Origin of the sequence: Paenibacillus sp. IITD108 (genome assembly GCF_036541265.1) — a bacterium.
Lineage (GTDB): Bacteria > Bacillota > Bacilli > Paenibacillales > Paenibacillaceae > Pristimantibacillus.
Map to the genome: position 1 here is coordinate 1 of NZ_JAZHCT010000003.1, position 57,671 is coordinate 57,671.

54 protein-coding genes, 1 pseudogene and 1 riboswitch (1 of these 56 running past the window's edge) are annotated in these 57,671 nt (G+C 42.0%); of the genes and pseudogenes, 3 read left to right on the top strand and 52 right to left on the bottom strand.

All coding sequences use genetic code 11. The annotated features are described in order from the left end of the window. Nucleotides 1-399: 399 nt before the first annotated feature. From V1L65_RS03080 to ftsE, 6 genes are all read right to left on the bottom strand, one after another. A complete protein-coding gene (locus V1L65_RS03080; protein WP_331697597.1) occupies nt 400-1,887 on the bottom strand; it encodes a transglutaminase domain-containing protein in 1,488 nt (495 codons plus the stop codon). Nucleotides 1,888-1,900: 13 nt separating this feature from the next. Then, a riboswitch (cyclic di-GMP riboswitch) is annotated at nt 1,901-1,989 on the bottom strand. Nucleotides 1,990-2,059: 70 nt separating this feature from the next. Continuing rightward, nucleotides 2,060-3,355 (bottom strand): PDZ domain-containing protein, encoded by a 1,296-nt coding sequence (locus V1L65_RS03085; protein ID WP_331697598.1) that lies wholly within the window; start codon nt 3,353-3,355, stop codon nt 2,060-2,062. A 428-nt stretch (nt 3,356-3,783) separates the two neighbouring features. Then, a complete protein-coding gene (locus tag V1L65_RS03090) occupies nt 3,784-5,259 on the bottom strand; it encodes a S41 family peptidase (protein ID WP_331697599.1) in 1,476 nt (491 codons plus the stop codon). A gap of 237 nt (nt 5,260-5,496) precedes the next feature. Then, nucleotides 5,497-6,711: a murein hydrolase activator EnvC family protein gene (locus V1L65_RS03095; RefSeq protein WP_331697600.1), complete on the bottom strand. Its 1,215-nt coding sequence runs from the start codon at nt 6,709-6,711 to the stop codon at nt 5,497-5,499. 13 nt (nt 6,712-6,724) lie between these two features. After that, nucleotides 6,725-7,642, bottom strand: a complete 918-nt coding sequence (ftsX, locus tag V1L65_RS03100; protein ID WP_331697601.1) for a permease-like cell division protein FtsX — start codon at nt 7,640-7,642, stop codon at nt 6,725-6,727. Further along, the gene (ftsE, locus tag V1L65_RS03105) at nt 7,632-8,318 is read right to left on the bottom strand and encodes a cell division ATP-binding protein FtsE (protein ID WP_331697602.1); all 687 of its coding nucleotides are present in this window, start codon (nt 8,316-8,318) and stop codon (nt 7,632-7,634) included. Before ftsE ends, ftsX begins: the two co-directional genes overlap by 11 nt. A gap of 245 nt (nt 8,319-8,563) precedes the next feature. Here ftsE and V1L65_RS03110 point away from each other — a divergent pair, with 245 nt between their 5' ends. Next, entirely contained in the window at nt 8,564-10,117 is a 1,554-nt protein-coding gene (locus tag V1L65_RS03110) for a VanW family protein (RefSeq protein WP_331697603.1), read from the top strand. Between the two features lie 103 nt (nt 10,118-10,220). Here the strand turns inward: V1L65_RS03110 and argH are convergent, their stop codons facing one another. The 10 genes from argH to hpf all read right to left on the bottom strand — a co-directional run bounded on the left by argH (nt 10,221) and on the right by hpf (nt 23,399). Beyond that, entirely contained in the window at nt 10,221-11,636 is a 1,416-nt protein-coding gene (argH, locus tag V1L65_RS03115; RefSeq protein ID WP_331697604.1) for an argininosuccinate lyase, read from the bottom strand. 89 nt (nt 11,637-11,725) lie between these two features. Then, a complete protein-coding gene (locus V1L65_RS03120; protein ID WP_331697605.1) occupies nt 11,726-12,961 on the bottom strand; it encodes an argininosuccinate synthase in 1,236 nt (411 codons plus the stop codon). A gap of 46 nt (nt 12,962-13,007) precedes the next feature. Then, nucleotides 13,008-13,964 carry an ornithine carbamoyltransferase gene (argF, locus tag V1L65_RS03125; RefSeq protein ID WP_331697606.1) on the bottom strand — a complete coding sequence of 319 codons (957 nt, stop codon included), beginning with the start codon at nt 13,962-13,964 and terminating at the stop codon, nt 13,008-13,010. 68 nt (nt 13,965-14,032) lie between these two features. Further along, complete coding sequence (locus V1L65_RS03130; protein WP_331697607.1) at nt 14,033-15,223, bottom strand: acetylornithine transaminase; 1,191 nt, start codon at nt 15,221-15,223, stop codon at nt 14,033-14,035. 18 nt (nt 15,224-15,241) lie between these two features. After that, nucleotides 15,242-16,027 carry an acetylglutamate kinase gene (argB, locus tag V1L65_RS03135; RefSeq protein WP_331697608.1) on the bottom strand — a complete coding sequence of 262 codons (786 nt, stop codon included), beginning with the start codon at nt 16,025-16,027 and terminating at the stop codon, nt 15,242-15,244. A 58-nt stretch (nt 16,028-16,085) separates the two neighbouring features. Then, nucleotides 16,086-17,321 carry a bifunctional ornithine acetyltransferase/N-acetylglutamate synthase gene (argJ, locus tag V1L65_RS03140; RefSeq protein ID WP_331697609.1) on the bottom strand — a complete coding sequence of 412 codons (1,236 nt, stop codon included), beginning with the start codon at nt 17,319-17,321 and terminating at the stop codon, nt 16,086-16,088. A 37-nt stretch (nt 17,322-17,358) separates the two neighbouring features. Beyond that, entirely contained in the window at nt 17,359-18,408 is a 1,050-nt protein-coding gene (gene argC / locus V1L65_RS03145; RefSeq protein WP_331697610.1) for an N-acetyl-gamma-glutamyl-phosphate reductase, read from the bottom strand. 482 nt (nt 18,409-18,890) lie between these two features. Next, nucleotides 18,891-19,998, bottom strand: a protein-coding gene (gene prfB / locus V1L65_RS03150) for a peptide chain release factor 2 (RefSeq protein ID WP_331697611.1) whose coding sequence is annotated in 2 segments (ribosomal slippage) — nt 18,891-19,925 and nt 19,927-19,998 — 1,107 coding nt in all. Because the reading frame shifts where the segments join, the coding sequence is not laid out codon by codon here. A gap of 29 nt (nt 19,999-20,027) precedes the next feature. Continuing rightward, entirely contained in the window at nt 20,028-22,535 is a 2,508-nt protein-coding gene (gene secA, locus V1L65_RS03155; protein ID WP_331697612.1) for a preprotein translocase subunit SecA, read from the bottom strand. Between the two features lie 315 nt (nt 22,536-22,850). Then, entirely contained in the window at nt 22,851-23,399 is a 549-nt protein-coding gene (gene hpf / locus V1L65_RS03160; RefSeq protein WP_331697613.1) for a ribosome hibernation-promoting factor, HPF/YfiA family, read from the bottom strand. 1,303 nt (nt 23,400-24,702) lie between these two features. On the opposite strand from hpf, the gene V1L65_RS03165 reads away from it, so the two are divergent. Continuing rightward, nucleotides 24,703-25,797: a bifunctional 3-deoxy-7-phosphoheptulonate synthase/chorismate mutase gene (locus V1L65_RS03165; protein WP_331697614.1), complete on the top strand. Its 1,095-nt coding sequence runs from the start codon at nt 24,703-24,705 to the stop codon at nt 25,795-25,797. A gap of 336 nt (nt 25,798-26,133) precedes the next feature. On the opposite strand, the gene V1L65_RS03170 is transcribed toward V1L65_RS03165, so the two are convergent. The 33 genes and pseudogenes from V1L65_RS03170 to V1L65_RS03330 form a co-directional block, all read right to left on the bottom strand. Continuing rightward, on the bottom strand, nt 26,134-26,331 hold the full coding sequence (locus tag V1L65_RS03170; protein WP_331697615.1) for a cold shock domain-containing protein: 198 nt from the start codon (nt 26,329-26,331) through the stop codon (nt 26,134-26,136). Nucleotides 26,332-26,620: 289 nt separating this feature from the next. Continuing rightward, on the bottom strand, nt 26,621-27,802 hold the full coding sequence (gene pseC, locus V1L65_RS03175; RefSeq protein WP_331697616.1) for a UDP-4-amino-4,6-dideoxy-N-acetyl-beta-L-altrosamine transaminase: 1,182 nt from the start codon (nt 27,800-27,802) through the stop codon (nt 26,621-26,623). A 40-nt stretch (nt 27,803-27,842) separates the two neighbouring features. Beyond that, nucleotides 27,843-28,889, bottom strand: coding sequence for a pseudaminic acid synthase (gene pseI / locus V1L65_RS03180; RefSeq protein WP_331697617.1), 1,047 nt, complete (start codon nt 28,887-28,889; stop codon nt 27,843-27,845). A gap of 28 nt (nt 28,890-28,917) precedes the next feature. Beyond that, a complete protein-coding gene (gene pseG / locus V1L65_RS03185; RefSeq protein ID WP_331697618.1) occupies nt 28,918-30,024 on the bottom strand; it encodes a UDP-2,4-diacetamido-2,4,6-trideoxy-beta-L-altropyranose hydrolase in 1,107 nt (368 codons plus the stop codon). 23 nt (nt 30,025-30,047) lie between these two features. After that, entirely contained in the window at nt 30,048-30,704 is a 657-nt protein-coding gene (locus V1L65_RS03190) for an HAD family hydrolase (protein ID WP_331697619.1), read from the bottom strand. Then, entirely contained in the window at nt 30,701-31,696 is a 996-nt protein-coding gene (locus V1L65_RS03195) for an ATP-grasp domain-containing protein (protein ID WP_331697620.1), read from the bottom strand. Before V1L65_RS03195 ends, V1L65_RS03190 begins: the two co-directional genes overlap by 4 nt. A 17-nt stretch (nt 31,697-31,713) precedes the next feature. Next, nucleotides 31,714-32,439: a glycosyltransferase family protein gene (locus tag V1L65_RS03200; protein ID WP_331697621.1), complete on the bottom strand. Its 726-nt coding sequence runs from the start codon at nt 32,437-32,439 to the stop codon at nt 31,714-31,716. A gap of 6 nt (nt 32,440-32,445) precedes the next feature. After that, nucleotides 32,446-33,606: a UDP-galactopyranose mutase gene (gene glf / locus V1L65_RS03205; RefSeq protein WP_331697622.1), complete on the bottom strand. Its 1,161-nt coding sequence runs from the start codon at nt 33,604-33,606 to the stop codon at nt 32,446-32,448. A gap of 2 nt (nt 33,607-33,608) precedes the next feature. Next, a complete protein-coding gene (locus V1L65_RS03210) occupies nt 33,609-34,115 on the bottom strand; it encodes a hypothetical protein (protein ID WP_331697623.1) in 507 nt (168 codons plus the stop codon). 21 nt (nt 34,116-34,136) lie between these two features. Continuing rightward, nucleotides 34,137-35,027, bottom strand: a complete 891-nt coding sequence (locus V1L65_RS03215) for a glycosyltransferase family 2 protein (RefSeq protein ID WP_331697624.1) — start codon at nt 35,025-35,027, stop codon at nt 34,137-34,139. Between the two features lie 23 nt (nt 35,028-35,050). Then, a complete protein-coding gene (locus V1L65_RS03220; RefSeq protein WP_331697625.1) occupies nt 35,051-36,490 on the bottom strand; it encodes a CDP-glycerol glycerophosphotransferase family protein in 1,440 nt (479 codons plus the stop codon). A 31-nt stretch (nt 36,491-36,521) separates the two neighbouring features. Next, on the bottom strand, nt 36,522-38,033 hold the full coding sequence (locus tag V1L65_RS03225) for an HAD-IIA family hydrolase (protein WP_331697626.1): 1,512 nt from the start codon (nt 38,031-38,033) through the stop codon (nt 36,522-36,524). A gap of 36 nt (nt 38,034-38,069) precedes the next feature. Next, nucleotides 38,070-39,476 carry a glycosyltransferase family 2 protein gene (locus tag V1L65_RS03230; protein ID WP_331697627.1) on the bottom strand — a complete coding sequence of 469 codons (1,407 nt, stop codon included), beginning with the start codon at nt 39,474-39,476 and terminating at the stop codon, nt 38,070-38,072. A 34-nt stretch (nt 39,477-39,510) separates the two neighbouring features. Further along, on the bottom strand, nt 39,511-40,929 hold the full coding sequence (locus tag V1L65_RS03235) for a CDP-glycerol glycerophosphotransferase family protein (protein WP_331697628.1): 1,419 nt from the start codon (nt 40,927-40,929) through the stop codon (nt 39,511-39,513). A 16-nt stretch (nt 40,930-40,945) separates the two neighbouring features. Beyond that, on the bottom strand, nt 40,946-41,920 hold the full coding sequence (locus V1L65_RS03240; RefSeq protein WP_331697850.1) for a glycosyltransferase family 2 protein: 975 nt from the start codon (nt 41,918-41,920) through the stop codon (nt 40,946-40,948). 172 nt (nt 41,921-42,092) lie between these two features. Continuing rightward, nucleotides 42,093-43,385, bottom strand: coding sequence for a glycosyltransferase family 2 protein (locus V1L65_RS03245; RefSeq protein WP_331697629.1), 1,293 nt, complete (start codon nt 43,383-43,385; stop codon nt 42,093-42,095). A gap of 62 nt (nt 43,386-43,447) precedes the next feature. After that, nucleotides 43,448-44,443 (bottom strand): UDP-N-acetylglucosamine 4,6-dehydratase (inverting), encoded by a 996-nt coding sequence (gene pseB, locus V1L65_RS03250; protein ID WP_331697630.1) that lies wholly within the window; start codon nt 44,441-44,443, stop codon nt 43,448-43,450. Between the two features lie 159 nt (nt 44,444-44,602). After that, nucleotides 44,603-46,456, bottom strand: coding sequence for a motility associated factor glycosyltransferase family protein (locus V1L65_RS03255; RefSeq protein ID WP_331697631.1), 1,854 nt, complete (start codon nt 46,454-46,456; stop codon nt 44,603-44,605). Next, nucleotides 46,449-46,838, bottom strand: a complete 390-nt coding sequence (locus V1L65_RS03260) for a hypothetical protein (RefSeq protein ID WP_331697632.1) — start codon at nt 46,836-46,838, stop codon at nt 46,449-46,451. Before V1L65_RS03260 ends, V1L65_RS03255 begins: the two co-directional genes overlap by 8 nt. A gap of 104 nt (nt 46,839-46,942) precedes the next feature. Then, complete coding sequence (locus V1L65_RS03265) at nt 46,943-47,764, bottom strand: flagellin N-terminal helical domain-containing protein (RefSeq protein ID WP_442955667.1); 822 nt, start codon at nt 47,762-47,764, stop codon at nt 46,943-46,945. A gap of 95 nt (nt 47,765-47,859) precedes the next feature. After that, nucleotides 47,860-48,270: a hypothetical protein gene (locus V1L65_RS03270; RefSeq protein ID WP_331697634.1), complete on the bottom strand. Its 411-nt coding sequence runs from the start codon at nt 48,268-48,270 to the stop codon at nt 47,860-47,862. Continuing rightward, nucleotides 48,263-48,667, bottom strand: a complete 405-nt coding sequence (gene fliS, locus V1L65_RS03275; protein ID WP_331697635.1) for a flagellar export chaperone FliS — start codon at nt 48,665-48,667, stop codon at nt 48,263-48,265. Before fliS ends, V1L65_RS03270 begins: the two co-directional genes overlap by 8 nt. 32 nt (nt 48,668-48,699) lie before the next feature. Then, nucleotides 48,700-50,103 carry a flagellar filament capping protein FliD gene (fliD, locus tag V1L65_RS03280; RefSeq protein ID WP_331697636.1) on the bottom strand — a complete coding sequence of 468 codons (1,404 nt, stop codon included), beginning with the start codon at nt 50,101-50,103 and terminating at the stop codon, nt 48,700-48,702. Nucleotides 50,104-50,129: 26 nt separating this feature from the next. Further along, nucleotides 50,130-50,501: a flagellar protein FlaG gene (locus tag V1L65_RS03285; RefSeq protein WP_331697637.1), complete on the bottom strand. Its 372-nt coding sequence runs from the start codon at nt 50,499-50,501 to the stop codon at nt 50,130-50,132. Nucleotides 50,502-50,529: 28 nt separating this feature from the next. Continuing rightward, complete coding sequence (gene csrA / locus V1L65_RS03290) at nt 50,530-50,769, bottom strand: carbon storage regulator CsrA (RefSeq protein ID WP_331697638.1); 240 nt, start codon at nt 50,767-50,769, stop codon at nt 50,530-50,532. Beyond that, the gene (gene fliW, locus V1L65_RS03295; RefSeq protein WP_331697639.1) at nt 50,763-51,215 is read right to left on the bottom strand and encodes a flagellar assembly protein FliW; all 453 of its coding nucleotides are present in this window, start codon (nt 51,213-51,215) and stop codon (nt 50,763-50,765) included. The genes csrA and fliW overlap by 7 nt, the downstream gene beginning before the upstream one ends. A gap of 66 nt (nt 51,216-51,281) precedes the next feature. Then, nucleotides 51,282-52,178 carry a flagellar hook-associated protein FlgL gene (gene flgL, locus V1L65_RS03300; protein WP_331697640.1) on the bottom strand — a complete coding sequence of 299 codons (897 nt, stop codon included), beginning with the start codon at nt 52,176-52,178 and terminating at the stop codon, nt 51,282-51,284. A gap of 26 nt (nt 52,179-52,204) precedes the next feature. Beyond that, nucleotides 52,205-53,797 (bottom strand): flagellar hook-associated protein FlgK, encoded by a 1,593-nt coding sequence (flgK, locus tag V1L65_RS03305; protein WP_331697641.1) that lies wholly within the window; start codon nt 53,795-53,797, stop codon nt 52,205-52,207. Between the two features lie 21 nt (nt 53,798-53,818). Next, the gene (locus tag V1L65_RS03310) at nt 53,819-54,319 is read right to left on the bottom strand and encodes a flagellar protein FlgN (protein WP_331697642.1); all 501 of its coding nucleotides are present in this window, start codon (nt 54,317-54,319) and stop codon (nt 53,819-53,821) included. Between the two features lie 40 nt (nt 54,320-54,359). Next, complete coding sequence (flgM, locus tag V1L65_RS03315) at nt 54,360-54,626, bottom strand: flagellar biosynthesis anti-sigma factor FlgM (protein ID WP_331697643.1); 267 nt, start codon at nt 54,624-54,626, stop codon at nt 54,360-54,362. Nucleotides 54,627-54,825: 199 nt separating this feature from the next. Then, complete coding sequence (locus V1L65_RS03320; protein WP_331697644.1) at nt 54,826-55,248, bottom strand: TIGR03826 family flagellar region protein; 423 nt, start codon at nt 55,246-55,248, stop codon at nt 54,826-54,828. A gap of 89 nt (nt 55,249-55,337) precedes the next feature. Continuing rightward, complete coding sequence (locus V1L65_RS03325; protein WP_331697645.1) at nt 55,338-56,075, bottom strand: ComF family protein; 738 nt, start codon at nt 56,073-56,075, stop codon at nt 55,338-55,340. Between the two features lie 103 nt (nt 56,076-56,178). Continuing rightward, nucleotides 56,179-56,688, bottom strand: a pseudogene (locus V1L65_RS03330) (DEAD/DEAH box helicase); the annotation flags it as partial. A 39-nt stretch (nt 56,689-56,727) separates the two neighbouring features. On the opposite strand from V1L65_RS03330, the gene V1L65_RS03335 reads away from it, so the two are divergent. Then, entirely contained in the window at nt 56,728-56,880 is a 153-nt protein-coding gene (locus V1L65_RS03335; RefSeq protein WP_331697646.1) for a hypothetical protein, read from the top strand. Between the two features lie 192 nt (nt 56,881-57,072). Here V1L65_RS03335 and V1L65_RS28700 read toward each other — a convergent pair whose 3' ends face one another. The 3 genes from V1L65_RS28700 to V1L65_RS03350 form a co-directional block, all read right to left on the bottom strand. Beyond that, complete coding sequence (locus V1L65_RS28700; protein WP_442955665.1) at nt 57,073-57,282, bottom strand: hypothetical protein; 210 nt, start codon at nt 57,280-57,282, stop codon at nt 57,073-57,075. 34 nt (nt 57,283-57,316) lie between these two features. Next, nucleotides 57,317-57,508 (bottom strand): WYL domain-containing protein, encoded by a 192-nt coding sequence (locus tag V1L65_RS03345; RefSeq protein ID WP_331697648.1) that lies wholly within the window; start codon nt 57,506-57,508, stop codon nt 57,317-57,319. A 103-nt stretch (nt 57,509-57,611) separates the two neighbouring features. Further along, on the bottom strand, nt 57,612-57,671 hold the final stretch of the coding sequence (locus tag V1L65_RS03350) for a peptidoglycan recognition protein family protein (RefSeq protein WP_331697649.1). Its footprint extends 693 nt past the window's final position; only the last 60 of its 753 coding nucleotides appear in the window; the start codon falls outside the window, past its right edge — the gene reads right to left on this strand; it ends in the stop codon at nt 57,612-57,614.

Genomic DNA, 57,671 nt, shown 5'->3' on the forward strand with positions numbered 1-57,671 from the left:
AGTGAAAGAACCCTCCAGCCTTGAATTGGCTGTGAGGGTTCTTTTATATGTACAATTGTGGGCAGCTCACCTATTGGCGACCTAACTTGTCGCCATCGTGTGTAAAGAACAAAAGATGCGAAGCTATTTGCGTTACGGTCATAAATGACCATTAGAACCAAAAAGTAGTCTTTTTGTTGCATATGCGGGACACTTATGACCGTTAGAAGAAGATCCCGTTGGATTCTCTAGCTTTTTTCCCGCTAACGGACATTTCTGACCGCTAGAAAGTGGAAGTTGGCGAAAAATGAGCGCTAACGGTCATCAGTGTCCGCATCAGTAGGATCACAAACTTCCAAATTCTTATAATTCAAAAAAAAATCCCAACCGGATCCTATCCAGGCTGGGATTAACATTATTTTAGAATGGGCTTTCTTCTGTTTTGCGATGCGTTAGTGCAAATTGTTGTGCTGTAGGATTGAAATACTTATCGCTATATTTGAAGTTGAATACTTGCTTGTCAAAATCAACATAGCCGGCATTCCATGTCGGATCTTGAATGACCCATTTGCCGCCAACCAACACTTCTACCCAAGCATGATTATCTTGCTTAGTAGTGTTGGACCAAGTTTCTCCATCCTCTGCCCAGATGGCTGTACCGTTAATAATTCTAGTTTTAATGCCTATTGAACGGTTGAGCGCTGCTGTAAGATGCACATAGCCGCTGCAAATCGCTTCTTTACGGTTTAATGTATCTATCGCTGAGTAATTAACTAGATCATTGCCCAAATAGCTTTTCACATCGTAAGCAATATTTTTGGCTACCCAATCATGAATAGCTTTTGTTTTCTCAAGATCTGTAGTTAGTCCCTTAGTAATCTTCTCAGCTAGAGCAATAATAGTTGGATGATCGCTCTCTGCATATTGTGTAGGCAGCAAATACTGCCAATCTCTCGTATCTTTATTAGTTACTGTAAATGCTGTATCGCCCCATACGACACTCTTATAGCTGCCAGAAGCATTTACATCCTTCTCGTAAATTTCAACTTTATAGGAGCCCGCTCCGTGGCGCAAGAAAATAGGAACTTCAAGCTTCTTGCCTTTGGATACGTAAACTTCCTTTTCTTCTGTTTTGCCTTTTGTAATGCGGACTAAAACAGCACGCTCTAAGGCAAACGATCCACTTAATATAATCTTACTTTGATTCGTGACTGTTGTTGATACTTTATAATTGCCTTGAGCTTGCGGCTTTAAAGGCGTAATCTCTGCATTTGGATCTTCTATGGCCGGACATGCTGGAGCAGCACTTGCAGGCTTTGCTTTTAGATCGCTTACTGATGCCTTTACATTGCGTAAAAACACAACCGCTTCTGCGCGAGTAAGCCCATCGTTAGCTGCATAGCCTTCGATTGTTTTGCTATGCTTTCCATTCGACAAATTATAGTCATAGAGCAGTTGGATGTTCTCATTCGTTGAACATGCATAACCAAGCGCATTGCCTATAATCGTTGCTACTCCGCCACGGCTTACAGCTGCGTAACGATCTTTCAAATCCCAGTTCATCTGTTTGGCATACTGCCAAACAGGCTCGTCCCACGCGGCATTCTCTTTACGCTGCAGGCCATCTACTTCAAACGCGCGAAGCAGCATGCTTAAAAACTCTGCTTGCGTTACTTTATTATTAGGTCTGAATGTACCATCAGAATAACCATTAACAATACCTTGGCCTACTGCCCAATCAATAGATTCAGCAGCCCAGAAGTTTTTTGTATCCTTGAACTGTACTACTGCCGAAGCTGAAGCAGCGATAGGCGCTGCAGAAGCCGCCACTGTTAGTGCAATCGATGTGGCAATGAGTTTCTTTCCCCATAATGAATACAGCTGTTGAATACGTTTAGTCAGCTTCACGTCGACTTCCCCTTTCGGTAGCTGGCTGCCACTTCTCAAAATAGAGATTGAGGCCCTTTAGCTTTGCGTCCCCGGCTTTCGGCGGGTTTGCCATTATCGTTTGAGTGTCGTTTTACCATTCACTCTACTAATCTATTAATTGAAATTTATACTACTATTTTAGCATATTTTGCTACTCAATATCACTATGATTTGTAAAAATTTTACGTCGATTTGCAGTACGTGCAGATTTCAACATTCCTAGCAAAGAAAGATTTCGGCTTTCTTGTGCATAGTATGTTGCCTGCTCGTCCGGTGCCAGTATTACCCCTAGCTGATGGTGTTCTCCGGCATAGCGTGCGCGCTGCGCAAACTTCATTTCTCCCTCTCTATTAAGCACCTCAAGCTTGCAAAAAGCAGGATTTATCATGAGGGCTGCATACAGCTGTTCCTTTGTATACACCTTTTCGCCGTTAACCTTTACAATAATTTCTCCGGGCAGCAGACCCATCGTATGAGCAGGCGTATGAGGCACTATGCCAAGTATGCGCAAGCCTCTGCTGTCATGTACGTATAGAGGTGAACGGGCATTTTCATGACGCTGGCTGCTCCATACCATCCATTCATGCAGTAAAATAGCCGCAGCAGCTGCAACTGGCAGCACTGGCGTCCACTGCCAAGCAGCAATAGCAAGCACCACAATAATTATGCTGTAAATAATAAGCTTATTGGATGCCGCTTTCGCTTTTTGCTCCGGCAGCATAGAACGTGTCAGCTCAGTAAAGCCTATCATGACCGGAAATGCAATTATCGTCCAGTTGCTATGACCGCTGCCTAGCGAAAAAAGCGGATCCCAGGGCAAGGTCAAGCCGCCGCTCGCTGCTGGCACTACCAAAAATAAAGGAACAGGCCAGAATCCTTGCAGCATATACCCCCCTACAAGCTTGCCTCGTTTGCCCTCTAGAAAAAGCGGTGTTGACAAGTTGGAGCCTTGCCAGCGTACTAGCAGTGCTTCTGCAAGATGCAGTAAGGCAACGAGCAACAATAAAGACGCCGCTTCTATTTCTGTCAAAGATTTCACTACTGAACCCAGCCAATCCTCACGCTCTGCTAGCGGAGTAAAGCTGAATCCCCATTGCAGAATAGCAATAAGGCCAGAACTGTATGCAAAACATAAATACCTTACGCGAATGAGCAGCAGCACTGCCGCTATCCCCCACAGCCATAACAAAGCCGAAGCTGTTAAAGCTGCACCGATCCATATACCAATGATTGATGCGGCAATACCAATCACAAGACCAGCAAAAATAGCTTTGATGGTCAGAGCTTTCCAGTCATGAAGCTTGACTGCAAACATTTGCCGCTCTAATCTCATTTGCCTTGTCATTTGCAGCACGATAAAAAGTATGGCCAAATAGTAAAAAGGCTGTGTAACTAGCTGCAACAATGCTTCGCCGAATTGTCCCAACCAACTGATTATTGTATTCAATGCAAGCACTCCTAGTATACGGACTTTAAGCACGCAAAATATCAAAAAAACGGTATACGGAAAATCGTAAAACGGGCACGTTTTATCAAGGATAAACGGCTTCCGTCGTCCTGTGGACGAGCGCGTTTACCTACGAAGTCAATCAAATGATCTAACGAATCGTGAGAGCGCTATTTCGTCTAAAAAGCGCCTTTTTGAAATCTAACGAAGATATTCGCCCTTATTTGCTCCTAACTGTGCCAAAATGAGTGGAAAGTTCACACATAGCGCAACTGATCTTCGTTATATTTTTAAACTAGCTGATTTTCGCCAAATAGAGCATTTAATCTTCGTTAGATTCAAGTCCTGTCCGTTCCGACCGCTGTTGTATTATTTTCAAAAAAGGCTGGCGCTCAAAAGAGGCCAACCTTTTATTAATTCGACGTTTATTATTTTTTTCCTGCTCTCGCTTGCTGGATCCAATCGATTGCGGCTTGCAGCTGCAGATCATTATTTTTATCTTGAATCCAGGCAATAACTGATTTTTCAAGCGCAGCTGTCGTATTCTCATCAATAATCCCGCTAGCTTTAAGGCTATGCTTCTTCTGGAATTGAATGACTGCTTGCTCTGTTTTGTCGTCAAAATAGCCGTCGGCTCTTCCCGTTTCAAATCCAAGCCCGTTCAGCATAATTTGGGCGCTGCGGTTTTGCTCGCTTATCGTATCTTTTGTAAGAGGCTGCTTATAGGCGATACGAGCTACTGTATACAGCTCTGGTGGCGTAATCACCTTATTAGGCTGAATGCCTTTTTCATGGATCCAGTTGCCCTTCGGCGTCAGCCACTTGGCAATTGTCATTTTAAGCAGGCTGCCATCGCCAAGCGCTTTGTTATAGCTCACTTGCACGGTTCCCTTGCCGAAAGATTGTTCTCCCATAACATACGCTCCGGAGCTCTCCTGCAGGGCGCCTGCTAGAATCTCGGAAGCGCTGGCGCTTCCTTTGTTAATGAGCACGGAAATCGGGTATGTTTTCAACTCGCCGCCTTCAGCGCGTGTTTGCTCGCGATTGCCATCGCGGTCCTCGACTTGAACTACAATATCATTAGGCTTCATCATATGCTGGGCAATATCAACAACAACAGGCAATACGCCGCCTGGATTGTTGCGCACATCAATAACTAGGCCTTTCATGCCCTGACTCTCAAGCTTTGTCAGTTCCTCTGCAAAACGCTCTCCCGTATGCATTGAAAACTGCCTAATTTCGATCACGCCTATTCCATCAGGTTGCAGCTCTGCATACACCGTTTCGATATCGATATCATCGCGTACCAGGACTAGCTGAATCGGCTCAGACAAGCCGCTTCGTTGTACAGACAGCTTTGCCTTCGAGCCTTTAGGGCCTCTAATTTTTGATACAGCCTCCTGCAAGCTTAACCCATCAAGCGCTTCGCCGTTAACAGATAATATAATATCTTTAGCGAGCAGTCCTGACTTCTCGGCTGGCGAGCCTTTGATCGGCGACACAACGACAACCCGGCTGTTCTCCAACGTTACCTCTGCACCTATGCCTGTGAACGAGCCTTCGATCGATTCCGAGAAATGTCTTGCAACATTTTCCTCCATATATACGGAATATGGATCGTTCAACGCGGCCATCATTCCGCTGATTGCACCGTTAAAAACATCCTCGCGTTCAACCTTGGAATAATACTTTGTTTCAATTAGCTCCATTACAGCATTCAGCTTAGTAAGCTCGTCCGAACTTAAACTATAGTTGCTTTTGCCAGGCGATGCAGCAGCAGCAACAACTGCAGGCTTTGGTTCGCTTGATTGCATAAGCCGATCAGTTACTATTAACGTAATAAGCACTGTCGCTAGCATTGTAATCATGACAACCAAAAAGACGGAACGACCTTTAAATTGCAAAACGTAACACCACCTTCATCTTCTCCAGCATGCTTGACCTAATTATTATATGACAATTGTACCAGAAATATTAAAAAAACAAGAAGCGCCACTCCGTTGTTCGTTATAATAATGCATTACAAGAATGACTCGCAGCCCCGTCTCAGCCAGGGACGAACCGGCATAAGAATGAAATTGATACTTTTCTTTATATTGAAAATAAAGGCAGCCACACGGGCTGCCGCTTTTATTAATATATTATTTTAAATAACCGCCTGGATTTACAGCAACCTCATTTTTACGCACCTCAAAGTGCAAGTGAGGGCCTGTAGAATTTCCTGTATTACCCACTTCTGCGATTTGCTGTCCTTTTTTAACCGTATCTCCTTTATCGACAAGCAAGCCGCCATTGCGTATATGTCCGTACAGCGTCCATAGGCCATTGCCATGATCAATAATAACACAATTCCCATAACCGCCCCACCACTGGGATACGATGACTACTCCACTCTCAGCAGCATAAATCGGCGTGCCTGACGGCGCTCCAAAATCGATGCCCGTATGTGTATGTTTCTTCTTCGTAATAGGGTGAATACGAGTTCCGAAGTTAGAGGTAACACGATAGCCGCTATCAATTGGCATGCCAAGCTTTCCGCCTGTGTATGGATTTTTGATTTTATTTTTTTGTGTGTTCAGCTTGGACACTTCTGCTGCCAAAGCTACAAGCAGCTTCTCCTGCTCCTCAGTTATCGACTCAAAACCTTCTAAAGCTTCATCCAGCTCTTGCAGGTTACTATTATAAGAAGCGATTAACGTTTCTTTTTCATTCTCTTTTTTTATCAAATCAGCTTGTTTGATTTCCAGCTCATAGTATAATTCTTTTACTTCAAGCAGTTGAAGCTCAACTTCCTTCTTCTTCAGAACGACAAGCTCCTTATCCTTTTTATGCTCGTCCAAAATATCGCGGTCTTGATTCAATATGGATTGAAGCGCATCAAACCGGTCCAGAAAATCACTAAAGCTAGTGGAGCTAAGCAAAACATCTACGTAAGAAACGAAGCCATTCGTATACATGAGGCGCATACGAGATTGCAGCAGCTCATCGCGTTTTACAATACGCTCCTCTGCCTGCTCGAGCTCAACGCCGGTAGCGATAACCTCTTCGTTCTTCTGCTCAATCTTAGTTTCCATCTCTATTTTTTCTTGTCCTACTTTATCAATTTCAGACAAAATTTTAGTAATTTCCTTTTGCAAATCTTCTTTTTTAGCAGATATATTTTTCTTTTGGCTTTCGGCATAATGAGCATCTTTTTCTGCTTGAGCCGCTTTTCGTTCTGCGTTTTTGATTTTTTGCTTCGCCGCTGCGATATCCTTTTCGATTTGAGACAATGAGGTTGCTTCAGACTGAGATAACTGCACAGCAAATGCGACCACTAAAGTTATGGCAATTAATACCGCTGCTAGTCTTTTCATTCTATTCTCCCACCTACACTTTCAAGTACTTTCGAACTGATATTGTACTTCCCCATATGCCTATTACTGAACCTAGTGCAATCAAAGTTACTGAGGTTATGTACATCGCCTCGCGTACTGGCACCATACTAATCATTAGCAGTGACAGATCCAGCTGCATAAGCTTGAAGATTTCGGCATAACCGAACCAAATCACAACAGCTGTAATAATAGAGCTGACTACTCCGATCAGCGCGCCTTCTATAAAAAACGGCCAACGTATAAAAGCATTCGTTGCTCCGACCAGCTTCATAATGCCAATCTCTCTTCTTCTTGCTACAATGGTCATTTTGATTGTGTTTGAAATAAGGAAAATTGCTGTTACAGCCAATCCAATGACTATAATAAAGCCCACATTGCGTACTGTATTTGTAATTTTGAACAGCTTTTCAACTGTTCCTTGTCCATATTTAATGCGGTGGATAGGCTCATTACTGTCCAAGCGGTTAATGGTTGAAATTTGTTCTGCGGTTTGTTCTACAGTTTGCGGGTCGTATACTTCTACGGTGAAGGAAAACGGCAGCGGATTTTTATCATCCTCGTAACCTTCTAACAAACCCATATTTTCATCTCCCATAGCTTTTCGCAGCATCTCGAGACCTTCTTCTTTTGTAACAAGCGTTACCTTGCTAACCTCGGGCAAATTGCCGATTTTGTTTTGCAGTTCTGTTATTTTTTCTTCTGCAACATCCATTTGGAGATATACGCGTATTTGAACCTTGCTTTCAAATTGATCTGCAATATGGTTCATATTCATAGCCAGCAGCATAAAAATGCCTAGAATTATAAGTGATATAAACATGGAGCTTATTGAAGCGAAGGACATCCAGCCATTGCGCCATATGCTCTTGGCGCCTTCGCGCACATGTCGGAGCAGTGTACTAAACTTCATACCCGTACTCCCCTCTCGCTTCATCCCGAACGATTACACCGTTCTCGATAGCGATAACACGCTTGCGAATACTGTTTACTATTTCTTTGTTGTGGGTAGCCATAACAATCGTAGAGCCGCGATAGTTAATTTCCTCCAGCAGGTTCATGATGCCGATGGACGTATCCGGATCAAGATTTCCTGTTGGTTCGTCCGCCACGATAACGGAAGGATTGTTCACAATCGCTCTGGCAATCGATACCCGCTGCTGCTCACCGCCTGACAGCTGAGACGGCAGGCTGGCATGCTTATGCTGCAAACCTACAAGCTCTAAAACCTCCATCGTTCGCTTCTTAATAATTCGCCGCGGCGCCTCTATGACTTCCATAGCAAATGCTACATTCTCGAATACGCTAAGTTGAGGCAGCAATCGGAAATCTTGAAATATGACACCAATATTTCTTCTAACATAAGGAATCTTTCTTGTTTTTAACTTGCCTATATTAAAGCCGCTCACTGAGATTTGTCCCTTTGTAGGAATTTCCTCACGATAGATCAGCTTCATAAAAGTAGACTTGCCTGCACCAGAGGGACCAACGAGATAAACAAATTCATTACTATCAATTCGAACCGAAACACCACGCAAGGCATGCGTTCCATCGGTGTAGGTTTTCCAAATGTCGTGCATTTCGATCACAATATCACATCCTGTTAAGAGTCAATATTATTATTTCGACAGAGTGCGGCTAATTCCTTCACAAAAAGCTCTGTTTCAGCTTTTTTCACAATTCTCATTTTTGAAGGATTTGTCGAATTATTATGCCGAAAGTACCGATGAAAGCTTAGCTTGGCAGCGGCATATATATAACAATAGCTTTGTATAATCTTCTGATTACGTATTAAGCATACCGATAATGCGGCTGAAAGAAAGTGGGGAATGGGATGAAAAAATTTCACCTTATATTTATTTTGTGCACTTCGTTACTACTGCTGATAACAGTTGGCTGGGGGTTTCTATGGAATTATGCCAAGCAGCAAACCGTACCGCAAAATGTTTACGCTGGAGGCTTAAGTATAGGCGGCATGAACATCGAGGAGGCAAAAGGCTTGCTGGAGCAATACAAAAAATTGCTGGGAAGCCGTTCCATTCAAATTGATATTATGCCTGTACAAGGCTTAAAGCAGGAGGTTGCAAAGAGCAGCCAATGGACGGCGCAGCAATTCGGTTATGAAGCTGAGTTTGACGAAGTACTTAAAGCTTTGGACCAATTAAACAGGGGTTCCATATGGGAACGTGCCGAGTATCGCTATCATTTTCCAAAAAGCTTCCCTATGACGCAAAAATGGGATCAATACCTGTTCGAAACGCTGCTGCGCCAACAGTGGGGATGGATGGAGAAGGATCAGCCTGTAGATGCCAAAAGAATTATTACTGATGATGACACTGTGCTGTATGAGCCGCATAAAAATGCATTCAGGCTAAATGTCCAGGAGGTTGCCCAGCAGTTGTCCGTATGGATGATCGAGCCGTTGAATGAGGACAACGATGAGCAAGCGAAAACAAAGAATAATACAAGCGGCAGCAAACTTCCGCCTCTTGTAAATGCAAGCTTCCATTCCGTGCTCCCGGTCGAAGAAATCGAGCCTGAAGTAACGGTAGAAAGCCTTAAAGAACTAGGCTTGGACAGAGTCATTATGTCGTTTTCGACAGAATTTTTAACGAGCGGCGAAGGAAGAGCCTATAACGTTACGGCGGCCGCCAGTGTACTGCATGATTGGCTGCTCGAGCCGGATGAGGAATTTGCCTATAGCACCTTAGTGAAAAAGCTGGAGGAGCAATTTACTTTAAAGGAAGCACCTGTTATATTAAATGGCAAGTTTGTGCCGGGAGTAGGCGGAGGGATATGCCAAGTATCCAGCACTCTTTATCAAGCCGTGCTCCGCAGCGGCCTTACGATCGTTGAACGGCGCAACCATTCCCTTCCGGTTGCCTATATGCCGCTTGGGCATGATGCAACCTATGCAGGGGATGCGATAGACTTTCGCTTTCGCAATTCTACTGGCAAGCAGCTTTTAATACGCACGCATGTCGAAAATCGCAAGCTTACCGTTAAGCTAATCGGAACGATGCCCAGCAATGAACGCTACGAAATCGAATCTAGTACGGTTAAAACTGTTTCGCCAGAAGTCGTACGCACTCTTAACCCTAACCTTGCACCTGGCAAAACGGTTACTAAGGATGCCGGCAAGCAGGGCTATGTTGTAGAAACCTACCGTATCCTGCTGCGTGACGGCAAGGAGGTATCGCGCGAACGCGTGTCTCGGGATACTTACCGCGCACAGCCTGTTATCATTGAATATGGACCTAATGCTCCAGTGCCGGGCAATCCGGTTCAAACCTCTCGAATTGTCACGCCTTCTCCTGAAGCAACTCCTTCACCATTAAACCAAACACGGACAGAAACAAACGGCGGTCTGCTGGAGGACGGCATATAATTATATCTGCAGAAGGATATATAAGAACAAGTTTATTGTGAAAACTTATAATTTGAAAAAAGTCGTATGGATCCTTTAATGGATTCATACGACTTTGCTTTTATTAATTGCTGCGTTCCGTATATTCTATTACCCAAGCAGCAGTCGCTTCGGCAGCCGACTCCGCGCGAGCGATAGCTTCAAGCACCTGCGGCTTCGCTGTTCCGCCGTAAACATTGCGGGCGTTGACAACTTGCTCCGGCTGAAGCACGTCATAGATGCGGTCATCGAACAGCTCGGAAAATTGCTTGAATTCATCCAGCGTCAAATCAAGCAAATATTTGTTTTGCTGAATGCAGTAAAGCACCGTTTTGCCGATAACCTCATGCGCTTGGCGGAAAGGCATGCCCTTGCCGACTAGGAAATCAGCTATATCTGTCGCATTAGAGAAGTCCTGATTGACGGCTTGGCGCATACGGTCCTTGTTCACCTTCATCGTTGCAACCATTGGCGCAAACAATTGAAGCGCACCTTGCATCGTCTTCACGGTATCGAACATGCCTTCTTTGTCTTCCTGCATGTCCTTGTTATACGCTAGCGGAAGCGACTTCAGCACTGTAAAAAGGCCCATCAGATTGCCATACACGCGTCCAGTTTTACCTCGGACAAGCTCCGGCACATCGGGATTTTTCTTTTGCGGCATAATGCTGCTGCCTGTGCAGAACGCATCATCAAGCTCGACAAAATTAAACTCTGTGCTGGACCACATAATAAGCTCCTCGCTCAAGCGAGACAAATGCATCATAATGATAGAGGCATGCGATAAGAACTCCAATATAAAATCTCGATCGCTTACTGCGTCAAGGCTGTTTTCATAAACACGGTCAAATTTAAGCTGGCTCGCTACAAAATGACGATCGATCGGGAACGTCGTTCCCGCAAGCGCTCCTGCACCAAGCGGAAGTACATTAATACGCTTGTAGCTATCCTGCAAGCGCTCGATATCGCGTCCAAACATCGACACATACGCCATCATATGATGGGCAAACAAAATCGGCTGTGCGCGCTGCAAATGCGTATATCCAGGCAGAATAGTGTCGGCATTTGCCTTAGCCTGCTCGATCAAAGCAGACTGCAGTTTATACAGCATGTCGACGAACTCTACTACACGCTTGCGAAGCCAAAGATGCATATCGGTTGCCACCTGATCATTACGGCTTCTGCCCGTATGCAGCTTGCCGCCTACGCTGCCAACATCATCGATAAGCGCCTTCTCAATATTCATATGAATATCTTCATCGCCAATCGTGAACTCGATATCGCCAGCCTTCACACGCTCAAGCACGCGCTGCAAGCCTGCTTTAATCGTTTCCACATCCTCAACAGGCAATATCCCTTGCTTGCCAAGCATCGTCACATGGGCCAGACTGCCTTCAATATCCTCTTCAGCCAGTTCCTTGTCAAACATGATGGATGCTGTATATTCTTCAACCAGCTGGTCCGTTTTTTTCGTAAACCGGCCGCCCCATAATTTACTCATTCCAAGCTCTCCCTTCCGGACGCAAGGGACGGAAGCCGCATATGCGCTTTATCAAGCGGCATAGTCAGCTTCCGTCACATTCCGGCTAATTAGTTTTTGCTTTGCTCTACGCCTGAGGATACTTTCAAGCGAAGGGCATTCAGGTTAATAAAGCCTGTTGCATCGCCTTGATCGTAAGCCTGTGAAGGATCTGCTTCCATTGTAGCAATATCCGGGTTGTACAGGCTGACAGGGCTCTTCACGCCCGCACCGATTACATTGCCTTTATATAGCTTCAAGCGGACAACCCCGCTCACATTTTTCTGGGATTCTGTTACTAGTGCCTGCATAGCCAGACGCTCTGGCGCAAACCAGAAGCCATTGTATACAAGCTGGCTGTACTTGGCAATTAGAGAATCGCGAAGATGCATAACCTCACGGTCCATCGTCAAGGACTCCATTTTACGATGAGCGGTGAAAAGAATAGTTCCGCCTGGTGTTTCATATACGCCGCGGCTCTTCATGCCTACAAAGCGGTTTTCGACCATATCAACGCGTCCGATACCGTGTTTGCCGCCAAGCTCATTAAGCTTCTCCATCACTTGAAGAGGGTTCATTTGCTCGCCATTGATTGCGGTGCAATTCCCTTTGTCGAACGTCAATTCGATATACTCCGCTTGATCAGGAGCACGCTCTGGCGATACGCTAAGCACATACATCGCTTCATTTTCTTCTGAGCTTGGATCGAACCAAGGATCTTCAAGCATGCCGCTCTCAAAGCTGATATGCAGCAAGTTGCGGTCAGTCGAATAAGGCTTCGCTGCAGAAGCAGTTACTGGAATGCCATGCTTTTCAGCGTATGCAATCATCTCTGCACGGCCAGGGAATTGCTCACGGAAAGACTCAAGGCGCCAAGGAGCAACCACTTTAATTTCCGGAGCAAGCGCCGCCGCGTTAAGCTCAAAACGAACCTGGTCGTTACCTTTGCCTGTTGCGCCATGCGCAATCATAGTCGCGCCTTCTGCGCGAGCAATTTCAACCATGCGCTTCGCAATCAGCGGACGAGCAATAGACGTACCTAGCAAATATTGGCCCTCATACAAAGCTCCTGCCTGGAACATTGGGAAAATGAAATCTTTTGCGAATTCTTCCGTCAAATCATCAATATAAACCTTGGAAGCACCAGTTGCCAGCGCCTTTGCCTCCAGCCCGTCAAGCTCTTCCTTTTGGCCGATATCGGCTGTGAAAGCGATGATCTCAGCATCATAGGTTTCTTTTAGCCATTTCAAAATAATAGATGTATCCAAGCCGCCGGAATAGGCGAGTACTATTTTTTGTTTTGCCATATTCGTTACTTCCCTTCTAAATTGAATGGTCAACCTCTACGAATCATTAGGACATAATCGCTGCCATAATCGCTTTTTGTGCATGCAGGCGATTTTCGGCCTGATCGAAAATAATGGAATGATCGCCATCGATAATACCTTCGCTTACTTCCTCGCCACGATGTGCAGGCAAGCAATGCATAAACAGATAATCCGGCTTTGCGTATTTCACAAGCTCCTCATTCACTTGATAAGCAGAGAATGCAATCTCGCGTTCCTTCTGCTCCGCCTCTTGCCCCATGCTGGCCCATACATCCGTATAGATAACGTCAGCATCTGCAATAGCTTCCTTCGGATCGCGGTATACCGTTACCGTAGAACCGGTTTCTGCTGCATTTGCTTGTGTTTGCTTAACCAAATCAGCATCCGGCTCATAGCCCTCCGGCGTTGCAATTGCAACGTGCATGCCAAGCTTGGCTCCGCCCATCATAAGCGAATGAACGACATTGTTGCCATCGCCTACATATGCGATTTTAATTCCTTCCAAACGCCCTTTTTTCTCCAAAATCGTCTGATAGTCCGCAAGCGCCTGGCAAGGGTGAGAAAGATCAGTCAGTCCGTTAATAACGGGAATAGTTGCGCCGCGCGCCAGCTCTACTACATTACGGTGAGCAAAGGTGCGAATCATAATGCCGTCCAAGTAACGGGATAGCGTCTGTGCTGTATCCCAAATCGTTTCACCGCGTCCAAGCTGCAAGTCGTTGCCGCTTAGGAACAAACCTTGACCGCCTAGCTGATACATGCCAACCTCGAAGGATACGCGCGTACGAGTCGACGATTTTTCAAAAATCATGCCGAGCGTTTTGCCTTTGAGCGGGTGATAGATTTCTCCGGCCTTTTGTTTTGTTTTTAAATCAATAGCTAGATCGATAAGGTAACGAATCTCTTCCGGCTTATAGTCGACCAGCATTAAAAAATCGCGCCCTTTCAAGCTTTGGGCCATCTCTTCATTCAAAAATTGCATGATTCTGCCTCCCTTTCACTGCGCAGCTATATGGAAGCCTCGATCCGTATAAGCTGCTGCGAACAACGTCACTGTGCTGCCGCTTCATCTATTAATTTCACTAAAATTTGTACTGCTGTATCAATTTCATCATTTGTAACTAGCAGATTCGGAAGCAGACGAAGCACATTAGGACCGGCAGTAATAATAAGAAGACCCTCATTCTGAGCCTTTACTACAATATCACCAACAGGTGCTTTGCAAGCTATACCTACAAGCAGACCTAATCCGCGTACCTCTTCCACAAAAGAATTGCCAGCCAGCTTCTCGCGCAGCTGACCCATTAAATAATCGCCTTGCTTAGCGGCGTTAGCCGGTATATTCTCTTCCACCATTGTCTCAATCGTCGCTTTCACCACTGCCGTAGCAATCGGTGTTCCGCCAAAGGTGGAGCCGTGACTGCCGGCGCTAAAGCCTTCGCGCAGCTCTTCCTTGGCAACCATTGCGCCCACAGGGAAGCCGCTGCCAAGCCCTTTGGCCAATGTGAAAATATCTGGTTCAATGCCATAATGCTCATGAGCAAACAACTTGCCCGTACGGCCCATGCCGGTTTGAATTTCATCTACAATCAGCAGGATGCCTTCCTTCTTGCATAATGCGGCAAGCCTATTCAAATAATCGGCATCAACCGGATGAATGCCGCCTTCCGCTTGAACGAGCTCCAGCATAACGGCAGCAGTCTGGTCGCTTATTGCACTTTCCAGCACTGCATAATCATTAAGAGGAATCGTTTTGAAGCCGCCTGGAAGCGGCGCAAAGCCTTCCTTCACCTTTGCCTGGCCAGTTGCTGTCAAAGTAGCCAGCGTACGGCCGTGGAAGGATTGCTCGAAGGTTATAATTTCAAAGCGCCCGTTCTGCTTAACAAGCTGCTGATAACGGCGGGCAAGCTTGATTGCCGCTTCATTCGCTTCCGCTCCAGAGTTGCAGAAAAATACCGCGTCGCCGCAGCTATTGTCCGTAATCAGCTTGCCTGCTTCCTGCTGATTCGGGATTTGAAACAAATTGGAAACATGCCATAGCTCATCAAGCTGCTTGTTCAAAGCTTCCTTGATGCGCGCAGGTGCATGGCCTAGATTCGTAACGGCAATACCGCTCATAAAATCCAAATACTTTTTGCCCTGATCGTCCCACAGCCAGCTGCCTTCTCCCTTGACTAAAGCAAGCGGGAATCTGGCGTAGGTAGGAAGCAACGCTTCAGCAGCCGTTTTCTCTGTTGACATTACTCTTCTCCGCCCTTCTTATCTAATAATGCGTGTGCCGACTCCGCCCTCACGTACCGCTTTGGTCAACACTCCCGGCTCTTGGCCGCTTACAATGACAACTTCTCGCACCTTGCCTTGAATACACTGTATAGCAGCGCGAACCTTCGGAATCATACCGCCGTATATATCGCCCGAGACGATCATTTCCTCAATTTGCGCAACAGTTACGACAGGCAGAGTAACAAGCTCGCCATCTATTTTTTTCATAATGCCCGGCACATCAGTTACGACAATCATCCGTTCTACATCGAGAAAAGAAGCAACCGCGCCCGCAGCTGTATCCGCGTTAATATTGTAGCGCTGACCTTCCCCGTCAATACCGATTGGAGCAATGACTGGGATATACCCCATCTTCATAATGCCCTCAATAATTGCCGATTCAACTGCAACCACATCGCCTACAAAGCCAACCTCGTTCGCATTGGCAACTGGTTTAGCTATAATTAAACGTCCGTCAACGCCAGAAAGTCCGAGCGCTTTCGCTCCATTTTGCTCGATTTTGCGAACAATCTCCTTATTAATGCGGCCAGCAAGCACCATCTCTACGACATCCAATACGGCATCGCTAGTTTTGCGAAGGCCATTCACAAACTCACTTTCGATACCAAGCTTCGTCAGCGTCTCAGATATAGCCGGACCGCCGCCATGGACAATTACAGGCTTGATTGCATCCTGCTGCAATGCGCGCAGCTCATCGAAGAAACTGTCCGGCAATGCTGCAAGCGTGCTTCCGCCGCACTTCATTACAAACCGCTGCTCCACGTTCCAATCCCCCGTTCAACATGCAACTCACTTAGTTTTTACATTTTATTAAATAATATTAAGTTCGATATGCCGCATTGATACGAACATAATCATAAGTCAAATCGCAGCCCCAAGCTGTCGCCTGGCCATCTGCCATATGCAAATCTACATTGATGACTACTGTATCGCCCTTCAAATATTCTAAAGCCAGATCCTCATCAAATTTAATAGGGCGTGATTGCTCAAGCGTCATAATAGAGCCCAAAGCAATATCTACGGTAGCCGGGTTAACCGTCTGACCGGAACGTCCAATCGCGGCAATAATACGGCCCCAATTCGCATCTGCGCCAAATACGGCTGATTTTACGAGAGAAGAGCCTACAATTGTTTTGGCGATTGCTTGAGCTGCTTGATCATTAGCAGCACCGCGGACATTAACCTCAACAAGCTTGGTTGCTCCTTCTCCATCGCGAGCGATCGCTTTGGCCAAATACTCGCACACATAGGTCAAAGCCGCCGCAAAAGCATCCCAAGCCGGATGGGCAGCTGTCAGTTCATTATTGTCCGCAAGACCGCTAGCCATAGCTACCAGCATATCATTTGTGCTAGTATCGCCATCCACAGTAATCATATTAAAGGTCAAATCCGTCGCTTGGCGCAGCAGCTGCTCAAGCGCTGTGCTGCCTATCTTGGCATCTGTAGTAACGAAGCCAAGCATAGTGGCCATGTTAGGCGCAATCATGCCGGAGCCTTTCGCCGCGCCTGAAATATGAACGACCTGACCGTCTATTTCCAGCTTCACGCAAATCATTTTTTGAACTAAATCCGTAGTCAGAATCGCTTGGCAAAAATGCTCGGAAGCTTCCATTCCGACATGCAATTGATCTTTAAGCGTATCAATACCGCTGCGCAGTTTATCCATCTTGAGCGGCTCGCCAATGACGCCTGTCGACGCAACGGCAACCTGCTCAGACGACACGCCGATTGCTTCGGCAAAACGATTGCGCATCTCAAAAGCATCCTCTTCGCCTTGCTTGCCTGTGCAAGCATTCGCATTGCCGCTGTTTACGATGACAGCGCGCAGCAAGCCGCCGCTGCCTATGCTTTGCTTTGTAACAAGAATAGGCGCGGCTTGAAATACATTGAGCGTATATACGCCTGCTGCTGCAGCCGGCACCTCGCATACAATAGCGCCTAAATCATGGCGTGTAGATTTCTTCAAGCCGCAATGCAAGCCGCCTGCGCGGAAGCCTTTTGGCGACGTTACCGAACCGTCTTCAACAATTGAAAATAATGCCTGCTGCTGTCCCATTTTGGAATCTTGTCCCTTCTATCCTATAATGCTTTTCTTATGGATAAGCAGGAACGAATTGCAGACCTAGCGACTCATCCCAGCCCATCATTAGATTTAAGTTTTGAATCGCTTGCCCTGCTGCACCTTTTACGAGGTTATCTATAACAGAAATGATCGTTACGCGATTTGTGCGCGCATCATAATCAAAGCCGATATCACAATAGTTGGAGCCCCAAACTTCCTTTGTAGATGGCCATTGACCCGCAGGTCTGATTCTTACAAAGCTGCGGCCTTCATAGAAGCCTTTGTACATATCTATAAAGTCCTGTGTGCTGTGCTCGCCTTGCACCGTTGCATAAATGGTCGACATAATACCGCGAGTCATCGGCACTAAATGAGTAGAAAAAGTCGTCACAACCGGCTTGCCCGCTGCATCGGACAATACCATCTCGATTTCAGGCACATGCTGATGCTTATTCAGCTTGTAAGCTTTGAAATTTTCATTAAGCTCCGAATAGTGAGTGCCAAGAGAAACGCCCCTTCCCGCGCCGGATACCCCGGACTTGGCATCAACAATAATAGAAGCAGGATCAATCCAGCCTGCTTTGACTGCCGGAACAAGACCAAGCAGCGTAGCTGTCGGATAGCAGCCAGGATTGGAAATAAAGGAAGCCCCTTTTACATTTTCACCATAGATTTCAGATAATCCGAAAACAGCCTGGCTTAAGTATGGCTCCTGTGCTGCAGGCTTTTTATACCACTCTTCGTACACCGCCGTATCCTTCAAGCGGAAATCGCCCGAAAGATCGATAACTTTAAGCCCTGCCTCCAAAAACTGCGGCGCAATTTTTGAAGCTACTCCAGCAGGCGTTGCCAAAAATACAACATCTGCTTTCGTTTTAATCAAAGCAGGATCCACATCATCAAGCAGCTCCTCACGAATATTGATCAAATGAGGAAATCCGTCCGTAAACGGCGTGCCCGCACTGGACGAAGAGATTAAAGATGTAATCTCTGCCTGCGGATGTGAAGCTAGCAAACGAATCAGCTCCACTCCGCCATAACCTGTTGAACCGACAATAGCTACTCCTAATTTCTTGCTCATGTCCCTCTCTCCCATCCGGATTGACAGCTGCTTCAGCTTTAGCCGAATCAGCCGCTTCTTCATCTATAATTAAACAGCCTGTTTGAACTATTATCACTAAATTATAATTGTACAACATTCCGCACTTGATGGAAATATCGATTCGTGTAGATAATCAACTCTCCTGTATATTGTATTATTATACATCCGGTCACATATTAATACAATGTTTGTTTATGGCGATATTGTATTCATTTCGCGCCGTAAATAACACCTTTCATACTTTAATACTGTCAAATATTGACCGCGACTTAGACGGCTTTGTGTGAATTTTCGTATATAATCGCTCTATTTGACCGCGACCTCAGCCGTTTTGTATGGTTTTCCGTATATAATTGCCCATTTGGTAATAAACTTCGGCAATAAAAAACAGCCCCCGAAAAGCAAACCACATAATGGTTTTACTTTTCGAAGGCTGCAATTTATCCTAGCCGAGGCTATTATTAATCGTGCTTGATCTGGCTGCGCAAATATCCATCGATAAACATATCCAAATCTCCGTCCATCACAGCGCCAACATTGCCTGTCTCGACTGAAGTGCGGTGATCCTTCACCATGCTGTAAGGATGGAACACGTAGGAGCGAATTTGGCTACCCCATGCAATATCGGACTGCTCGCCGCGAATTTCCGCAAGCTGCTTCGCCTGCTCCTCAATCTTGCGCTCGTAAAGCTTGGAGCGAAGCATCTTCATCGCGCGATCACGGTTGGCAATCTGTGATCGCTCCTGCTGACAGGCCACGATAATACCGGTTGGAATATGCGTAATTCTGATTGCCGACTCCGTTTTATTAACGTGCTGTCCGCCTGCTCCGCTGGCGCGGTACGTATCTACCTTCAAGTCTTCCGTGCGAATCTCAATTTCGATGGAATCATCGATTTCGGGCATAACATCACAGGAAACGAAGGAAGTATGACGACGGCCATTGGAATCAAACGGCGAAATGCGCACCAAACGATGAACGCCCTTTTCTGCTTTCAAATAGCCGTATGCGTTATAGCCCTTAATCAGCATCGTCACACTTTTGATGCCTGCTTCATCACCTGGCAAATAATCAAGCAGCTCCACCTTGAAGCCGCGCTTCTCTGCCCAGCGCGTATACATCCGGTACAGCATCAGGCCCCAGTCCTGTGATTCTGTACCGCCCGCGCCCGGATGAAGCTCCAAAAAAGCATTCATCCGGTCATATGGCTGGTTGAGCAATAGCTGCAGCTCAAAGGCGCTTACCTGCTCATGGAGCGCATGCACGCCGCTGGCAAGCTCACCCTCCAGCGATTCATCGCCTTCTTCTTCCGCCAGCTCCAGCATCATCTGCAAATCCTCAAGCTCGTTATTCAGGCGATCGTACTGCTCTACAACAGATTTAATCGCGTTCAGCTCGCTAATAATGCCTTGTGCGCGATCATTGTCATCCCAAAAATCAGGCGCACTCATTTTTTCCTCAAAATTAGCAATCATCTCCTGCTTCAGATCGAGGTCAAAGAGACCCCCTGAGCTCTTGGAGACGCTTTGCCATTTCGCGCAATTCTTGCTTTACCGTAATATCGATCATAGCTTCCGCTTCTCCTCAAAATAAATTGCTTATTGTCCGTGGCAGAATTTATACTTTTTGCCGCTGCCGCATGGGCATGGATCATTGCGTCCTATACGCTCTTCACGCTTGACCGGACGCTTTTCCTGCGTTTCTCCGCCGCCGCTTGTCGAAGTCGTCTGTCCCTTCACAACCTCTTGGCGCTCCAGGTTGCTCTCGACGCGAGCCTTCATAATATATTTGGAAACTTCCTCTTGAATGCTTTCGATCATTTCTTTGAACATCTCAAAGCCTTCAAATTGATATTCGCGAAGAGGATCTGTTCCGCCGTAAGCGCGCAAGTGAATACCTTGACGCAGCTGATCCATCGCATCGATATGATCCATCCATTTGCTGTCTACTGCGCGAAGCACAACAACCTTTTCGAATTCACGCATCATCTCTTCGCCAAGCTCTTGCTCGCGCTGATCGTAGTATGCCACTACCTTTTCCTTAATCAGCTCAACAATTTCTTCCTTCTCTTTGCCCCATAGATCATCTCGTGTAATCGAACCTTCCTCAAGGAAAGTAGCATGCACATAATCTACAATGGACTGCAAATCCCATTCTTCCGGGATATCCTCGACACAATGCGCTTCTACGATCTTCTCGATAGTCGGCACAAGCATATCCATAACTTCAGCACGAATATTGTCTGACTCCAAAATCGCACGGCGCTGCTTGTAAATAACTTCACGCTGCTGATTCATAACATCGTCATATTGCAAAACAACTTTACGCGTATCGAAGTTGCTGCCCTCTACGCGCTTCTGAGCGGACTCAACCGCGCGGGAGATCATACGGCTTTCAATCGGCTGATCCTCTTCGAGGCCAAGACGATCCATCATTGTCATAATATTCTCAGAGCCGAAACGACGCATCAGCTCATCCTCAAGCGACAAGTAAAACTGCGAGGAACCTGGGTCGCCCTGACGGCCAGCACGACCGCGCAGCTGATTATCGATCCGTCTGCTCTCATGACGCTCAGTACCGATAATATGCAGACCGCCCAGATCAGGAACAGAATCTCCAAGAAGAATATCCGTACCGCGGCCAGCCATATTGGTAGCTATCGTTACCGAGCCAGCCTGGCCTGCGCGAGAAATAATTTCCGCTTCCTCCGCATGGAACTTTGCATTGAGCACCTTGTGCGCTACTCCGCGACGGCGGAGCATATCGGATAGCTTTTCAGAATTTTCAATGGATATTGTACCAACCAGCACAGGCTGATTATTGCCGTGACGCGTCACAATTTCCTCAACAACAGCCTTGAACTTGCCGTTTTCACTCTTGTAGACAACGTCTGGCATATCTTTGCGGATCATTGTACGATTCGTCGGAACCTGAATAACATCAAGACCGTAAATACGGCGGAATTCTTCTTCCTCCGTCTTAGCTGTACCCGTCATGCCAGCCAGCTTGCGGTACATACGGAAATAGTTCTGGAACGTAATCGTTGCCAGCGTCATGCTTTCATTTTGCACCTTAAGCTGTTCTTTTGCCTCAATTGCCTGATGAAGACCATCGCTATAACGGCGGCCGGACATGAGACGTCCTGTAAATTCATCGACAATAACGACCTCATCTTCCTGCACAACATAATCGACATCGCGCTTCATAATAACATGAGCTTTTAATGCTTGCTGAATATGGTGATTAACGGTCACGTTAGCATGATCAAACAGGTTTTCAATGTGGAAGGCACGTTCTGCTTTCTCTACACCCGCTTCTGTCAAAATAACATTGCGAAGCTTCACATCAACCGTATAGTCCTCATCTTGTTTCAAACGGCTGACAAAACGGTCAGCTGAATGATACAGCTCTGTAGACTTTGCGGCTTGTCCGGAAATAATAAGCGGCGTACGCGCTTCATCTATTAGAATGGAGTCAACCTCGTCAATAATAGAGAAGTACAGCGGTCTTTGAACCATCTGTTCTTTGTAAAGCACCATATTATCGCGCAAGTAATCGAATCCAAATTCATTATTTGTACCATAAGTAATATCGCATGCGTATGCTGCCTGCTTCTCATCATGAGACAAGCCATGCAGATTGCAGCCAACAGTCATGCCAAGGAAATTGTAAAGCTGGCCCATTATTTCACTGTCGCGCTGAGCCAAATAATTGTTAACCGTTACAACGTGAACGCCTTTGCCCAAAAGCGCGTTCAAGTAAACAGGCAAGGTGGCAACTAATGTTTTACCTTCCCCTGTCTTCATCTCCGCAATCTTGCCTTCATGCAGCACCATGCCGCCCAGCAGCTGTACATCAAAATGCCTCATGCCAAGCGTACGTTTGGACGCTTCACGCACAGTAGCAAAAGCTTCTGGCAAAAGCTTATCCAACTCCTCACCTTTCTCGATACGTGCTTTGAATTCGTCCGTCTTCGCTCGCAAAGCATCATCCGATAGGGCTGTGAATTTAGATTCCATCGCGTTTATTTCTTCCACTGTACGAAGCAGTCGTTTTACCTCGCGTTCGTTTGCATCACCGAAAATCTTCTTTACAAGTCCGAGCATGGTTTTCCCCTTTCACAGTTAGGCCTCTTTGTTTATAATTATCAGCGTTTCTTCTTAAAATATAAGAATGTATAACAATTATATACATGATTATCCTTATATTTATACGAGAAAGCCGTGCGCCCTAGTCAATGACGCCGATGCGTTTCTTCTTATTTGCTTTAAATTGTAACAGTTTGTAGACGGTGCCGCAATGTATCAATTCTCATATTACTGCCCTTTATTCCATCATTTGCATATATCTGCTGCTATAATCACAGGAAAGCCCTGCTCCGCAAGGGGGCAGGGCTGGTTTATTGTATTATGTCTCACCTATTAACCTTGCTCAATAAGTCCGTACTTCCCGTCATTGCGCCTGTAGACTACGTTGACTTCCTTGTTGTCTGCATTGGCAAAGACGAAAAAGTTATGTCCAATCATATTCATCTGCAGAATAGCTTCCTCTACATCCATTGGCTTAAGTGTAAAACGCTTCGTGCGAACAAGCTCCAGCTCATCTTCTTCCAGCACGCTTACTGCAGAACCTTCCTCCCTAAACAGGGTCTTTATGCCAGTGCCTTGGCGGAATTTGCGGTTGATTTTGGTTTTATGCTTTCTAATTTGCCGTTCCAGCTTGTCAACAACGACATCTATTGAAGCATACATATCCTCGCTTTTCTCTTCAGCTCTTAGCATAGTGCCAGTGCCAACCATTGGAATGGTCACTTCTACCGTATGCTGCCCTTTCGTTACGGATAGTGTTACGTTAATTTCGGAGGCGACTGATGCTTCAAAATATTTCTCCAGTCGGCTGAGTTTCTTTTCGACGTAGTCTCTCAATGCTTCTGTTACCTGAAAGTGTTGACCTCGAACGTTGTACATCATGGGGCACTCCTCCTTTACATGTTCTTATTATATCATATGTTCTTAGCTTGTACAAAAGAGTTTTTTATTTATTTTAAATTTTCTGAAAACTTATGAAGATGCTGTGACGGACAAGGATAAATGATTTCACCGTCCTCTGGAAAGACACGTTTACCAATGAAATATAGGAACAAATATGAGGTGAACACATGTACTTTCTTATATAAAAAAATAAAAAAAAGCCGGACTCGGCCGGCAGAAGCAATAAAGGATCTATTATATTTTTATCTTCCCCGTCTGCCGCGAGAAGAATTAGAGCGGTTAGGGTAGCCGTTATATTCAGCAAATTCGTGTTTAACTGTATAGGTGCACATATGTTTCGGAATTGGCACGCAAATATGCTTATTGACGATTTCAATAGGGTGAATGACAGGTACAATTTGCGGATGATAAATATTTTTAACATACGTAGTCGGTTCTGTAGAAATAGGGCTTACAGGCGGGCAACAGGAACACTTGTTGTAATAAATATGAATCAACTCCTTTCTGCTGAACTAATGTCATCATATGAGCATGACAAATATCGTGCCTGTACATTTGCCATGTATGAGGCTAAAAAATTGTCTCAAGGATAAACGGCTCCGCCGTCCTTTGGAATGCCGTTTACCGATGAATGATAAGAAGAACCGCTTGTTTCCCCCTTCGATTGTCTTCGTTTTTTCCAATATTTTTATAATTACTATATAAGGCTTTCCCTTACTTTAGCCATGTACAGCAAGTTCGCGTTAAATGAAAGGCTTGACGGACACACTTCACTTCCTTTATGATACTTTCAATCCTAATTATTATTTTATTTTTTACAGCTCGCTGATCATATCTTGAACAATGTGCACGTTTCGTGAATAGAATGAAGAAGCAAGCAACTTACAGCACGTAAATTGTAAAAAGCGATGACGGAGAGAGTAGGCAAAATTGCAAACTGACAGGAACGGCTTGCCACCGACTGAGAGCAGCCGAGCGAGCACTTTGCTGAAGTTCACTCCTGAGCTGGTTTCCCGAGCTGGCCTATGCGCCTTTAAGGAATCCCGTTCCCTGCGTTAAAGGTTCAAGTGAGATTCGACTATAACAGCTCCCCAATAATGGAGTACTGTTCATAGCTGATCTAATAAGGGTGGTACCACGACTCCTCGTCCCTTGCGGCGGGGAGTCTTTTTGCGTCTGGCCAGACCGTGTGAACCGACCCTGCAAATTAACATGGTATAGACAACTAGATAATTAATTAATCCAATATATTTAAAATAAATGATGAAAAGGAGCATGTATGATGAACCAGCCCTCTTTGGCACAATTACGTGGAAAAATCGACGAAATCAACATAAAGCTGCTTGACCTGTTATCGGAAAGAGCTGCGATCGCTTTGCAAATTGGAATGGAAAAGGAAAAACATAACCTGCTGAAGTTCGATCCTGTGCGTGAGCAGCGGATGCTCGATGAGCTGGTTGCCTGCAATAAAGGACCGCTTACGGATGAAGCCGTCCGCCAGCTGTTCAAGCAAATATTCAAAGATTCGCTTAACCTGCAGGAGGTTAAGCAAAAGAAGCCTCTGCTCGTAAGCCGCATGGCAAAGCAAGAGGACACAGCGGTCACCCTCGGAGATACAATAATTGGAGGCCAATCCCCGGTCATGATTGCCGGCCCGTGCTCTGTAGAAAGCTATGAGCAGGTACGCGAGGTTGCAGCTGCACTGAAGAAAGCTGGTGTAACCGTTATGCGCGGAGGAGCTTTCAAGCCGCGTACCTCGCCGTATGATTTCCAGGGCCTTGGCATTGAAGGCTTAAAAATTTTAAAAGAGGTTTCTAAAGAATTCGGACTCCAAACGATTAGCGAAATCGTTGACCCTGCGCACATAGAGCTGGCCTGCGAATATATTGATGTTATTCAAATTGGCGCTCGCAACATGCAGAACTTCGAGCTGCTAAAAGCCGCAGGCGACGTACGCAAACCAATTCTGCTTAAACGCGGGCTGGCTGCAACGATCGATGAATTCATCCATGCTGCCGAATATATAGTCTCACGCGGCAACAACGAGGTCATGCTGATTGAACGCGGCATCCGCACCTATGAAAAAGCAACGCGCAACACGCTCGATATTTCAGCTGTGCCGATCTTGAAGCAGGAGAGCCATCTGCCTGTGCTGGTCGATGTTACCCATTCCACCGGCCGCAAAGACATCCTGGCCCCTTGCGCCAAAGCGGCTCTTGCGGCAGGTGCTGACGGCATAATGGTCGAAGTGCATCCTAATCCTGCGGTAGCTTTGTCCGATGCAGCTCAACAGCTTAATATTCCAGAGTTCGAGCGTTTCATGAGCGATGTAAGAGCGTCAGGCTTGCTGAAGCAAGCTGCGTCTAGCGGCGTTTAGCAATTCCCTTTCTTAAAAACAAGCAGCCTTTCCCCGCTTAAACAGAGAAAGGCTGCTTGTTCAATTAGGCTAGTAAACGCTATTCTTTCCCTGCTTCTGACAGAACTAGTACCTTCGGGTAACCAAAAACTTTCCCCTTTATACACAACCGGTATGCACTGTTGCACTGATTTCTCTTATTATTTCTGTTCCTTTGCTTCATCAGTGAACATGACTATCCCAAGCGCAGTTAAGCCGTTTATTCTGAATCAAAAAAAAGCCCCGGTTTCCCGAGGCTCTGTGTTTACCAGCAATAATTATTGTACCATCTATGTTTCGGCCATTAGAACCGGATGATTACAATTTTACTACGTTTGCAGCTTGTGGACCGCGTGCGCCTTCAACAATATCGAATTCAACTTCTTGACCCTCTTCAAGAGTTTTGAAGCCGTCAGTTTGGATTGCTGAGAAGTGAACAAATACGTCTCCGCCTTGCTCAGACTCGATGAATCCATAACCTTTCTCTGCGTTAAACCATTTTACTTTACCTTGCATGTGCAAACATTCCCTTCATCTTCAAATACTGTGAGGCAGTTTGATGTGGCCCACAATTCGACTATACCAAGCCTAATTGGAATTGTCAAACAATTTCTTGAAAGCGAATACAATTGTTATATATATTGATTGTTGACGATAAATTTAGGATGAACAAATAACGCTAACACACTTCATAGCATTCTTCAATTTTAATAAATTATGATAAATAACCTTTACCAACAAAAAACACCTGCCACAGATTGCTCTGCATCAAGTGCTTCATTAGGAACTATACATTTTTCTTATACTACATTTTTTTATACATGTTATATACCTCTTGAATAGCTTCTATGACATCCTTAACATCCTGGTCAGTCATTTTTGGAAACAGAGGAATACTAATACATGTATTATAGTAATGCTCGGCTTGCTCATGTAATTCATTGTGATAGCCATTCTGTCTATAATAAGGCTGCTGATATACCGGAATATAATGAACATTAACTCCGATATTCATTTGTCTCAGCTGCTCAAAAATAGTACGACGGTCAACGGTAAAATACTCAGGCTCAAACCTAAGAACGTATAAATGCCAGCTAGAATTTGATTCCAGCGACTGATAAGGAATAACCAAACCAGTATACTGCTGAAACACTTCTGTATACTGTTGTGCAATTTCTCTTCGTCTTGCTACAAAAGAATCCAGCTTGCTAAGCTGTGAAAGCCCAAGTACAGCTTGAATATCTGTCATCCTATAATTATAGCCGAGTTCCTGCATCTCATAATACCAAGGGCCTTCATTATTCGATATCTGGTGAGGATCCCTCGTTATCCCATGGCTTCGGAATAATAAAAGCTTTTGGTAGTATTCACTATTATTCGTCACGATGACCCCGCCTTCACCCGTTGTAATATGCTTCACAGGATGAAAGCTGAACATCGTCATATCTGCTATAGCTCCTACCTTTTGATTTCTATATGAAGCGCCTAGGGAATGAGCAGCGTCCTCAATAACGACCAAATTGTGCCTTCTGGCGATATCCATAATAGAATCGAGATCAGCAGGTTGGCCAGTAAGATCAACAGGGATAATAGCCTTTGTCTTCGATGTAATCTGCTTATTAACAGAAGCAGGGTCTATATTATATGTATCTCCTTGAATATCCGCAAATACTGGAGTTCCGCCACAATACAATACACAGTTGCTGCTTGCAGCAAATGTAATAGGCGTTGTGATTACTTCATCGCCGACACCAATGCCAGCAGCGAAACATGCTCCATGCAAGGCTGCGGTTCCATTACTAAATGCAACGGCATAACTTGCACCCACATACTCAGCTATCGCTACTTCAAATTGCTCAATTGACGGTCCTTGTGTAATATAGTTGCCCTTCAGCACATCGACTACTGCAGCAATATCATCATCGTCAATCCATTGTTGGCCATATGGTAATAACGTTGCTCTAATCGTCAATCCCCTGCTATCCATATCATGCTACCCCGTTTCTTCACAGTTGTCACCAGTAACTTTAAAAGCAATCCCAGGTGACAGCTTCACCTTTGCGAATAGATTTGGAAGCCCGCTTCCCTATCACATGATCCAAGTATTTAGTAGGCAAACCAAGTCCCGGACGAATCGCCTTCAAGTGCTCCCTTGAAATAATTTCTCCTTGAGCGGCATCTCGGGCAAAATAAAGCGAGCGACGATGCTTGAGCGATGCCGTCTCCGCTTCCGTTGCTCCGTATTTAATCGCCCCCAGAGCCTGCCACGCTTGCAGCGACTCATGGGTAAGCAGAGCAAATTCTTCCGGTTCCATCGAAAAAGCAGAATCCACTCCCCCATCCGAGCGACGCAGTGTAAAGTGCTTTTCCACTACAACAGCGCCTTGTGCAATTGCCGCTACTGCCACACCGATTCCCATTGTATGATCAGACAAACCTACCGAACATTGGAATAGCTGTGACATATGCGGCAAGGTGCTTAAGTTCGTATTTTCCGGTGTCGCCGGATAAGTACTCGTACATTTCAATAAGATAATATGACTGGCTCCAGCCTTGCGAGCTTCACGCACAGTTTCATCTATTTCCGCAATAGTTGCCATGCCTGTGGATATGATCAATGGTTTACCGGTAGCAGATACCTTGCGAATCAGTTGAATATCTGTATTTTCGAAAGAAGCAATCTTATAAGCTGGTACATTTAATGTTTCCAGAAAATCAACTGCTGTTTCGTCAAAAGGCGTACTAAAAGCAATCATTCCCAGCTCATTGGCACGTGCAAATATTGCCTCATGCCACTCCCAAGGTGTGTATGCCTCTTTGTATAAATTGTAGAGCGACTCACCCTTCCACAGGCTGTTCGGATCTTCTATGAAGAAATCTCCTTCATGAATATCCAACGTCATTGTATCCGCCGTATACGTCTGCAGTTTAATAGCGTCAGCTCCTGCAGCCGCAGCAGCCTCTACTATTGCGAGTGCACGCTCTAACGACTGGTTATGGTTTCCTGACATTTCTGCAATCAAAAAAGGTTTATGTTCCTTGCCGATCCAACGGTTTCCGATCTGAATGCTCATTTGTATGTTCACCTCGTTGTGAAAATGACTATGCGTTCTTCTCTATTACTGATAATATCGGATGAATCCCCTTATTAATTAATGGCTGCATGACTTCCAAACATTTCAAGCTTTTTTCCTTGATCTGTGTCCTATCGTTCAGCAGCTGTTCAAGTGCTGAGAGCACCGTTCCTTCACTTACTACTTCACTTGCGCCCAAATGCCATACCATACCCAGCCGTTCCGCTTCAAGCACCGCTTCAGTCTGGTTGGCAGCCACACTGACCACTAGTGCGGGTACTCCCATAAAAGCCCGCTCCCACAACGATATCCCTCCAGCTCCAATAGCAACATCAACACTGGCCAGAAGCCCTGCCATATCGTTATGTCGAGAATAATAGGTTACATGATCAAGCGGCTGACACATCTTCGCAATCTCTTGTTGTCTTATATTAGCTTGTCCTGCTACTATCGAAAAACGGATATGATCGAAACGGCTCCCTCCGCTCCTAATCGCTGCTATTACTTTCTCTGTCTCGTTGGTAGGATCGCTTCCGCCAAAGTTAACTAAGATATGACAGCAATCGTGCCTGAATCTGACCTCACTCCTGTATTCAAAAAAACTGCTTCGCAGCAAAGTATACGCGGGGCCTAACAGTTTCACACAAGTTTCCGGAACAAGTCCTTGGTATCGTAATTCCATGTCGGGAGCCAGATTCTGATCGAGCAATATATGACAACAATGTCTGCGATTAGCCAAATCATCAATAACCATGAGCTTGCGGCAAGAAGGAAGTAACTGAATTTCCCATTGCTCTCCAAGTTCATAATGATCAACTACTATAAGCTCCAGCTCGTCCACTCCTTGCAAGCCAGCAATGCAGGCCCACGCATCATAAATTTGCTTGCTAGCCTGGTCCTGAATCCGGTCAGCAGATCGTTCATAAAGTGACGCAGATGCCTCTCCTGGGATAAATATTACCTTAAATCCTCTAGCGCTCAGGTCATCTACAATAGTCGCAGGAGCATCATCATTTATCCAGAAATGAATTTTTGCCCGACACCATTTCTGTAACATTTCTGCTAATGTCATGCAACGCATCACATGTCCTAAACCAATATCCGAAGACGCGTTTACTCTTATCCCAACTCGCATAGCCGCCCCACACTTTCAAGTAGTTATAACATATCGATGATTTCTATTAAACTATTTATCTTGCTGTCCGCCTGATAAGATTCCGGTCTGACAGCATGAACGTAGCTACCCCTCATAATCTGAACAGTTCGGAATCCGAGCGGCTTAATACCGACAAAGTCTTTATTCACGTTATCGCCTATGTAGACAATTTCTGCAGCTGCCATATTTTCGCGTTTGGCAATTTGCTGGAAACAATAAGGGGAAGGTTTGGCGTGATGCTTGCCGTATCGATGAGTAATATAACATTTCTTCACTCTACTGTATAAACCTAGCGCCTCCAGCTTTCGATGCTGTGCTTCCTTATGACCGTCCGTAACAATATAGACAGGGTAAGAGGAGAGCTGAGTCAGAACAGCAACTGCATCCGGATAAAGTTCAATTTGCGGCTTATGATGCCTGTACTGCTTAATGCAATCTATAACCCTGCTTCTATTCTCAAGACCATATGCTTGCAGCACTTTATTAAATACTGCTCCTCTGCCTTCAAATTGCAAAGTGTTGTTCATATGAGTAAAGGCATCCTCCTGCGGGATGCCGTATCTTTCATTCAAATATGCAGCTGTCGCCCGAAAACCGCTTTTCACATAAGTCAGCTCATCATAGAGCGTATCATCCATATCAAATACAATTACTTTCATAGCAAATAATCCTCCGGGTGTCTAAGCAGCATTATTTCCCGCTCCGCCCTCTTGAATTCCAGCTGATTGACCGTTATCCCGGCACATTCTTGCATGAACCAGTAAAAACTGTCCAAACCGGCAGCAACGCTTAAAGTCGAGGCTCCTCCAAAACGACAATTGCATTCAATTACATGAAATTGTTCCTTGGCATCTTGAATAACTTGAAACATAATGTGACCATGAAATTCATATAACTCGCTTAGACGCATGCATAATCTCTCCAGCTTCTCATGACGCACCGTCTGTGTAATACGCGATTCTCCGTTAACAACTTGTACCCTCTGTCTCACAACGCTGCCCACTACTTGCCTGTCAGACACATACATGTCCACGCTATATTCTTTTCCTTCAATAAAAGGCTGGATAACAGGATGTTCCATATTACGAATGTAATGATCAAGCCTATCTGCAGAAATCTGAATACCCGCCAACCGCGCCCCAGCTCCAAAACGCTCTTTTACTACATAAGCTTCGTGCTCAAAAGTTATATGACCGATAGTTCTAGGTTCAACAATGCTGTATTCGGCGGCCTCGTACCCAATTTCGTACTGCAAAAACGTTGGAATGGCCGGAAAACCTTCAGTTTGCAGCTTCTTACAAAATAACAACTTGTCCAAACTAAATTGAACAGCGTCTACCGCTGAAATCATCACATAAATTTGATGCTGGCGCAACTTTTCTTTATGGATAGCCAGATACTTCAGTTCACCGTCCCTGCTTGGGAAGATAACAGAAATTCTATTCTTTAAGCAATACTGCAGCAATTCATCTATAAAACCTTCATGCAGCCGGGGACATAACCAGAATTGATCTACAAAATAAACCCCCAAACATTCAGAGTCCGCATCTGCACCAAACAGTACACCACAATCTGAACTCCGCTCCAAAGCATGGCGCACTGCTTTTAACATCGGTATTTTGTTTGAAATACTTGTAACCAGAACATTCATAGTCAAACTCCCGTTCCCTAAATCGTCGGATGTTGCTGCTCCACTTCTTCATTTATCGAAGCTATTTGCGGATTTTTCTGCAAAAACTGCTCCACTTCAGCTCGCGGAATCAGCTCCCCTCGGTATAGCTCTGCAAAAATAGCAGAAAGCAATTGCCAATCCTCCGCCGTATCCAAAGTTAGCCGGTACAAAGGAGTTGCCGACTCCTCGCGATAGATCCCTATACGAAACAATTCTCGTCGATTCAAAATATACGAAGTAACATGCTCTCTCTCAAGATCAGACTGAGCTTGCTCATGCGCTTGTTGCAAAACTTTATAGGAGAAAATCTCCCCGTCAAAGCCTCTTGAGAAGCTGTCCAGTCCGATGCGGGCATAGTCGAAGGATCCCGTCTGATAGTAATGAATGAGCTTATCAATAAGCACAGGGTCAACCAAAGGACAGTCTGAAGTGATTCGGATAACCGTATCCGCTTGTATTGCCGTTGCAGCTTCATAATAACGTCGCAGCACATCATGCTCACTACCGCAAAACCATGCTGCACCGTATTTTTCCGCTTCCCTGACAATACACCGATCTTGCTCCAGCATAGTAGTTGCCACAATTACTTTATCAGCAGAAGATACCGCCTGACATCTACTAATGACATGTCCCAGTACAGTACGATCCTGCAACACTTGCAGCACTTTACCTGTCAATCTGGTTGATCCCATCCGCGCCTGAATAATAATTGCTGTCGTCATCTCGATCTACCCCTGTATTTGCTGTTCGAACACTTTTAAAGCCTTCGCAATGCACGCATCCATATCATAATAAGTATACTCAGCCAATCGACCAAGCAAGATCAGTTGCTGCTGCTCATTCGCTTTCGCCTTATAACGTTTGTACATTTCCTGATTCTGAGGCTGTGGAACCGGATAATATGGAATGTCTTGACCTGCTGTATCCCGACTGTAGGGCTGCGGATATTCACGAACAATAGTAGTCGAAGGATGCATTTGCCCTGTCATATGCTTAAACTCCGTTATCCGTGTAAAATCATACTCATTCGGATAGTTTACAGTTCCGGTAGTCTGATGACACGCCTTCTCTACCGTCTCAAAATCAAAGCGCAGCGACCTGTACGGTAGTTCTCCAAACTCATAGTTGAATAGCTCATCGATCTTTCCCGTATAGATAACCTTTCCTTGAAATAATTGACCGAATAAGTAAACTTCATGCTTTTCATAGTCAAAACGAACCACTTCATTATAATCCGTATTCAATAGCAGCTTGATATCGGGATGATTGAGCATCTGCTGGAACAATGCCGTATATCCATACTTCGGCAAGCCCTGATAGGGATCCTGGAAGTAGCGATCATCATGTGAAATATAAATCGGCACACGCCCTGTCACACCCGAATCCAATTCCTCCGGTTTCATGCCCCATTGCTTGGCTGTATAGTTAACAAATATTTTATCATATACAAAATCAGCCAACCAGCGAAGCTGCTCATCTTCAATCTCGCGCAGTTTCAGTATAGGCACTTTGGCATTATATCCGAAGTGAGCAACTAATTTTTCTTCCAATTGCTGCGCCATAGCGGCAGGCAGCAACCTCGAAAGCGAATTCAGATTGAACGGGATAGGAACCGTTTGTCCATCAATACTTCCGAGTACACGGTGCTGATAATGATGCCACTGTGTAAACTGCGATACATAATCCCAGATATATTTTAACTTAGTATGAAAAATATGAGGGCCGTACTGATGAATGAGCACGCCTGCTTCATTGTACGTATCATACGCATTCCCGCCAATATGATTGCGCTGCTCTATGATTAATACCCGCTTATTTAATTGCGATGCAATACGTTCTGCTATAACTGCCCCAGAAAAACCTGCTCCGATAACAATATAATCAAACATACTTATTCCCCCGATGACCCAGTTCTTATTTGAATAAATTTAAAAATCAAATAAGGAATGATAATAACTGAGCATAGCCCAGTAGCAATTAGTGAGATAAACCTTTGTATCCATCTCAAAAAAGCATCCTTATAAACTTGAGCTTTATTAATTGTTTTTAATTCAGTATGCATGTTGCATTGAAAATATTGATTTGCAGGAATGGTAAATGCGAACTGTAGTACATTCCAAAATCCTACTCCTGTCATATTCGTCACTACATATATAACAGCATCGTAAGATTCGGATGGTAAACCGATGGCTTTTAGTTTTTTATTAAAACTTTGTTTGTACGGATAAGGGATTATCTTGTTAATACCTTCGTATTTTTCTGCAAGCTTAACCCCATGCTCATGCGTTAACAAATCAAAGATATATCCGGGCATTTGTTGTTGAATGCCAGGCAAATTTTGATCTAGCTGTTGAAAGCTTGCGGAACGGATAATAAGTGCTCTTTTTGCCCCTTTCACTCTAATCCCCCTTTATAGGAACTAACGATAAAATGTAAAAAATGTATCGAAAGGTACTCTCAATCCATCAGCAATAGCTGGATCAACAGGTTTTCGCTTACCTTTAAGTTTATACATTTCTCTAAAAGCCGAAAGCATGGCTTTCAAATAAATAGTTGTTTTTTGTTCTAAACTGCTACATATGCATAGATAAATTAATAACAATGTCGTTTTTAGACATTTACCAAATCTATAGTATTTCCAAACTAACCAAAACGCATTGCGTGTGTAATAAAAAGGAGCCCTCCATGAAGTTCGGTTGACTGGTGAATATTTATGGTAGGATACAATATCACTAAAGAACTTTATGTGATACCCTTTATCCCAAATTCTGAAAGCTGTATCCATTTCATTATTATATAGGAAGAATTCTCCCGGATAGTAACCTATCTCACGAAACAACTCTGCTCTAATTCCCACTCCAGCTCCATTGAAACCCATAAAATATTGGGTTGAGATTGCTTCGGTTTGAGCTTGGACAGCAGTTGTTACACTAACTTCATCATAGTGATAAAAGTTTCGGACATCAAAGGCGACAGCTCCTAATAATGGATCTGCTTCAAACCGTTCCACCATTTTTTTAATAGCATCAAAAGCAGGGAAGCTATCATCGTCAATAATAACGATATACTTCCCATTTGCAGCCGCAAATCCTTTATTATATGCTTCTATTCCAATGTTTTCTGACAGTGCGATTAATTGAACTTCTGGAAATTCATTGGAAATCATCTCTGGTGTTCCATCGTTTGAAGCATTATCTACAATGATTACTTCAATCGGACTGTATTGAATCTGTCCAATACGGTTTAAGCTTTCACGCACATCATTTTTTCTATTCCAGGAAAGCATTACAATAGTGATGTTTGAGCTCATAACGATAGACTTCCTAACATAGCTTAATTTTCTCCGTCCATTCTTTTATCAATCCTGTCCCAAACACGCTCGCTAGACTTACCATCCATAAACACATGTACCATCTCTTTTAACTTCCGGCGCTCCAAGTCGTAATAGCTCTCGTTATAGAACAACTTTGTAATCTCCACCTGTAAATCCGATTGAGACATTATTTTAGGACCTGGTGTCCACATCTCGTATGGCTCCAGTACAAATCCTCTTGATTCTGAGTACTCATCTAAATCCACAGGCGTAAACAAGATTGGACGATCCAGTAATAAGTAATCAAAATAAACACTGGAGTAATCCGTAATCAACAGATCCGCAGCATTTAAAGTTTCATAGAGATCTGTCCTTTGGTCAAGCAATACTTGATCTGGTAATAAATAAATATTTTCATCACCCAGCCTATTCAGATATGGCATGACCTCTTCTTCTTCTAATGGATGGGTTTTTATAACAAGCGCTATATTATTTTCTTTTAAAAATTCAGAAAAATCAGCTTCTCTAAACGAATCAAAACCAAAAATATTTGACCAGTTTCTATTTCCTGATGTTTGTTTTAGCCACTTGGACTGTCTATAGGTAGGCATTAAATAAATAATTTTCTGATCTGCAAAATTTACATTCAATAGCTTCTCTAACTTTTCTCTTCCGTTAGTACGATATAAAAAATCATTGCGCGGCATACCAGTAGTCACAAATTTATCGCGAGGTATCCCCATACATGCTCCCATAACTATGTTATAAAAAGAAGAATAGGAAGCGATATCATCAAATTGCAGCCAATGTTGATGCTGCTTTTCATTTTCTACAGCAGGCTTTTCGGTATAACCCAAACCTTTAATGGGAAACCCGTGCCATAATTGAAAGTAAAAACTATCCTCTGCCTTTGAGGACGGTGAAACTACATCAAATACAAGCATACGGTTTTCTAGGATTTCACGTAAAAAAGAATACCCGCTAAAAAAATGATAGCCCATTTCACCGGAATGACAAAAGTTTATACTGTACTTCATCTTATATTTCTCTGGCATGAACTTTTGTAAAGCAACAATATTCGAGCCGCTGTAAGAAGTTGTGGTTAGTGCAATCCGCTTATGTCTTTGGTTATAAACCGGGCTCTTTAAGTCGATATGCTCGATTCTAACGTTAACTTTCCCGTCTTTGTCCGTATAACTTCCATGATATACCCCAAACTCTGTAATCCCTAATTGGGCTAGTTGTTTCGATATTTCTAATGTATACATACTCGTAATAACAATATAGGCATTCTCATAAGCAACTACTTGTTCAATTGACCAGACTGGCTTGTCACAAAAATAAGTTTGCCATTTTAATTCGCTATTGTCTGCAAAAGAAATAATGTTATAGTCGCGATGCATCACAGCATAAGCTTCTTGTCCCAAACTTGAAGCACCAAATAGAACAATATCTTTCAATCCGACATCACTTCCTTTTGCACAAGTAGAATTAAATCATTTGTAAAATTTCTTTTACACTTTTTACAGTCAGATTCGGGAAGTAATCCAACTTGTCTATTTCTTCACGAGACGCTTCCCCACTGAGTACACAAATAAAATCAATATTTAATCTTCTCGCCATCTCCATATCTGTATATAACCGATCACCGATGACAACAGGAGTCCTAGCAGGATGATTTTGAGCAAATTGCTCAAGCTTAAATGAAAGCATTTCGATGTTAGGCTTGCCAAAAATTTTGTATGGCGATACTCCCAGTGCGGTAGAGAACATATTAATAAATGACCCTATGTCTGGAATCGGACCGTCAGGCGTCGGACAATTTACATCAAAATGAGTTGCGAGCATCGGAATCCCTTGATTTAGAAACTTACTTGCCTTTTTGATTTTTTGATAGTTTAGTTCGGTATCATAACCGAGCACAACAAAGTCTGGAGTTTCAGCATCTGTCTCAATATTATTGGATTCCAGATAATCTATCATCGCATTAGTTCCTATAGTATACGTTTTTAATGCTCCTTCATCCAATAGATACGCTATAAGGCCGTCAGTTGATAAAATAATCTTACGCTCATCAACTTCCATTCCAAAAGTTTTCATTTTCCTTATCAGCTCTAATTTGGAATATGAAGAATTATTAGATAGCAAAAAGTATGGAATCTCATTTTTATTCAGATAATTGATAAACTCATCTGCACCTGGAATAAGTTCTTGGCCTTTCATTAAAGTTCCGTCCAAATCGATAAAAAATACAGCATCTTCAATTTCCGTGCTTAAATTATGAAATTTCATGTCTGCCAATGCCAGATCATTATAATTGTCAATTTCTACCCAACGATAATTATTAATAGGGTAAGGCTGCATATTAATTAATCTCTCTTTTAATACACTTTGAATTGCTACTTCGGTCCAATCCTTCAGGTTATTTTCGACATTGATAATGGTTTCAACTCTATCAAATAAAACTTTTGCTGAATTCATTGAAAACTTATACATGTCAATTGAAACCCCGTAACTAGCACTCTCGTCCAAAGCCTTGGATATATCAACGATTAGGTTATCGTTATTTACTTTAATTTTCATTGACTCATCCATATAGGTATTCTTTTCTACTGCAATCAAGTCAGGATAAGAGGAATTAACTAAATCCACAAATATTTGATTATCATAAATTATATCTCCATTACACAACACAAAGCTTTGATTATAAAGATACGTTTTCAATAGATAAAGTGAGTACATATTATTCGTTGTTTCAAACAAATCATTTTGAATAAAGTGAATCTCCATCTTCTTAAATCTACGTTTAATATATTTCTCATCAATTAATTCGGATCGGTAGCCCGTTACAATATATACTTCCTCTATGCCACCTTCTAGAAAAGCAGACAATTGTCTTTCAAGCAACGTTTCCCCTTGAACTTTCACCATGCATTTTGGTTTATGATTCGTTATTGGTTGAAGCCTTGAGCCAAGACCTGCTGCTAATATAGCTGCTTTCACTTTGTTCACTCCGATTTTATATTTTTAACTGCTATTTCACACTAAGCTTTCTACTCTGTCTCTTTTCTTCAAAGCAATTTGGCTATCAATTTCAAACTTACGTCTTTGTAATCGGTCTACTAAGATAGGGAGATTTATAGTTTTGTAATTGCTGTATACCCGCTCATAGCTATCCATATATTGTTTGTCTTGTTCGTTTTCAATAACATTAGAGTATCTGTCAACATATACATGTGGTATAATTTCGCCATTACATAGCTTATAGTCTAAAACATGCTTGCAAGTTTGAATAATTAAATCATACCTGCCGGGTACAAAGTCATTTGCGCTCAAAATATTAATTGACTTCATTTTGTCTACGAAAATTGCTGCATCTTCATTTTCATCATCCAAAATTACATCAACAACTTTATCGGGATATTTATTTTTAATCATTGTAATGATGTCACTCGATGCTTTCAAATCACTACCAATCACTAAAAACTGATAATTCTTTTCAATGATAATCTGTGCACGTGGAATTTGTATTGGAAGCTCTTGAATTCTACCGTCTACGGCTCTTCCCCTGACTCCATTCAACATATCCTCAAGAGCAAACTGCCTTGTTAAAACGACTTCAAATCTGTTATTATACGTGCCAAAATAAAATTCTTTAAACGACTGATCTATGATATATTCTGCAAATGAATAAATCTGATCATAACGAATATATTTCAAAAAGAAATATAATGTGTTTCTTCGCGAATAATAGTCGCTAAAAGTTGTAGTTCTATCCAATGCGCCCCTTTTGTGAAAAACTATTGATGGTGTGTATATCATCAGTTTGTATCCATTCAGTATAAATTGAAACCCCATATCAGAATCATCCATGTAAATAAAATATTCGGGATCCATATCTCCGTATTTCACAAGCATTTCTGTTTTTATTAACATTGAGCATGCAGGGATAACATCGGTTTCAATCTCAATTGGTAGATCAGAATTGTCTTCACTATTAGCTAAATACTTTGTAATCGTAAAATTATCCATGTCGATCTCAGTGTTTAAATATTGTACACGGTCCGGGTTTTCCATATAAAGCAGTTTGGATCCCACCGCTGCTACTTGTGAATGTTGATTTAAATAATCCACTAGGTGAAAAAGTGCGTTGCTGTCAACCAATATATCATTATCAAGCAACCACAAATAGTCATAATCTTTTTTCAATGCTGCTTGTATTCCCCAATGAAAACCATCAGCGCCACCAGTGTTTTCTGTTTTCTGAATCAGGGTCAATCTGCCCTGATACCTCTCTAAAATTTCTTCTGGCGCGCCATCCGTTGAAGCATTATCCACCACGTAAATATCATAATTTTTATAAGTCGAATTTAAAACCGATTCAATACAATTCAATATATATTCTTTTTTATTCCAAGTACAGATTACAATACCCACTTTTTTCATGCGCCATCTCTCTTCCGTTTGTTTATCACATCAATTAAGACCTGTTCATTGTTTCATGAATATTCGCCCACACTCGTTCACTTGAATTTCCATCCTGGTGATAATGAATTATATTTTTCAGCGCAATTCGTTCAGTTTGATAATAATCTTTGTTTTCAAGCAGTAACAATAATTGCTCTTGCAGTTCATCTTGATTAATGACTTTAGGACCCGGTGTCCACGAATCGTATGGCTCTAATAAAAAGCCTCTTTCCCGCGAATAATCATCATAATCCACAGGGGTAAATAGAACTGGTCTATCTAATAATAAATAATCAAAATATACGGATGAATAATCCGTAATAAGAAGATCAGCAGCATTTAACGTTTCATACCAATCCAAATTTTTTGAAATTAGCATCTGACTGGTTACTAAATAAACATCGCTGCTGAACATATTTTCTATTAAAGGAAGCACTTCTTCTTCCTCGTGAGGGTGGACTTTCATAACAATTAATAAATCATTCTGTCTTAAAAACTCACCGAAGCACTCATTATCAAAGTCCTCCATTCCAAAAATGTTACTCCAGCTCCTATTGCCTGTTTCCTGTCTTAAATGCTTGGAGTTACGATAAGTCGGCATTAAATAAATAATTTTTTTGGATGAAACATCCACTTCTAGCAGTTCTGACAAATTTTCTTTTCCATCGCTTCTATATAAAAAATCATTTCTTGGCATACCCGTCACGGCAAATTTATCTCTTGCCAAGCCAAACGAAGCACTTAACAAAACATTATAAAAACTTGAATATGAACCAATAACGTCAAAACGGTTCCAATTATGATGTTGTCTATCGCTATGTACTACCTCTTTTTGCATGTATCCGAGAGCCTTTAAAGGAACGCCATGCCATAAGTGGTAAAATAGTGTGTCTTCTAACTTTTGTTTAGGTATATTTTCATCCAGCACTATCATTCTGTTCTCTAAAATTTCTTTTTGAAAATCATAGCCAGCAAAAAATAGAGTTTGCTTTTCGTGGGCGCTACAAACTGTTATATTATAAATCTCTTTGTATTTCTCTGGCATCAACTTATATAACGCTCCTACATTAGAGAGGGCGTGGTTAACTATAACCAAGCAAATACTATTGCGTCGATCCAAGCCGTGAATTCTTTCTAAATTTATTTCATCAATTACGGCTTTCGATTCGGTCCTTCTGTACACCCCAACTTTTTTAATTCCCATGCCTTGCAACTGTTGCGCAATTTCAAATGAATACATACTCGCTAAAACGATTTTACAATTCGACTTATCCAATAACTCACTGGGCGGCAACACTTTTAACCCCACAAAGTCTTGATTCCACTTCTCGTTATTATTATCTGAAAACCCCACAATATTGTATTCATCTTGGAGATCAAAAAGTGCCTGTTTCCCTCTTTCAGAAGCGCCAAATAATATAATGTTTTCCATAAAAACACCTTTCCTTTTATATTACAGGTAAATAGTCGTTTAACAGTTGCAACTCTCTTTCTTCCAAATAATCCGCTGCATACGCCCTGCCTGGTTCTGTGGCAACTAAAATGTAGTCCACTTTTGAAAAATCAAATTCGAAAGGTGTTAAAATTGGAATACTACCGTGCAATCCTTGTTTATATGTATCAATTAATCCCACACATATCAGATCAGGATAATGTTCATTCATAATCTCCGTTGTTGTAATACCACCAGCGCCTGCTCCCCAAACTGCATATGTATGAAACAAATTCCCCATTTTCTCCCTAACATATTTTACTTTTAACAACACTGCATCTTTTATCCCATTCAAATGCAGGTTATCTTGTTTTGTTTTGGAGTTATGGTGAACCCTATAATAAAGCAACGGCATCTCTAATTTTCCAAATTGCATTTGTTCATTGCACGCTCTAAGCCACAGGTCCAAGTCCTCCGCAAAATAGGATTGATAACCTGTCAATGTTTTAAATATATTTTTTCTCATAACTACAGCGGGGTGACAATAACAATACCATTCTGTCAAGAACTGTTTAACCGGATGAACTAGAGGTTGATTAAGCTTCTGTTCCAGCAACCCATTTTCTTCTCCAATAATAGTTACGTAGCTGGATAGAATACTAACTGATCGATGAGTTTCCAGAAAATCTATTTGCTTTTCAAAACGATTAGAATAGCAAATATCATCCGCGTCCATTCTAATGATGTATTTGCCTTTCGCCGCAACAATACCTTCATTTAAACTAAAGACTAACCCTCTGTTTTCTCTCGATATAACATGGATTCTATTATCTAACAATTTATACTTTGTAATAATGTTGAGTGATTGATCCGTGGAACCGTCATTAATTATAATAAATTCAAAATCTGTATAGCTTTGATTTAACACACTTTGAATAGCTTCTTCTAGATGTAATTCACCGTTATATACTGGCATTATGACGCTTGCCATTACCACTATTCGGTTGCCCCCCGTCTAGCGCTCATGATAAATGGAGCTTTATTATAAAAATCTTGTGGGATAATTGTCGTAGAAGATTTAGATTGTAAAAAAACTGAATTTTCCCAATATGGATTTTGAAATGATTTTCCAACGTATTGTGTTACCAACATTATTAGATTTATTAGATATATACTGCCTCCGCAACCCTTTTTGTTATATAATCAAGCATCCACTCTCTTGAACTTGCCAAGGAGTTATAGTAATCCATAAAATAAATACGATCTGCCTTCGTGTAAGCAATATTATAAAAACTGTCTATAAACAGATCATACTTGTCGTTTAAGATTTCGTGCCCCATATCTAATATGTGATCACTAATACAAATATAATAGATACCATGATCATTGGCAGATTCCATTTCCTGCACCTGATACTTTCCTATCTCTGTTAATCTGCTAATTACTTTTTGGTAGACAAATGTGTTTGATCCATAGTTATTTATAATTACATTGCCTGGGGAACTTTTATCCATCCATTCAGCTAATCTATCTGTTATTCCTTCTATTTCTAATATACGGTTACATTGCGCTTTTCCTCGTATACTAACTAGTGCATCTTCGAAAGCATATATAAGACTTCTGATTACTGACCATCTGTAATTATATTTACTAAAATAAATTGCTTTGTGAAGGTCATCGAATAAACAACCTATAAACTGATCTAATTGACTATGTTCAAGATATTTCAAAAAAAAATGGATTCTATTTCTCCAAAAATAATATGTAGCAAAAGTAGTTTTTCGTTCGGTTGCCCCCATCTTATGCCATACTTTAGCCTTTGAAGTAACCATTACCTTGTAACCAGCCAACTTCATACGGTGCCCCCACTCGATATCATCCCAATAAATAAAAAATTGAGAATCCATAAGTCCAGCTACTTGTATAGCCGTGTTACGTACAATCAATGCACATGCAGGAACATAATCACAAGAAAGAAGTTCTGGAAGCTGGGTGCTGTCATTAGTTCCCTTATTTTGCGGGGATATTTTAAAGTTCTGCCAATCAATATAAGAGCCAAATTCCTGAAGTGTATCTTCCTGTCCCGCTACAAGTATCTTGGCTCCAAGAATACCAATCTCATGATCATGATCCATCTCTAGCACTAACGATTCGATAGCCCGAGAGTCTACTACAACATCATTATCGAATAATACAATGTATTCGCAAGCTTGTTCCATCGCGAACTGCATTCCTTCGTTAAAGCCGCCAGCTCCCCCTACATTTTCTTTCAACTGAATCAGGTGAATAGGAAGTTTTAATGACTGAACCATCTCTACAGAACAATCTGTTGATGCATTATCTACCACAATAATTTGAAAATCTTGGTAAGTCGAACTCATAATAGAGCCAATGCACTTCTGCAAGTCCTCACTTTTATTCCAATTGCAAATAACAATTGCAACTCTTGGCTTCACATCTCTGCCTTCCCTCATCCTAACCTCTATCGCTCCTTGTAGAGGGTACAATTATCCCCTCATTATAATGCTCGATAAGTGGACACAATTTCCCTTAGCGCCTCAATGTCAAGCCATTGCTCATTGCTCAAACTATTATATTCGAAACCGTCCGGCAATTTTTTGCCCACCATTTTCTTTGTTGTCCACCAGTTAAACTCTGGAGCAATGACGTAATAATCGCCAAATTCCAATGTGTGTCTCGCATCATCTAATGTAATCATCGTCTCGTGAAGTTTTTCTCCAGGGCGAATACCTGTGATTTCAAAACTGCACTCTGGTGCAATTGCTTTGGCTAAGTCTGTAATCCTCATACTTGGGATTTTCGGAACAAAAATCTCTCCACCATTCATCCGGTCAAGACTGTCTATTACAAATTGAACACCTTGATCAAGCGTAATCCAGAAACGGGTCATGCGTTCATCCGTAATTGGTAATACGCCTTTATGCCTAATGCTTTGAAAGAAAGGAACGACACTTCCGCGGCTTCCCACTACATTGCCGTAGCGCACTACCGAGAACTTCGTTTTTTTACCGCTAGCATAAGAGTTGGCCGCAACAAATAGTTTGTCTGAAGCAAGCTTGGTCGCACCATAAAGATTAACAGGAGCTGCGGCCTTGTCTGTTGACAACGCAATAACTCTTTCAACGCCACAATCAATCGCTGCCTCAATAATATTTTGGGCTCCATTAATATTTGTTTTAATAGCTTCAAAGGGGTTATATTCACATGCCTCTACATGCTTCATTGCTGCCGCATGAATGACAATGTCCACTCCATCAAATGCTCGATATAGTCGTTCTTTATCGCGTACATCACCGATAAAATAACGTAAACGACTATCTTCCCCAAATTCCTTCCTCATTTCGTATTGCTTTAGCTCATCCCTGCTAAACACAATTATCTTCCTTGCATTTAAAGTTAATGCCTGTTGAATAAACCTCTTCCCAAATGACCCTGTACCGCCAGTTACAAGAATAACTTTATTTTCTAAAGGATTCTGTAGCACCCACTTCACCTTCCAGCTCTGTTTCTGTCAAACCTTCGCATTAAAAAATTAATCCCCTTACAAGCCGCGGTAGAAACCGTTCAAGATCAGAGATATAGGGTTATTGTATATAGCTTCCTTATCGGCTTTGTAAATACTTATTTTCCCCTGTCATATTACTCATTTAAATTATGGTTGAATTTTTTCCATCTGGATTCGGATCTCTCTCATAATTATAGGAAGTTCTTTTTTGAGTTTTGTAATAAAAGTTCCTACTATCTCGACCATTAATTTTGTCTTCGCAATTAAGTTAAGCTCTTTAGCTATATTGTTAACTTGTCGGTCATAGGTATAAAGCTCACTTTTCATCCATTCACTGAGTATAGTTTTAAAGAGTGAAGAGTGAACGGCTTCTCCCCATTGCGATTCAATTTCTCCTATATATTTCATACATTTGTTAGGGTTGGTTCTACTTAGTTCAGGTAATTTTGATAACAAAGCCTCGACCTTAATTACATGTTTTTCAATCTCTCCAAGCTGTTGTAATAAAAGATTGCAATTATCTCTTACTTTTATTTGATACTCCTCTGGATAAACATGAGCGAATCTTGTGATATCCTGTTGAAATTCTAATTTATTGTATGTGATCTTAGAAAAGCCAGCCGCCTCAGATAAAGGCAACCAAGTAGTTCCCTTAATCATAGCACCGCTATTTGTAGTGTTAATAAATTGTACATCTGGATATGAAGCTATTAACCTCTCTATATCATTTAATGTAATTTTCATTTTAGTTGATGTGGGGTTTAAACCACCCTTAACATTAGCTACCGTTTCTGTTATCTGCAGCTGATTATCCTTAATTGCATCTGCTGACAAGTGACTAGCCCCTTCTGCATACAACGATTGGTTAGGAAACGATAGATCCTGCCCCACCAATATAACTCTATTGCATCCCATATAAATAGCCGCCTGAATAGCTGTACCTGTTACTGAATGTGTTCCTATAAATAAAGGATCGTTATCACTTAAGTCAAAGCAGCATTGAATAAATGGATCGTGTGAAAAAAATGCATGCAGGGTCGTTCCTGTCCTCTCCTTCATAATCTGATGGTGGATTTGAGGAATAACTAGAAGAGGAATGTGATTTAAGTCTTTTTTCTTGAATATATTGTAATTGAATCTACCAGCATCCATAGATACGATTAAATGCGGTTCAATTCCATAATGGATTAATGTCTGTACACTTGATCCGGAAGCGATTAGCAACATTTGGTCTTGTAGAGATTTAAGTAATTCAATCTCATTTTCTAATGATGGACCAGCTCCAATAATTACTGCTTCCTTTTCATTCAAACTACCTTTCAAACCTGCCAAAGATGGCGTTTTTAAAATATAAGTAAAGTTTCTGAGAGTATTGTGCAATGTAAACTTACCTAATGACTGTGCATACTGTTCTGAAGATAAGTGATTCATTAATCCAATCCTCAACTTCTCCGAAAACTGCTCAAACTGTCCTTTATTTCTTTTTGTATAGTAGGGTATGGCTACAAGGTGTCTATACTGATTAGCATAGGTATGGTACCAGAAGTATAATTGCTCCTGTTCAATTGGTTCATCCCCGACAGCCAGGTATTTAAAACTAGGATGTTTTATAATTGATTGCAATGATATTACTTTAAGACTTTCAATAAATATTTTAATATCCGGCTCATAAATATATAACGAATGACCAATGTTAATGGCAACATAGGCGTTGAAATGAAACCCTAAGCCAAGCCCATACATAATAATATGGCTTTCTTTATGGAAAGGATCAATCGTCTCAGCCCATCGCATACATTCATGTTCAGGGTTATATTTGCTATACATATGGATAGGCTGATTGCCCTCACTAGTTATGATTAGGTTTGGTGTACCATTTGCAGCTTGAATTATTGAAATATTGGAAGCATCCTGATTTTCCATAAAAGAAATTACTCTTTCATATAGATCAGCCCGATACGTACTAAGCGCCTCCAAGTTTTCTTGAAGCAAGCTACTCATTTTTAACCGTCTCCTTAATTGTGTTCATTACATCTGCGAGTAAAGAGGACCATTCATACTTCACAAGATCGCCGACGCCAACAAAATTTTCCACTTGCAGCTCTGCCTGTAGCATTATAAATTGTTTAGGAAATCTATCGACTAGTGTGTTTAATTGCTCATATAATTTAGGACAATGATCCTTGGCATCCTCAACAGTCATATAAAGAGACTTATATAAATTTTCAAAGCCATCTAAAAGTTGGCCAAAAATACTCCATCTTTCGTCATCCATATTTTCGTAAAAAAGCTCAGAAATCGAGTCACAGGCTTGTAATAGTTTGGGTATATAATCTTCGATATCTTTAATAACATCTATCCAGGTTTGATAATCAATTCTCATCACGATACCCCTTTTGCGTATTCTATTATATATATCGACAAAATTCTACTAATTATGAATAAAAAAAGCTGCCCGAAGGCAGCCTTTATTTTACAGAAAAATTATTATCCAAGAAGCTTAAGAACGTTTTGTGGTACTGAGTTAGCTTGTGCAAGCATTGAAGTACCCGCTTGTACAAGAATTTGATTTTTAGTGAAGCTAGTCATTTCAGAAGCCATGTCTGCGTCACGAATACGGGATTGAGCAGCAGATAGGTTCTCAGCATTAACGCCAAGGTTGTTAATTGTATGCTCAAGACGATTTTGAACCGAACCAAAAGTAGCACGTTGTGTAGAAACAGTGCTTATAGCCTCTTTAATAGCAGTGATTGCAGCTGCTGCTGCAGTAGATGTTTTAACATCCAAACTAGCTGCGTCAACTCCCAATTCTGTACTGCTCATGTTTCCAAGTGTAACAGAGATTGTATCGTTCTCTTCACTACCAATTTGGAACTTAACTTGGTCAGTTGAATCCAACAATTTAATACCATTGAAAGTTGTTTTACTTGAAATATTATCAATTTCTTTAATCAACTCTTGAACTTCCAAGTCAATTTTTTCACGGTCTTCATCTTTATAAGTACCGTTTACCGCTTGGTTAGCAAGTGTGTTCATACGTTGTAGCATGGAGTGAACTTCAGTTAGCGCACCCTCAGCAGTTTGGATCAATGAGATACCATCTTGAGCGTTACGTTGCGCTTGGTTCAAGCCATTGATTTGGAAACGCATTTTCTCGGAAATTGCAAGACCAGCTGCATCATCTGCTGCACGGTTAATACGGTAACCGGAAGAAAGCTTTTCCATAGTTTTGTTCATTGATAGGTTGTTGCCAACCAAATTACGGTGTGCATTAATTGCGCCTACGTTAGTGTTAATGTACATAGATATCATCCTCCATGATGAATAATTTAGTGCCACATCCTTGTGGCTACAATATATATATCGACAGCACGTCAAAATATATTAATACATTTTGCAAAAAATTATTGTCTTTCGTCGAAATATAGTGGAACTGCTTCTCCGCTTCCAACTCCACCATAAGAACGCAATGTGGTTTGTTGCTTCTTTATGTTTAACATCGTGCTAGAATCTTGAGCTTTTATATTGTTTAGTAGAGACTCTATACGTAATCCCAAGACAATCATCCGCTCTATTGATTGTCGGATGAAGAGAGCAGTGTCTTTATTTTCTTGAAGCTCTCCATTACTTTTTTCCATACTTACATCAATCTTAGTTGAAATACTTTTCCACTTATCCGAAAGAGTGAGAAATTGTTGAAGTACTTGCTCATCTTGTTCGACATTTATGTGCTCTAATAAATCAACTTGATGCTGCATTAAATTCACTAACTGACCATAATATTCTTTCAACTCTTTACCATCAAAATTAACCATTACTTATTGACACTTCCTTGCCAACTTGCTCCCAGGCTGATTTAATATCTTTCAATATATCCATTGCCTCTACTATATAAGCTGAATCTTTCTTCATGTTCGCTTTAATAAGCAAATCGATAATATACATATAGAGATTATGCAAATTACTAGCAATATCTCCACCTTCTTGATGATTCAAGCAAGCAATAAGCTCATACATAATATCCTGTGTTTTTTGTAGCATACGATTAGTTTCGTCAATATTTTGTATCTCAATGGCTTTAATGGCCTGTGTGCTGAACCGTAGAGCCCCTTCATAAAGCATTAAAATAAGTCTATGTGGCGAAGCAGTCTCATATTTATTACGCTGATAAGCCTGATAACCATTTCTATTCGGGATCATAATACTATTCATCCCCTTAATATATTTGCATTACCAATTTTTGTTTAGTTTTTACTCGGATTAAGGGCTGCGAGCTGATTAGTTAACCAGCTTTGTTGGTTTTTCAATGAAGAGAGAGCAACTTCCATTGCTGTAAATTTCGCTTTCAATTGCTTTTCCTTCATAGTCAAACGTTCATCCATAGCAACTAAACGATCATCAACCATTTCGATTTCTGTATCATAGCCTTTAATTCTTGATGTTATTAAACCATCTGTTGTGCCTGTAAGTCTTTTTAATTCTTTGTCTAAAACATTAACTATTCCGGTACCTTCAGCATTAAACAAATTAGCAACAGCTGTCGGATTCTCCTTGAGTTTGGTTTTAAAAGTTTCTTTATCAAAGGATATTTTGCCGGTCATCATACTTCCTATTGTAATACCTTTGTCAATTTCCAGACCTAACTGAGACATCATATTAAACCCCTCAGTCGTACCTGCCATACTATTAAATATATTATAAAGATTATCACTCACTTCTTTTAATAGCGAATCACCTTGTAAGGGGTTCATTTTAGTTTTGTCTGCGGGTTTCGCTATGCTTTCACGTACAGTAGTAACAACATCATTGTATGCTTTTACAAAAGCGTCTATTTTATCAGCTACTTTATCACCATCTGGAGAAACAACAACATTAGAATTGGAATTATTACCTGACAATAATTCTAAAGTCACACCAGAAATCGCGTCGCTAATAATATTCGTGCTTTTTTCAATATCAATACCATTAATTTTGAGCTTAGCATTTTGTGCAGGCTGACTTGTTGTGAAACCAAGCGCATCGAAGCCTGTACCTTCTATTCTTAATGTTTTCGAAGGATCATTACCTATGTGAATTGCGTTATCTTCACCAGTAGACTTTGATGTCAGAGTGAGAACTTTGTCTCCTTGATTATTTATTGTAACTACAGATGCAGATATACCCCAATCATTTTTATTGATTTGATTTTTGAGATAATCCATTACATCTTCATTTGTCGCATCAGCCTTCAAACCAGACATATCAATCTTGTTGCCATTAACCAAGTATTCTTTAGCTGATTGTGCTAGTTCACCAGGTTGTAGTGTATTAGACTTCACTGATTTCATAGAATGACTAGTTGCTAGTCGCTCTACTACAATATTATAATTTCCAATCGCTGCATCAGCATTTGTTGTTACTTTAACAGCACTTTCATTTGAACTCTTTGCTGATGTTAAATTAAAGCTTGATGATAGCTTTAAATCTGATAGCGCATTTTTCAAGGCAGTTAATTTAGTATTTATATTGCGAAATATGGATTGTTCCGAAGTCAAAAAGCTTTTTTGTTGCTCTAGACGAGTATATGGTTGTCTCTCCAACTTCATTAAGTCATTAATAATTTGACCTGTATCTAAACCGGACATTAAGCCATTAATGCTTATAGACATAAAAATTCATCCTCTCTCTCCATACTTTACAGCTTTTTATCAATAAAAAACCCGATCATATCCTTTAATTTAGCAGCTAGCTCAATCATATGCTCAGAAGGAATGCTTTCAATAACTTCTTGCGTTCTAGCATCTATAACTTGCAGATAAAACTGAGCTGCTTCTTCACTAAACTTCAACCTAAACGAACGATCCTTTGACGCAAGCTGATTATTGACGAGTTCTACTTCCTTGTATAACTTTTCCTTATCAGCTTCATTTAATATTGCTCTACTAACGGAATCCTCATTTTTCACTCCATTATTCATTGGCGATTGTTCAAGTGTTTTCTTAGCAGCTAAATTCGCCTGGTTCCAATCTCGATCGGCTCCATCCATTCGATTGATTGCACCTAGCACAAAAATTCCTCCCCTGTGATATAAATAGCTATCCTTTAGAGCTATTTTTTAAAAAATCCAACAATTGCTTAGACTGTTCTTCTTTCTGACTTCCCGCTTGTACGTTTTCAGCTCGTATTTCCTCATACAATTCTGATCGCAGGATTTGTACATTTTTAGGTGCCTCAAATCCTATCTTAATTACATCTCCCTCTACTGCAAGGATATGAACCTCTATATTGTCTCCGATTTTTACAACCTCACCAACCTTGCGTTTGAGGACTAGCATCTCTCAGACTCCTTCATAACTAATGGTTCACGGATTGAGTAACTCGGATCATTTATGACATATTGGCAGCCCTTTTGTTTTGAAGGCACAAGCAAGATCGGTGCTTTTGTGTTCATATAAGGTTTATCGTCTACAATATGGACAATTACAAAAGGTACCACTTCATTAGCATCATTTACACCTAGCATTTCTACAGTATCGGAGTCAACTTGAAAAGCTAGCTCTCTTTCAATTTTCAATGCAGGTATTAATATAAAACTAGTATCTTCCGATAGGGCATGTAGAATAAATAAATCCGAATTTTCGTAAGGAAACAATACAAAATTATGAATACTTGAAAAACCTATGAGACCATGTTCGAACTCATAAATTTGTTCATTAGAAATAGGTATTTCTCCGTACAAGCTGCTTTTAATTACATCCTGCTGAATTATTTTACTGTCCATAAAAGCACCCCCTTATGTCTCCATTCAAAAAAGCGATAGTTTCTTATTGAAAAAATGTTCTCAAATTTAGCGAAGAAAATCTGCAAGTGATACTTGCATAATTTTAGCACCTGTAGCCAGTGATGCTTGCAACACATTTTCTTTTAACTGCAAATCAATAATAGCTTCTGCCATATCAACATCGCCTACTTTTGAACGCAGCTCCTTCAAACCAATTTGCTCATCCAGGATTCGCTCTTCAACTAATGCAAAGCGATTCGTCCTGGCGCCTACTTCTGCCAGGTTAAATGATATTCGATCAGCGGCGCCATCAATAAGTGCAAGGTCAGCTAGCAAAGCGTCCTGATCATTGTTTTCTAGGTGCTTTACAATATCATCCAGAACCTGAAAAACGTTATCCCCTGGTACAGGCGGCGGACCCGCTTGGCCTGCCGTTCCAAATACTTTCTCACCTGTTATGCTCACAGGCACTGATACTGATGCACTTACATTTAAGAAATACATGCCATCATCAGTTGTTTGATATGCAGCATCGTCATTTGTATATGGAGCAACATCAGTTTTTTGGCCATTAAACAAATAACGTCCATTATAAGTACTGTTTCCTATTGCGATCATTTGCTGTTTTAATTGTTCAATTTCCGCTGCGATTTGTTTACGGGCATCCTCAGGCGTAGTTCCAGTTGAAGCCTGCTGCGTCAATACTCTTGCACGTTGCAATACATGTGTTGCTTGTTGTAAAACTGAGTCGGTAGTGTTAAGCCATCCTGTTCCAGTTCGTGCGTTTTCCAAAAACTCATCACTACGAGAAAGCTCAGTATTATAGCGAAGCAGGTAACCAATGCCAATCGGATCATCACCAGGACGATGAATTCTCTGCCCTGTAGCAAGTTTATTCTGACCTTCAACAATTCCCATGTTAGTATTTCGCAAATTTTTAAGCAGCTGCGTATTCTGCATCATTCCTGTTACGCGCATTACTCATCCTCCTATCTTCCGACTAATCCCATTTGGTTAATAATTCGATCCAACATTTCGTCTATTGTTGTCATATTACGCGCAGCCGCATTGTAAGCATGTTGGTAACGAATCATATCTGCAATTTCTTCATCCAGTGAAACACCGCTTACGGAGTCTCTTCTCATCTGAACCCCATCAGCTAAATTTAACTGATTATTATAATTACGTGTTGCATTGTTAGCACGAGTTCCAAGATCCCCCACGACAGCTCTAAAGTAATCGTCAGTCGTACCGCTTGACATGGATGTCAAACCACTGGGATAAGTGAACGAATTATCGCGAAGCTTAGCCAACGCGTGTGCAATATCACTGTTGCCTTTTACAGTAATAGGATCGCCATCTGAGTTGAATTCATATTTACCAGAAGCTGCTATCTTGCTAGTATCTGCCTGAATTTCAGGGTTAACTTGAATATTGTTTATACTAAATGTGGAACTTCCATCTGTAGTGGCGAAGAATGGGATTCCTGTCTGTGCAGGATCGGATAAGGTATAGCCCAGTTCATGTAGGCCATTAAAGCCGTTAACCTCGAAGGTAACTGAAGTAAGTATTTTAGAATCGGCAGGTATAACTTGTCCTGCAGGAATAGATATTCTTCCGCCCGCTCCATCATCAATTTCCACATCATTCTTAGCCACTCTATCAACTGAAGTCGTGTAACCATTGGCAAGTGTCACCTCTACTTTGCCATTCACTAGCGTATCAACCATAGCATTAAGCTGGTTGCGTACTGTCGTTACTTCCTCTAAAGCTTTCTTATAGCCGGCAATTTCACCGGAATTGATGTTTGCCACATCATTGTTTGTAAGCAAGGTAGGCGTATCACCGTTCACTACCTGAACTCCGCCTGTAAAAACGGAAACCATGCCGTTAGGGTCTTCCGCATATTGCACATCAACTATGCGTGACAACTGATCCATCAACAGATCGCGTTGATCTCTATAATCATTGGCATTATCGCCAAGTCTTTCAATTTTACGAATAATATCGTTTAGTTGTGCAATATTTGTAATCATGGTATTAGCTTGACTAAGCTTCGCGTCAATATTGCTAGTCGCATCCTTCTCGACCGTATCAAGCGAATCGCTCATATGCTTAAATGTGTTTACCATATTAACAGCTGAGCCTGTCAAATCAATTCTTGCGCTCAGTAAAGAAGGATCACGATTCAATACTTCCAATGAACTCCAAAATTTATCCATCACAGAGCTAAGTCCGCTCTTCGACGGCTCGTTAATAATCTTTTCAATTGCCCTAATGGCTTGGTCATGCACGTCCCACATGCCGAGCTGTTGATTTTCTCTTCGGAATTGCAAATCCAAATAGTTGTCACGAACGCGAGTAATGCTCGTATATTCTACACCGGTCCCAAGCTGGCCTGGCGTATTAGCGCGCTGCATGCCCGGAAATGCTAAAGGCCTGGCTGCAGTCATATTGACTCGCTGACGGCTATATCCTTCCGTTGATGCATTGGCAATGTTATGGCCAAGTGTTTGCAGAGCAGTGGATTGGGTAAATATAGCTCGCTTGCTGGTCTCTAATCCATGAAATGTCGATCTCATAGCTACCTCCTGTTTCTTTTACTATGCTCTAGTATCGAATTGTCCTGTCCGCTTTACTCCGCCAGGCGCTATCGTCGGTTTCTTATAAACAACTTCTTCCTCCGGCTCTCCGTATATAACATCCAACGAAAAGCTTACAAATTCTAGTGATTGCTGGATTAACTGCTGATTCAGCTCGTTAGCTCTTCTTAGCTTATCTGTTGCAACAGCTATATTTGCCTGAAGCTTCATTAACTCCTGCTTGTCATTCGGGTTGAAAATCAGCTTCACAATCTCAGAAATCGTAATCTTTAGCTTAGGCCGCAATCCCATATCACGTTGCAGCCGAGTCGTTGCTGATCGTACTGTTGTTTCGTGCTCTGTAAGTGACTTTAGCAGCTTGGATTCCTGTGACAGACAAGCTGTTAGCTCCGACACTTCATTTTTTATAATATAATTCTTTTTCTTCTCGGCAAGTTGATGAAGCGCTTCGTACATTTGCTGCATCGATTTCAGCGTCTGCACTAACTCACGGAATGCCATAAAATCACCTTCTTCAATGTGTAGGAATTACTGTGTACAGCTATTTTAAGTAGGGCAGCAATTTCTCAGCAATTTTCCCTGCTTCTACATGATAGGTACCCGAGGATACCGATTGCTTAAGTTCTGCTATATGCTTTGCGCGCTCTGGCGTCATAACCTGGCTGCTGGATAGCATTTCCTTAGCTGCTGCCGAGATTTGCACTTCATCCTTGCGGCGCTTTGCTGTCATACTCTCTGAACGCAGCTCATGTTGAATCTTGTATTGATTGGATACGCCGTTTATTCGGTTGCTATCGTTTATTTTCATTTTTCCACCTCATCTATATACCCAACTGGGAAGAAGTGCATACCATTCTCACTATAAAGATATGCTTTTCAATTAATACTTTTATTACTTATTGTCTAAACGTATAGTTAAAACTGTCTGCTAATTTAAAAGAGCCGATTACGTTTACAAGTATTATCGGCTCTGATTAATCATTACTTTATAGTATTTATTATAAAGGTTATCTGTTTTTATAACGTTCCAGACCCTGATAAGCTCCTGTTTCCTTCCTATGCTGCTCTCTAAACAGCTCCTGCTTTTTGGCATCCAAATGCTGCATATCGCTAGTATCCCTCAGTAATCTTTTTCTGCATGGATCACAAAGATTATTATCGCGAATCATCGTTCCGCACGATTCACAAGGATAGGTCATATTAGGCGCGTCCATTAGCGATATCCGGCCTTCGCGTATAAACTTGGTGATTTGTCTAATAGAGACGCCTGTTTGATCGGAAAGTTCCGTAATCATCGCACCTCTAAATTCACGCAAATATTCCGCACAACGCTCATATTCCTTATCTATTTCTCTAATACACACTGGACAAACATCACGAAAGTTTTTTGCGAACAGTTTTCCGCAGCGTGGACAATTTTCTAAGCTCATAGTAATAAGCCTCCTTCAATTAAGCCCCATCTTCTCTATATTTTATCGGCATTTTGCTGCATTTTCATTAGAAAAAAATTAAAATTTTACTACGACCTGGCCCATGTCAAGAAAAATATTTCCATAAAAACAGAAGGGTCGTCAATTTCAGCTGTTTGCAGTGCTTTAGCGCATGCATTGGCTGTGGCGCCCGTCGTATAAATATCGTCAATGACAAGCAGGCGAACACTCGTTTTTTTAGCTTGAATAACCGCTGCTGCGTTATGCTTTCTTTCATGTTTTATATATTTTATAAAGCTATTCAATTCTGCTGTTCGCGCTTCGAATAAATGGACTGCACTGCTTATTCTGGCTTGGCGGGATTGCAGACTCATTTTGTCAGAGTGGCGCGTTCTGCCCAGCAGATTGACAAGCGGCAAGTTATATTGATCCGCAAGCATCCGAGCAAGCTGCTCCGCTTGATTAAATCCCCGCTCCAGCTCACGTTCTCTGCTTATTGGCACATAGGTAACTGCATCCCATATAGACTGTGAAAGATGCGTGAATTTATGTCTGATAAAGTTTAACTTCTGTACTTGCTCAAGAAGCGACAGCTTTCTTTTCTGCTTATCATGCCTGTTATTTTTTTCAAAGTGCTGTTGACTAGCTATTAAAGCTTTTCCGATGTCATTTGTTAATTTTTCGTAAACAGGAAAAAGCATATGGGCAAGCAATATGGCTTTATCCTCATTGCCGCGATATTTATAAACAGCAAGCCAATCCCGCATTTGGTCATCGTATTTGACACTGCTGCGATTGCAAATAAAATAGGTGCTTTTTCTGCGCAAACAATCGTCACATTGCTCGTTTCTTCCGCATATAGGGCATCGGATGCCGTTAATCCAAGGTATCGTGCGAAAACAAGGACCGCAAAGGCGTGAGCGAAGCCAACGGCAGCTTGCCCGTAGCGAGCAGCACGGCTACCTTCTGTGTAGGGATCAAACGGGGCACTGGCAGCGGGTGCCGATGAAAGCGTACAGGAACTTTGGCGTGCGGGAGCAAGCCTCTTCGGGCCTCTCTCTGCAATAAATATGGCGGAGTAGCGGATAAAAAAATTCGTACGGCTGTATGCTTGCCGCTCTTTCCGGCAGCATAATGCAGTGTGGCATCATTTACATAGGGAAAAGCATCAAGCTCGTCAATAATTACAAGATCAAAGCTATTTTCAAAGCGCATCAGCTGATGCGTAGTAGCCAGGGTAATATCTCCGCGCTCCCAGCGCTGCTTACTGCCGCCATACAGCGTCACAACGCTTTGCTCCGGAAAAGCACGGCGAATGCGGGGATCAAGCTCTATGACCACATCCCTTCTTGGAGTAGCAATAAGCACTCTGCCGCCTTGCAACAGCATGGACTCCACTAGCGGAAACACCATTTCTGTTTTGCCGGCGCCAGTAGTAGCTAGTCAGTGAAAACAGAAAATGAAAAGGAGCCGATAATCATGATCACAATATACAAACACAAAGGTATAGAAATACAAGTCAAAGCAGTTGCCGAACAACATGAAATAGGCTACTCAATCAATCATCCAGTATTTGAGGGTAAACGATTTAATTTAGTACAGGAAGCAATTGATGCAATAGATAATATGTAACGCAATAGAGCCGCTGGGACGCTTTCCCATACGGCTCTTTTTTTGATAGGAATATTCTTTGGAATAAAAGACAGTGGTTTTGCCAACTTCACTTTACACTTTGGATGTAAAGTCAGTGTAAAGAAAATCTCAAAAGTGTAAAGTGGTTGCAAAATTTCGATGTTTTGGCAAATTGGTTGCGAAGAGGAATTGTCAATACCTATTTTTCCAAGTATCAGCCATATACCTCTCACGCTCCAACTGAGATGCATATATCGCTCTTGTGAAGCCGTCCTTGTGCTCTAGGTATCCTAATCTAACTAATTCATTCAGCGCATCCCTAACACGCTTCTCCGTCCGTCCAGATCGCTGACAAATAAGCGGAATGTCTTTTGAATAATTTGCCCACTCGTTTCGGTACATACTCCATACGATGGATAATATCTTTCGAGCGTCATCAGATAACACGTTTAATCAGCTCCACATCAACTATATTGTTTATGTTAAATATGCGGTAGGCTTTGGCAGCAAAACAGTACGCTTTAAGCTGATCGCCTTTGACTGATATTATTTTCACATCACGGATACTTACCTGGCGCTTACGATCGATGTATATAAGCTGCACGAATTTGCCGATGTATTGATTCATAAGATCACCCCTAATAAGAACGTTTGTTCTTATTATAAGAGGTGTGCATGATTAAATCAAACAAAAAAAAGCTCACCGACCGCATAGGCCAGTGAGCTTTTTCTTATTTAATATCTACGCATTTATTGCGGCCATTTCCAAATCCTTGAGTACGTAGGGATAT

Bases quoted from the DNA above. Each gene is read 5' to 3' on its own strand.
- V1L65_RS03260 (WP_331697632.1), bottom strand. From the start codon at position 46,838: ATGAGAATTGATTATCAAACCTGGATAGATGTTATTAAAGATATCGAA.
- V1L65_RS03200 (WP_331697621.1), bottom strand. From the start codon at position 32,439: ATGACGACAGCAATTATTATTCAGGCGCGGATGGGATCAACCAGATTG.
- V1L65_RS03095 (WP_331697600.1), bottom strand. From the start codon at position 6,711: ATGAAAAGACTAGCAGCGGTATTAATTGCCATAACTTTAGTGGTCGCA.
- flgK (WP_331697641.1), bottom strand. From the start codon at position 53,797: ATGAGATCGACATTTCATGGATTAGAGACCAGCAAGCGAGCTATATTT.
- V1L65_RS03195 (WP_331697620.1), bottom strand. From the start codon at position 31,696: ATGAATGTTCTGGTTACAAGTATTTCAAACAAAATACCGATGTTAAAA.
- V1L65_RS03270 (WP_331697634.1), bottom strand. From the start codon at position 48,270: ATGGTTAATTTTGATGGTAAAGAGTTGAAAGAATATTATGGTCAGTTA.
- V1L65_RS03110 (WP_331697603.1), top strand. From the start codon at position 8,564: ATGAAAAAATTTCACCTTATATTTATTTTGTGCACTTCGTTACTACTG.
- flgL (WP_331697640.1), bottom strand. From the start codon at position 52,178: ATGATGCAGAATACGCAGCTGCTTAAAAATTTGCGAAATACTAACATG.
- fliD (WP_331697636.1), bottom strand. From the start codon at position 50,103: ATGTCTATAAGCATTAATGGCTTAATGTCCGGTTTAGATACAGGTCAA.
- ftsX (WP_331697601.1), bottom strand. From the start codon at position 7,642: ATGAAGTTTAGTACACTGCTCCGACATGTGCGCGAAGGCGCCAAGAGC.
- argJ (WP_331697609.1), bottom strand. From the start codon at position 17,321: ATGGGACAGCAGCAGGCATTATTTTCAATTGTTGAAGACGGTTCGGTA.
- V1L65_RS03310 (WP_331697642.1), bottom strand. From the start codon at position 54,319: ATGGCATTCCGTGAGTTAGTGCAGACGCTGAAATCGATGCAGCAAATG.
- pseI (WP_331697617.1), bottom strand. From the start codon at position 28,889: ATGAGCATTCAGATCGGAAACCGTTGGATCGGCAAGGAACATAAACCT.
- V1L65_RS03335 (WP_331697646.1), top strand. From the start codon at position 56,728: ATGATCACAATATACAAACACAAAGGTATAGAAATACAAGTCAAAGCA.
- pseC (WP_331697616.1), bottom strand. From the start codon at position 27,802: ATGGATAGCAGGGGATTGACGATTAGAGCAACGTTATTACCATATGGC.
- argH (WP_331697604.1), bottom strand. From the start codon at position 11,636: ATGAGTAAATTATGGGGCGGCCGGTTTACGAAAAAAACGGACCAGCTG.
- V1L65_RS03255 (WP_331697631.1), bottom strand. From the start codon at position 46,456: ATGAGTAGCTTGCTTCAAGAAAACTTGGAGGCGCTTAGTACGTATCGG.
- argC (WP_331697610.1), bottom strand. From the start codon at position 18,408: ATGAGCAAGAAATTAGGAGTAGCTATTGTCGGTTCAACAGGTTATGGC.
- V1L65_RS03215 (WP_331697624.1), bottom strand. From the start codon at position 35,027: ATGAGCTCAAACATCACTATTGTAATGCTTTCCTGGAATAGAAAAAAT.
- glf (WP_331697622.1), bottom strand. From the start codon at position 33,606: ATGTTTGATTATATTGTTATCGGAGCAGGTTTTTCTGGGGCAGTTATA.
- V1L65_RS03240 (WP_331697850.1), bottom strand. From the start codon at position 41,920: ATGGCAAGCGTCATAATGCCAGTATATAACGGTGAATTACATCTAGAA.
- fliW (WP_331697639.1), bottom strand. From the start codon at position 51,215: ATGGACAGTAAAATAATTCAGCAGGATGTAATTAAAAGCAGCTTGTAC.
- V1L65_RS03345 (WP_331697648.1), bottom strand. From the start codon at position 57,508: ATGAATCAATACATCGGCAAATTCGTGCAGCTTATATACATCGATCGT.
- V1L65_RS03130 (WP_331697607.1), bottom strand. From the start codon at position 15,223: ATGTCAACAGAGAAAACGGCTGCTGAAGCGTTGCTTCCTACCTACGCC.
- V1L65_RS03165 (WP_331697614.1), top strand. From the start codon at position 24,703: ATGAACCAGCCCTCTTTGGCACAATTACGTGGAAAAATCGACGAAATC.
- csrA (WP_331697638.1), bottom strand. From the start codon at position 50,769: ATGCTAGTCCTCAAACGCAAGGTTGGTGAGGTTGTAAAAATCGGAGAC.
- V1L65_RS03190 (WP_331697619.1), bottom strand. From the start codon at position 30,704: ATGAAAGTAATTGTATTTGATATGGATGATACGCTCTATGATGAGCTG.
- flgM (WP_331697643.1), bottom strand. From the start codon at position 54,626: ATGAAAATAAACGATAGCAACCGAATAAACGGCGTATCCAATCAATAC.
- V1L65_RS03235 (WP_331697628.1), bottom strand. From the start codon at position 40,929: ATGGAAAACATTATATTATTTGGCGCTTCTGAAAGAGGGAAACAGGCA.
- hpf (WP_331697613.1), bottom strand. From the start codon at position 23,399: ATGATGTACAACGTTCGAGGTCAACACTTTCAGGTAACAGAAGCATTG.
- V1L65_RS03170 (WP_331697615.1), bottom strand. From the start codon at position 26,331: ATGCAAGGTAAAGTAAAATGGTTTAACGCAGAGAAAGGTTATGGATTC.
- pseG (WP_331697618.1), bottom strand. From the start codon at position 30,024: ATGCGAGTTGGGATAAGAGTAAACGCGTCTTCGGATATTGGTTTAGGA.
- argF (WP_331697606.1), bottom strand. From the start codon at position 13,964: ATGCAATTTTTGAATGAAGAGATGGCCCAAAGCTTGAAAGGGCGCGAT.
- V1L65_RS03120 (WP_331697605.1), bottom strand. From the start codon at position 12,961: ATGGCAAAACAAAAAATAGTACTCGCCTATTCCGGCGGCTTGGATACA.
- V1L65_RS03230 (WP_331697627.1), bottom strand. From the start codon at position 39,476: ATGAAAAAAGTGGGTATTGTAATCTGTACTTGGAATAAAAAAGAATAT.
- secA (WP_331697612.1), bottom strand. From the start codon at position 22,535: ATGCTCGGACTTGTAAAGAAGATTTTCGGTGATGCAAACGAACGCGAG.
- fliS (WP_331697635.1), bottom strand. From the start codon at position 48,667: ATGAATAGTATTATGATCCCGAATAGAAATGGTTATCAGGCTTATCAG.
- V1L65_RS03320 (WP_331697644.1), bottom strand. From the start codon at position 55,248: ATGAGCTTAGAAAATTGTCCACGCTGCGGAAAACTGTTCGCAAAAAAC.
- V1L65_RS28700 (WP_442955665.1), bottom strand. From the start codon at position 57,282: ATGTACCGAAACGAGTGGGCAAATTATTCAAAAGACATTCCGCTTATT.